The sequence below is a fragment of the Streptomyces sp. NBC_01571 genome, assembly GCF_026339875.1.
In the GTDB taxonomy this organism is placed as follows: domain Bacteria; phylum Actinomycetota; class Actinomycetes; order Streptomycetales; family Streptomycetaceae; genus Streptomyces.
The window spans coordinates 5,486,361-5,542,444 of sequence record NZ_JAPEPZ010000001.1; the positions used below are offsets into that span (position 1 = coordinate 5,486,361).

Below are 56,084 nucleotides of genomic sequence, written 5' to 3' on the forward strand. Positions count from 1 at the left end.
GACTGAAGGCTCGGATGCAGACTCACGGAACGGGACCCCTCGGGCGGTCGGTACGCGGGCAGTGGGTGTCTTGGAACGCTAAGTTACGCTGCTGTGAGGCACCCCGGCAGTGCTTTCGTGTGACGATCGTAGGCCCGTATGGACGGCTCGAATGCCAGGACGGTGGTAGTGTGCACGCCTCTCTGCTCCAGATCGACGTAAAAGCCACTGAATCGGTCGATTCGCGTCGGCAGCGGGTGGCCGCTCTGGTACGAGAACAAGCCGGAGTGGATCTGGTGGTGCTGCCCGAGCTGTGGACCACCGGGGCGTTCGCCTACGAGTCGTTCGCCGCGGAGGCGGAGACCCTGGACGGACCGACGGCCGAGGTCATGGCGAAGGCGGCGAGCGACGCGGGCGTGTGGCTGCACGCGGGCTCGATCCCGGAACGCGCCCCGGACGGAACGCTCTACAACACCTCCCTCGTCTTCTCGCCCTCCGGCGACCTGGCCGCCGCCTACCGCAAGATCCACCGCTTCGGCTTCGACAAGGGCGAGGCCGTGCTGATGGGCGCGGGCGGCGAACTGGTGACGGTCCGCCTCCCGGAGACCACCGTCGGCGTCGCCACCTGCTACGACCTCCGCTTCCCCGAGCTCTTCCGCGGGCTCGTCGACGCGGGCGCCGAGGTCTTCGTCGTCCCCGCCGGCTGGCCCGAGCGCCGTCGCGGCCACTGGACCCTTCTCGCCCGGGCCCGGGCGGTCGAGAACCAGGCGTTCGTACTCGCCTGTGGAACGGCCGGCACCCACGCGGACGTTCCCCAGGCCGGTCACTCGATCGTGGTCGACCCCTGGGGCGAGGTCCTCGCGGAGGCGGGTCCCGGGGAGGAGGTCCTCACGGTCGAGTTCGACCCGGGGAAGGTGGCGACGACGAGGGAACAGTTCCCGGCGCTCAAGGACCGCGTACTGGGGCTCACACCGCCACGCGGCTGACACTCCGTACCGGCGCGGGCGGTCGACGCAGGCATCCGACGCACGCCGCCGAGGCATGCGACAGGCGCATGCCGATGACGCATGCGAAAGTGACGGACGCCGCTGACGCATGCGACAGACGTACGCCGTTGTCGGGGGCGGTCGACGCACGCGACCGACGCGCACGGCCGACGCCGGCGACTGACGCGCACGGCCGATGGACACAGCCGGCCTGGACGGCCGACGCGCGCGGCGCCGGGTCAGTCCCCGCCGTGCTCCTTCTCCGCCAGGTGGATCACGCAGACCGCCACCGCGATCAGCAGCGCGGTGTCCGCGTCGTCCCGGACGATGTCGACGCCGTACGTCTCCCGCACCCGCAGCCACCGTCGCGAGATCTGCGCCAGCAGCTCCCCGTCGTAGTCGACGCCGAACTCCCGGTCCAGGATCTTCCCGCTGACGTCGAGCTCCGTACCGTCCACCAGGGCCACCCGGTAGTGGTTGCGCAGCAGGGACAGCCGCTTGCGCCGGATGGTGGCCAGCGTCTCGCCGTCCCGCCCGATGACCATCGTGTCCCGCAGGGCGAACATCTTCTGGTGGATGTCGATGAGGACGCGCCCGCGCGTGTCCTTCAGCTCGAACGTGTCCCGCAGCCGCATCGCCTTGCCGTCGACGAGGAACACCTTGTTGCCGTGCTCGTCCTCGATCCAGTAGTCGTCACCGAAGCCGAGGAGCCGGTCGCGCACGAGGAATCTCATACCGTCACGGCTTCCCCCGTGGCCGGTCCGAAACGCCGCCTGTAGGCCGATGGGCTCAGTCCCGTCTCCCGCCGCAGCCGCGCCCTGAGGTTCGCGGCGGTACCGAGGCCGCTGCGCCGCGCGACGACCTCGATCCGGTGTTCGCCCCGCTCGATGAGGCGGCAGGCCAGGGCCACCCGCTCCCCGGTCAGCCAGGCCAGCGGGGTGGTCCCGAGCTGGGTCCGGAAACGCCGGTGCAGGGTGGCCGGGCTGAGCGCGGCGTGCGCCGCGAGGCCGGCCACCGTGAGGGGTTCCCCGAGCCGCTCCTGTGCCCAGGCCAGCAGCGGCGCGAGGGACTCGTCCGGTACGTCGGGCACGGGGCGCTCGACGAACTGCCGCTGCCCGCCGTCGCGGTGCGCGGCGAAGACCAGCCGCCGGCTGACGGCGTTGGCGATCTCGGCGCCGTGGTCGCGCCGTACGACGTGCAGCCCGAGGTCGAGCGCCGACGCGCTGCCGGACGCGGTGAGGATGTCCCCGTCGTCCACGAACAGCACGTCAGGCTCCAGTCGCACCTCCGGGAAGCGCGCCCGGAACGACGGCGCCCACATCCAGTGGCAGGCCGCCCGCCGCCCCTCCAGCAGCCCGGCTTCCGCGAGTGTGAATGCGCCGGAGCAGAATCCGATCAACCGCGCGCCCCGCGCGTGCGCCCGGCGTATGGCGTCCAGGACCTCGGGGGAACGCGGTGCGTCGGTGTCGGGCCGGTTCGGCACGATCAGCGTGTCGGCGTCCTCGGCCGCGTCCAGCCCGGCGACGTCGGCGAGCGTGAAGAACCCGTCCCGCATCCGGGTGCGCTCGGTGGCCGCGCACAGCCGGAAGTCGTACAGCTCCCGCCCCAGCTCGGGCCTGCGCAGCCCGAAGACCTCGATGGCACAGCTCATCTCGAAGGGGTTGGAGTTCTCGTCGACGATCAGGACGACCCGGTGCGCGGCGGCCCCGGGGACGGCCCCCGGAGTGGCTCCGGGTGCGGCGTCGGGAGCGTCGCCGGGTGCGGTCTCGGGGGCGGGGTGCGAGGATCCTTGCGGCATGTGCGATTTCTAGCACTCGTGGACCCGCCGGACCAGGCCGAGGATGACGGCATGGCCAACGAACCCGTCTCCCTGCCCGCCGCCCTCGCCTCCTTCTCCGACCTGTGGAGCCCCCGGATCGTCACCGCCGTCAACGACTACGACGTACGCGTGGCCAAGGTCGAGGGCGAGCACCTCTGGCACACGCACGACCACACGGACGAGTTCTTCCTGGTCCTGGAGGGCGAGCTGACCATCGCCCTGCGGGAGCCGGCCGGCGAGCGGGCCGTCGTCCTCCCCAAGGGCTCCGTCTTCACCGTCCCGCGCGGCACCGAACACAAGCCGAGCGCGCCGACGGGCGCGGCGATCCTGCTGTTCGAACCCACGGGCACCCTCACCGTCGGCGACCACCACGAAGAGATCCCGGACCATGTGGACGCCACCACGGGGCATGCCCTCGGCTGAGCGGCAGGCGGTACGTTCCTGCCCGGATGGCATGCTTGAAGCATGAACGACGCCGCCCCCGCGCCCCGCCGTGTCCGTGTCCGCGCCCCCGAGCTGATCGGCAAGGGCGGCTGGATGAACACCGGAGGCAACGAACTCACCCTCGCCGACCTGCGAGGACGTGTGGTCATTCTCGACTTCTGGACCTTCTGCTGCATCAACTGCCTGCACGTCCTGGACGAGCTGCGGGAGCTGGAGGAGAAGCACCGGGACACCGTGGTGATCATCGGGGTGCACTCGCCGAAGTTCGTGCACGAGGCCGAGCACCAGGCGGTCGTCGACGCCGTCGAGCGGTACGGCGTCGAGCACCCGGTGCTGGACGACCCCGAACTCGCCACCTGGAAGCAGTACGCGGTGCGGGCCTGGCCCACGCTCGTGGTGATCGACCCCGAGGGATACGTCGTCGCCCAGCACGCCGGGGAGGGGCACGCGCACGCGATCGCCCGGCTGGTGGAGGAGCTGGAGGCCGAGCACGCGGCGAAGGGGACGCTGCGGCGCGGCGACGGGCCCTATGTGGCGCCGGAGCCCGAGCCGACCGCGCTCCGCTTCCCCGGCAAGGCGCTCGCCCTTCCGAACGGGAACTTCCTGGTCAGCGACACGACCCGGCATCAGCTGGTGGAACTCGGGGCGGACGGCGAGACGGTCGTGCGGCGCGTCGGGTCCGGCGAGCGCGGGTTCGTGGACGGGCCGGCGGACGCGGCCGGGTTCAGCGAGCCGCAGGGGCTGGCCCTGCTCGGCGCGGACGGGTCGGTCGTGGTGGCCGACACCGTGAACCACGCCCTGCGCCGCGTGGACCTCGCGACCGGCGAGGTCACGACCCTCGCGGGGACCGGCCGGCAGTGGTGGCAGGGATCGCCGACGTCCGGCCCGGCGCGCGAGGTCGATCTGTCCTCGCCGTGGGACGTGGCGGTCTTCGGCGGCAAGGTCTGGATCGCCATGGCCGGGGTGCACCAGCTGTGGGCGTACGACCCGGCGGACGGGACCGTCGAGGTCGCCGCGGGCACGACGAACGAGGGGCTCGTCGACGGGCCGCCGACCGAGGCCTGGTTCGCCCAGCCGTCCGGGCTGGCGGCCACCGCCGACCGGCTCTGGGTTGCCGACTCCGAGACCTCGGCGCTGCGTTGGGTCGGCCTCGACGGCGGCGTGCACACCGCCGTCGGCACCGGCCTGTTCGACTTCGGGCACCGTGACGGCGCCGCCGGACAGGCCCTGCTCCAGCACCCGTTGGGGGTCACGGCGCTGCCCGACGGCTCGGTCGCCGTCAGCGACACGTACAACCACGCGCTGCGCCGCTACGACCCGGCGACGGGTGAAGTGACCACGCTGGCCACGGACTTGCGGGAGCCGAGCGACGCGGTCCTGGTCGGGGACGACATCGTGGTCGTCGAGTCCGCCCGGCACCGGCTGACCCGGCTGCGTCTGCCCGAGGAGGCCGTGAGGGTGGAGTCGGTGGCTCACCGCACGCAGCGCGCCGCCACCGAAGTCGCCCCGGGCGGGCTCCGGTTGGACGTGATCTTCCAGGCTCCGGCGGGCCAGAAGCTGGACACCCGCTACGGCCCGTCCACCCGGCTGCTCGTCTCCTCGACCCCGCCCGAGCTGCTGCTCGACGGCGAGGGGGCGGGCACGGATCTCTCCCGGGCCCTGGAGCTGAACCCGGCCGTCACGGAGGGTGTCCTGCACGTCTCCGCGATGGCCGCGTCCTGCGACGACGATCCGTCGAACGAGTACCCGGCCTGCCACGTCCACCAGCAGGACTGGGGTGTGCCGGTCCGCCTCACCGCGGGCGGTGCGCCGCGGCTGCCCCTGGTGCTGGCGGGGATGGACGACTGACCTGCGGTCACACGCCGTATCCGCCGCGGGGGTGCCGCTCCTCCTCGATCACCGGGGTGCTCGGCGGCACCACCACGCGCCGCCTCCTCGCGATGCTGTTGAACGTCAGTACCCCGATCAGTCCGACGACCATGAAGATGATGCCGACCAGGTCGAGGTTGACCCCCTTCATGTGCCAGTCGGTCGCGAACGTGAGGATGGCCCCCGCGCCGATCAGGATGATGCAGCCGCCCAGGCCCATGGGTGTCGCCTCCTTGGAGTAGCAACTCGCGTTTTTTCCGGGCTCGTTCCGAGTACCCGGGACCCAGCGAGACATGCGGAGGCGCTCACTCGCCGCTCGGTGGCACCGTTCGGCGTCATCTCACGAGGACTATCCCTCCAGGAACGCCACCAACGCGTTGGCCAGCAGGAACGGGTCGTCGGCGCCGCACAGTTCGCGGACGCTGTGCATCGAGAGGATGGCCACGCCGATGTCGATGGTCTTGATGCCGTGGCGGGCCGCGGTGATCGGGCCGATGGTGGTGCCGCAGGGCATGGAGTTGTTGGAGACGAAGGACTGGAAGTCGACGCCGGCCTTCTCGCAGGCGGCGGCGAACACCGCGCGGCCCGCTCCGTCGGTGGCGTAGCGGTTGTTGACGTTCACCTTGAGGATGGGGCCGCCGTTGGCGCGCGGGTGGTGCGTCGGGTCGTGCCGCTCCGCGTAGTTGGGGTGGACGGCGTGGCCGGTGTCGGAGGAGAGGCAGACGGTGCCCGCGAAGGAGCGTGCCCGGTCCTCGTACGTGCCGCCCCGCGCGAACACCGAGCGTTCGAGCACGCCGCCGAGCAGCGGACCGTCGGCGCCGGTGTCGCTCTGCGAGCCGTTCTCCTCGTGGTCGAAGGCAGCGAGGACGGGGATGTACGGGAGCTCGGTGCCGGTGCCGGTGCCGGCGGCCGTGGCGACGGCGACCAGTGCCGCCGTGCCCGCGTGCACGGACAGCAGGTTGTCCATGCGGGGGCCGGCCAGCAGCTCCTGGTCGCGGCCCAGGTAGGCCGGCGGCTCGACGGAGTGGGTCATCAGGTCCCAGCCGGTGATCTCGCCGGCCTGCAGACCCGATTCCTCCTCCAGGAACGCGATCAGGTCGCCCTCGTGGGTGCCGCCCAGTCCCCAGACGGGCTGGAGATGGCGCTGCTTGTCGAGCTTGAGCCCCTCGGTGGAGACGGAACGGTCGAGGTGGACGGCGAGCTGGGGGACGCGCAGCAGCGGCCGGTCGATGCTGACCAGGCGCGTCGAGCCGTCGCGCAGCGTCAGCCGGCCGGCCAGCCCGAGGTCACGGTCCAGCCAGGAGTTCAGCAGCGGTCCGCCGTAGATCTCCACGGCCACCTGGCGCCAGCCGTGCGCGCCGGTGTCCGGCAGCGGCTTGACGCGCAGGTTGGGGGAGTCGGTGTGCGCGCCCACGATCCGGTACGGGGTGTGCGGTCCGGCGCCCTCGGGCACGTACCAGGCGACGATCGCGCCGCCGCGCAGCACGAACTTCCCTCCGCTCGTGCCGTCCCACGCGTCGGTTTCGGCGACCTGACGGAATCCGGCCTTCTCCAGCCGCTCGGCGGCGTTCGCCACGGCGTGGTACGGCGTGGGGCTCGCCGCGAGGAAGGTCATGAGGTCGTCGGTGTGGCCGCGGTCGAAGCGGGCTGGGTAGCTCATGAGTTCACCTTAACGACGCTCGGGGGCGCCCCTCCCCGGGATGGTGAGCGGGCTCTCGTAAGGGGGATGTGAAGGGCGGACATCTGGCGGGAGCTGGACGTTCCCGAATGGTGCCCGCTCGGGTCAACGGTGCTGGAGGGGAGGAAGGCACGCGTGTTCCGGCCCGCCGCGGGTGTCTCCGAGGTTTCACGCCCCGGCGCATCCGGACCCACGCGCCCTTTTCTGCGCCCCCTCTGCGCTCCTCTGAGCGCCTGGGCCCCCGTGCCGGCGTTCCGTCCCGGCACCCCGCACCCCGCACCCCGCCCGCACCCGGTGTCCAGTCCCGGTGGTTCCGCCCGCTCTTCCTGCGCGAACGGGCCCGCCCCGGAAACGAATCCGGGAGCGGGCCGTCGAGTGGGCGCCGGGTGGGCGCCGTGCGGTCGCCGAGGGGGCTCGGACTCAGAACGCCGCTTCGTCCAGCTCCATCAGGTCCAGGTCCACGGCCTCGGCCAGCTTGCGCACGCCGGTGACGCCGGGCAGGACGTTCGCGGCGAAGAACTTCGCGGCGGCGATCTTGCCCGTGTAGAAGGGCCTGTCCTTCGCCGACGCCGTCTCCAGCTTCTCGGCGGCGACCGCGGCACCGCGCAGCAGCAGGTAGCCGACGACCACGTCACCGGAGGCGAGGAGGAGGCGGGTGGTGTTCAGGCCCACCTTGTAGATGTTCTTGACGTCCTGCTCGGTCGCCGCGAGGTCGGTGAGCATGAGGCCGACGATGGCCTCCAGCTCGACGGCCGCCTTGGCGAGCTGCTCGCGGGCCGCGGACAGCTCCTCGCCGCCGGTGGCGAGCGCCAGGAACTTCTTGATGTCCTCGGCGAGCGAGTTCAGTGCCGCGCCCTGGTTGCGGACGATCTTCCGGAAGAAGAAGTCCTGGCCCTGGATCGCGGTGGTGCCCTCGTACAGGGTGTCGATCTTGGCGTCGCGGATGTACTGCTCGATCGGGTACTCCTGCAGGAAGCCGGAGCCGCCGAAGGTCTGCAGGGACTGGGCGAGCTGCTCGTAGCCCTTCTCGGAGCCGTAGCCCTTCACGATCGGCAGGAGCAGGTCGTTGAGGGCCTCCAGCGCGGCGGTGTCCTCGCCGGCGGCCTCCTTGACCTGGATGTCGTCCTGGATCGCCGCGGTGTGCAGCACCAGGGCGCGCATGCCCTCGGCGTACGCCTTCTGCGTCATCAGCGAGCGGCGCACGTCCGGGTGGTGCGTGATGGTGACCTTGGGCGCGGTCTTGTCCATGAAGTTCGCGAGGTCCGGGCCCTGGACGCGCTCCTTGGCGTACTCCAGCGCGTTCAGGTAGCCCGTCGACAGGGTCGAGATGGCCTTCGTGCCGACCATCATGCGGGCGAACTCGATGATGCGGAACATCTGGCGGATGCCGTCGTGCTTGTCGCCGATCAGCCAGCCCTTGGCCGGGTGACGGTCGCCGAAGGTCATCTCGCAGGTGTTGGACGCCTTGAGGCCCATCTTGTGCTCGACGTTCGTCGCGTAGGCGCCGTTGCGCTCGCCCAGCTCGCCGGTCTCGAAGTCGAACTCGTACTTCGGGACGAGGAAGAGGGAGAGGCCCTTGGTGCCCGGTCCGGCGCCCTCGGGGCGGGCGAGCACGTAGTGGAGGATGTTCTCCGACATGTCGTGCTCACCGGACGTGATGAAGCGCTTGACGCCCTCGATGTGCCAGGAGCCGTCCTCCTGCTGGACGGCCTTGGTGCGGCCGGCGCCGACGTCCGAGCCCGCGTCGGGCTCGGTGAGGACCATGGTGGAGCCCCACTGCTTGTCGACGGCGATCTTCGCGATGTGCTTCTGGACCTCCGTGCCCTCCTCGAAGAGGATGCCGGCGAAGGCCGGGCCCGAGGAGTACATCCAGACGGCCGGGTTGGCGCCGAGCACCAGCTCCGCGTAGGCCCAGATGAGGGAGCGGGGAGCGGTGGAGCCGCCGATCTCCTCGGGCAGGCCCAGACGCCAGTACTCGGAGTCCATGAACGCCTGGTACGACTTCTTGAAGGAAGCCGGGACCGGAGCGGTGTTGGTCTCGGGGTCGAAGACGGGAGGGTTGCGGTCGGCGTCGGCGAAGGACGCGGCCAGCTCGTTCTCCGAGAGGCGCGTGAGCTCCTCGAGGATGCTCTTGGCGGTGTCCGTGTCCATCTCCGCGAACGGTCCGGTGCCGTACAGCTTGTCGCGCCCGAGCACCTCGAAGAGGTTGAACTCGATGTCGCGGAGATTCGACTTGTAGTGCCCCATGGCGACGGCTCCGTAAGGGTTCGGGGAGGCAGAGGACTCGCAGCCTCGTTACACGTACCAGCAAGTAGCTACGATGATGCTACCCGTCGGTAATAAGAATCAACCCCTGACGGTCCCTATGTGACGAGGCTCTAACGGGACTTCAGCCCGACGCAGGTGGGACTCGGGCCGGACGCGGGCGGACAGTGCCGCCCGTGACGCGGGTCGGGGGCGCCGGTGGACGGGTGCCGCCGGTGGCCGGGACGGGGATACGCCGTCCGTGACTCCCCCGGAGGCCGCGCCGACTAGTCTTTGGCCCATGTACGGCTACGACCAGAACGCGGGCGCTCAGCAGCAGCAGTACGCCCAGCCGCAGCAGCAGATGCCCGGCGGCTACGGCCAGCAGCCGCCGCTCTATCCCGAGCCGTCCCCGCCGTCGCTGGCGGACGCGGTCCGCGCCTTCACGACGGGATCGCTGTCCGCGGAGGACTTCCAGCAGGTCTTCGCCACCTCGAAGGTCTACTGCCCGCGCGGCGACAACCCCGGTTTCCTGGCGCTCCACAACACCCAGCAGCCGGTCATCCCCATGTTCAGCTCGCTCAAGGAGCTGCGCCGGTACGCCGGCAAGGAGTCCAAGTTCTTCGTGATCACCGGTGCGGAGGTGATCGACCTGCTCCCCACCGGCTACGGCTTCGTGCTCGACATGGAGGGTGAGCACCGCATGGTCTTCGACGCGAAGGCCGTGGAACAGATGGTGGACTTCGCCATGCGCCGTATGTACGGCTAGTCCTGCCCGCTCGCCGATCACCGCGGACGCCCGGAGGGAATTCCCTCCGGGCGTCCGTCGTTACGGGTGGCAGAAAGTTCAACAATCAACTAAACTCGAAGCACAAGGAGGTACCGACATGCCTGCAGTGACCGTCGAAAACCCGCTGACCCTTCCCCGTGTGGTGGCGCCGGCCGACGCCGTGGCCCGTCCCGTGCTCACCGTGACGACCGCGCCCAGCGGCTTCGAGGGCGAGGGATTTCCGGTCCGTCGCGCGTTCGCCGGGATCAACTACCGCCACCTCGACCCGTTCATCATGATGGACCAGATGGGTGAGGTGGAGTACGCGCCGGGAGAGCCCAAGGGCACCCCCTGGCACCCGCACCGCGGCTTCGAGACCGTGACCTACATCATCGACGGGATCTTCGACCACCAGGACTCCAACGGTGGCGGCGGCACCATCACCAACGGGGACACCCAGTGGATGACCGCCGGCGCCGGCCTCCTGCACATCGAGGCCCCGCCGGAGTCGCTCGTCATGTCCGGCGGCCTCTTCCACGGCCTCCAGCTGTGGGTGAACCTCCCGGCCAAGGACAAGATGATGGCCCCGAGGTACCAGGACATCCGCGGTCGCTCGGTCCAGCTGCTGAGCACCCCCGACGGCGGCGCGCTGCTGCGTGTCATCGCCGGTGAGCTCGACGGCCACGAGGGCCCCGGCGTCACGCACACGCCGATCACCATGGTCCACGCGACCGTTGCGCCCGGCGCGGAGCTCACCCTCCCCTGGCGCGAGGACTTCAACGGTCTCGCCTACGTCCTCGCCGGACGCGGCAGCGTCGGCACGGAGCGCCGTCCGGTCCACACCGGCCAGACCGCGGTCTTCGGCGCGGGCGGCTCGCTGACCGTCCGCGCGGACGAGAAGCAGGACGCGAACACCCCGGACCTGGAGGTCGTCCTCCTCGGCGGACAGCCGATCCGTGAGCCCATGGCCCACTACGGCCCCTTCGTGATGAACACCCGCGAGGAGCTGCAGCAGGCCGTCGAGGACTTCCAGAAGGGCCGCCTGGGCACCATCCCGGCGGTGCACGGAATGTCCGAGCGCGGACTGTAGGACCGCACGGCTCCCACGCCGTACGATCCCGACGCCGTACGCCCGCGCGACCACGCGCGTCTGACACCGCGTCACCCGGGCGGGCCGTTCCGAGAGGACGGCCCGCCCTTCGCGTGGTCGGGTGGAGCCGTGCAGCTACTCTCCGAGGGCGTCCGGCGGCTGGCGGCCTGGTGTGCCGTGATCCTGCTCGTCGCCGGTGTGGCGTGGGTCGGGATCCGGCTGTGCGAGGAGCTGCGGACGGCGGTCGTGCCGGTGCTGCTCGCGCTGCTGGGCACCGCGCTGCTGCGGCCGCTGTACCGGCGGCTGGTGCACATGCGGGTCCACCGGTCACTGGCCGCGGGGCTCACCTGTGTCGCGGTCGTCGTGGTGGTGGGCGGGGCGGTCTACATCGTCGTCGCCGCGCTCATCGACACCGGGGACCAGATCCTGGCCTCGCTCAAACAGGCCGCGCGGTCCGTCGCCGAGCACTTCGGCGCGCCGGGCACCTCCCTCGACGACCTCACCTCGCACTCCAGGGAACTGCTGACCAAGTTCGGCGGGACGGCCGCGTCCAACGTCATCAGCGGGGTCAGCGTGGTCGGCGAGAGCATCGCCGTGGCCCTACTGGCCCTGCTGCTCGTCTTCTTCTTCCTCCGCGACTCCCACCGCGCCACCGGCCTGGTGCGCTCGCTCGCGCCCCACGGCACCGCCGACATCCTGGAGGCCATGGCGCGCCGCGCCTTCGGAGCCGTCGAGGGCTTCATGCGCGGGACCACCCTCATCGCCCTGATCGACGCTCTGTGCATCACCGTCGGGCTGCTGATCCTGGGCGTCCCGGGTGCGGTCGGCCTCGGCGCGCTCGTCTTCGTGGGCGCGTACATCCCCTACCTGGGCGCGTTCATCTCCGGCGCGGTGGCGGTGCTGGTCGCGCTCGCCGACCGGGGGCTGGTGATCGCGCTGTGGGCGCTCGGGGTCGTCCTCGCCGTGCAGGTGCTGGAAGGGCACGTGCTGCAGCCGATGATCCAGAGCCGCACCGTGCAGATGCATCCGGCGGTCGTGCTGCTGGCGATCACGGCGGGCGCGTCCGTCGCGGGGATCCTGGGGATGCTGTTCTCCGTACCGCTGACGGCGGCCGCCTTCGGGGTGATCTCGGAGCTGCGCGAGCGCTACTCGTCGGGCTTGGTCGTGGACGACTCGTAGAACTCGAACCAGATGCTCTTGCCCTCGCCGCGCGGGTCGACGCCCCACGCCTCCGCGAGGATCTCCACGAGCACCAGTCCCCGACCGGAGGACGCCAGTTCACCGGGATGGCGCCGGTGCGGCAGGTCGTCGCTCGCGTCCGTGACCTCCACCCGCATCCGGCGGTCGCCCGACTCGCCGGTGACCTCGGCGACCAGCAGCGCGTCGTCGTCGGTGTGCACGTGGACGTTGGTCAGAATCTCGGAGACGAGAAGGACCGCCGAGTCGCGCTGGTCCTCCGAGCCCCAGTCGTGCAGCAGCTCGCGCACCTGCTGGCGGGCGTCCGCGATCCGCTCGGGCTCGGTCTGCGCCACGGTCAGCGCGGTACGGCGGGTCGTCGGCGGGGCCGCCGCGACCGTGTCGTCCCGGCCCACGCCCTGGCGGGACAGCAGCACCAGCGCGATGTCGTCCTCGCGCCGGTCGGCCAGCGGTCCCGGGGTGTGGTGCGAGGAGGGCCCGTGCACGCCCTGGACCAGAGCGTCGGCCAGTTCCTCCAGGTCGCCGTCGTGGGACTCCAGGATCCGCCGGATGCGCCGCCAGCCGGTGTCGAGGTCGTGGCCGCCGGTCTCGATCAGTCCGTCGGTGCAGATCAGCATGGTCTCACCCGGCTCCAGGCCGAGCCGGGTCGTCGGGTAGTCGGCGTCCGGATCGATGCCGAGCGGCAGTCCGCCCGCCGTGGGGCGCATCAGCACCGTCCCGTCGGCCATGCGTATCGCCGGGTCCGGATGGCCCGCGCGGGCGAAGTCCAGCAGCCCGGTCGCCGGGTCCACCTCGACGTACAGACAGGTCGCGAAGCGGACGTCCGGGGTTCTGCCGCCGCTCTGCCCGCTGGAGCCGTACGTCACCGAGTCCGTGACCCCGTACAGGAACCGTGACGCCCGGGAGAGGACCGCGTCCGGGCGATGGCCCTCGGAGGCGTACGCGCGCAGGGCGATGCGGAGCTGGCCCATCAGCCCGGCGGCGCGCACGTCGTGGCCCTGGACGTCGCCGATGACGAGCGCGAAGCGGCCGGTCGGCAGCGGGATCACGTCGTACCAGTCGCCGCCCACCTGGAGACCGCCGCCGGTGGGGACGTAGCGCGCGGCGAGGCCCATGCCCGGCATCCGCGGGCCCAGCGTGGGCATCATCGAGCGCTGCAGACCGTCCGTGAGCTCCCGTTCCGTCTCGGCGGCCCCCGCCCGGGAGAGGGCCTGCGCGAGCATCCGGGCGACGGTCGTCAGCACCGAGCGTTCGTCCGGCGTGAAGCGGACGGGGTACATGAAGGCCGCCATCCACGCGCCCATCGTGCGGCCCGAGACGGTCAGGGGGAGAAAGGCCCAGGACTCCCGGCCGAAGTGCTGGGCCAGCGGCCAGGAGACGGGATAGCGCTCCTTGTAGCTCTCGGGGGAGGAGAGGTAGACGGCCCGGCCCGTGCGGACCACCTCCGCCGCCGGATAGTCCGTGGCCAGCGACATATGGGTGAAGGGGCCCTCGTCCCCGGGCTGCTGTCCGTGGTGCCCGACGACGGTGAGCCGGTCGCCCTCGGCGCCGAAGACGGCCAGCCCGTCCGGCGAGAACCCGGGCATCGACAGGCCGGCCGCGACCCGCAGCACCTCGGCCGTCGACCGGGCCTCGGCCAGGGCCCGCCCCGCGTCCAGCAGGAACGCCTCCCGCGAACGGCGCCAGTCACCCGTGACCGGGGTGCGCGCGGCGGCGCCGGGAGAGGGTTCGGTGACCTCCTGGAGGGTGCCGAACAGGCGGAACTCCCCGCTCTCCGGGTCGATCGTCGGCTTGGAGCGGCTGCGGGCGGTCCGCAGCAGCCGGCCGTGTTCGTCCATGACCCGCAACCGCACCTCGGCGAGTGTGTCCTCGGCGACGGCGAGCTGTACGACGCCGGCGACCTCGTTCCAGTCGGCCGGGTGGAACCGGGCACGCACGGCGGCCTCGGTGAGCGTCACCGCCTCCGCGGGCAGGCCGAGGAGGCGGGCGGCCTCCGCGTCGAGGGTGACCAGCCCCTGAGCGTTGTCCCAGCGCCACAGGCCGGTCGCGAGGGCGGCCAGGACGTCCCCCACGGCGGGCAGGGGCTCACCAGTGCGCATTGAACCACTCTATGAAGAGGTGATCGGTGGGTGCCACCGAGAGTATTCGGAGTGGCGATCTTTGGGTGGCCGGTACCCTTGGGGGGTCCGGGCCCGCGCCCGGAAGTTTCACGTGAAACAGACCCCGATCCGCGAAGACTGGATGAACGACGATGCATCGGTACAGGTCCCACACCTGCGGCGAGCTCCGCGCCTCTGACGTCGACAGCGACGTCCGGCTGAGCGGCTGGCTGCACAATCGCCGAGACCTGGGCGGCATCCTCTTCATCGATCTGCGTGATCACTACGGCATCACGCAGCTCGTCGCCCGCCCCGGCACCCCCGCCTACGAGGCCCTCGACAAGGTCTCCAAGGAGTCGACGGTCCGCGTCGACGGCAGGGTCGTCTCCCGCGGCGCGGAGAACGTCAACCCCGACCTGCCCACCGGCGAGGTCGAGGTCGAGGTGAGCGACGTCGAGCTGCTCGGCGCGGCCGCTCCGCTCCCGTTCACCATCAACGCCGAGGACGGCGTCAACGAGGAGCGGCGCCTGGAGTACCGCTTCCTCGACCTGCGCCGCGAGCGCATGCACCGCAACATCCTGCTGCGTACGGCCGTGATCTCCGCGATCCGTCACAAGATGACGGCGCTGGGCTTCAACGAGATGGCGACGCCGATCCTCAGCGCCACCTCCCCGGAGGGTGCCCGCGACTTCGTCGTGCCGTCGCGCCTCAACCCGGGCCGGTTCTACGCGCTGCCGCAGGCCCCACAGCAGTTCAAGCAGCTGCTGATGATCTCCGGCTTCGACCGCTACTTCCAGATCGCGCCCTGTTTCCGCGACGAGGACGCGCGTGCGGACCGCTCGCCGGGCGAGTTCTACCAGCTCGACGTGGAGATGTCCTTCGTCGAGCAGGAGGACGTCTTCCAGCCGATCGAGAAGCTGATGACGGAGCTCTTCGAGGAGTTCGGCGGTGACCGCCACGTCACCTCGCCCTTCCCGCGGATCCCGTTCCGTGAGTCGATGCTGAAGTACGGCTCCGACAAGCCGGACCTGCGGGCCCAGCTGGAGCTGGTCGACATCACCGACATCTTCGCGGGCTCGGAGTTCAAGGCCTTCGCCGGCAAGCACGTGCGCGCGCTGCCGGTGCCGGACGTCTCCGGCCAGACGCGGAAGTTCTTCGACGGCCTCGGCGACTACGCGGTCGAGCAGGGCGCGAAGGGCCTGGCCTGGGTGCGGGTGGGCGAGGACGGCTCGCTGACGGGCCCGATCGCCAAGTTCCTGACCGACGAGAACGTGGCGGAGCTGACGAAGCGGCTGTCGCTGGCCCCCGGCCACGCGGTGTTCTTCGGCGCGGGCGAGTTCGACGAGGTCTCGAAGATCATGGGCGCGGTGCGGGTCGAGGCCGCGAAGCGCTCGGGCAACTTCGAGGAGAACGTCTTCCGGTTCTGCTGGATCGTCGACTTCCCGATGTACGAGAAGGACGAGGACACCGGGAAGATCGACTTCTCGCACAACCCGTTCTCGATGCCCCAGGGTGGCCTGGAGGCCCTGGAGACCCAGGACCCGCTGGACATCCTGGGCTGGCAGTACGACATCGTCTGCAACGGCGTCGAGCTGTCCTCCGGCGCGATCCGGAACCACGAGCCCGACATCATGCTCAAGGCCTTCGAGATCGCGGGCTACGACCGTGAGACCGTCGAGGAGCAGTTCGCCGGCATGCTCCGCGCCTTCCGCTTCGGCGCCCCGCCGCACGGCGGGATCGCCCCGGGCGTCGACCGCATCGTCATGCTCCTCGCGGACGAGCCGAACATCCGCGAGACCATCGCGTTCCCGCTGAACGGCAACGCGCAGGACCTGATGATGGGCGCGCCGACGGAGCTGGACGAGACCCGCCTGCGGGAGCTGCACATCTCGGTGCGCAAGCCGCAGCCGAAGTAGGCCCAGTCCGCGGAGTGGCCCGGAACCGTCGTCGGTTCCGGGCCACTTCTGCGTGCCGGGTGAAACCACAGTCCGCACCCATGGTGCTCACAGGCGGCGTCCTTGGCGTCGCTGCCCATGACTGAGAGACAAGAACCCGCGCAGCAACGGGACTTGACCCGACGTGAGGTCATCGTCGCAGGTGGAGCGGCGGTCCGCCTGAACGGTGTCCGGAACCCGTCAGAGCGTTCCGGCGTCGGGCCAGTGGGACCAGTGCGTGTTGGGCGGGAGCGTCGGCCGGTACCGGGCCGCGTTCGAGGAAGTCAGCACCTCGGCGATCATCCGGAAGGTCTCGTGGGCGCTGGGCAGCGTGTCCCAGAGGTCTTCCGGCTGGTTCCATTCGTCGAGCCGCAGCAGTACGGGCAGGCCGGCGGGGAGGCCGGCGCGGAGTTCCGTCTCGTCGGCCAGGAGAAGCTGCTTGTTCTCCGGGGCCAGCAGGCGGAACACGTCCTGCAGCGGGGTGCCGGCGTGGGCGCCGACCGTGAGGGGGGTCCCCCGGACGACCACGGGGGCCCCTCCGGCGTAGACCTCCGCGCCTTCGGGGTCGATCTCCGCCATGTTGTCCACGCGGTCCAGGAAGGCGCCGAACCCGGGCTCACCGCGGGTGAGGCAGTTGCCGAAGCGGTGCACGACGTCGATGAGGTTGCCGCCGCGCGGGTTGTAGCCGAGCAGCTCGGCGACCAGGGCCCAGCGCGAACCGTCGCCGAGCACATGGATCCGCGCGTCGACCGGGTGGTAGTAGCCGTTGTCGAGATCGGGGAACGCCGCCCGGTCCGCGCAGAGATCGAACTGTCCGAGGACCGACGAAGTGGTGATCACCAAGCCAGGGTAGGCAGGCCGGTGCGGGCTGATCGGACCGGGACCGTTCCGGACGCGCCCGGATGCGGCGGGACTTCGGCGGTCGCCTTCGAAGGTTCAGGCGGGGGTCTGGTCGGCGCGGTCCTCGGCTCCGCCCTCGACTTTGCCCCGGACTTTGCCCCGGACTTTGCCCCCGACTCGGACGGCTTCTGGCTGCACGCGGGACTCAGGTGTCGTACGTGCCGTCCCACGGGTCGGCGAAGCCGAGGCGGTCGGGGTAGAGCTCGGCCCAGGTCTCCTCCTCGTCCTCCTTGATCACCAGGCCGAAGAGCACGCCGTCGACGGTGAGTTGGAAGGGGCGGACCGCGATGTCCGTGTAGGAGCGCCGGGGCAGACTCCGCAGGAGTTTCGCCAGGTGGGCCCTGGCCCGGGAGAGGACCGAACCCTCACCGTCCGGGGTCAGTTGCTGCTCGGCCCAGCTGCCCGCGCACCAGATCTCGGAGTCGCGGTAGTGGCCCTGGGGGTCGAAGGTGTGCAGCGCCGTGTAGAGGCGCTTGTGCTCTTCCCAGCCGTCGTCGGGCCGGTACCCCTCGGGGAATGCGTAGGTGACCGACGCCAGGAACTGGCCATCCGCGTAGTGACCTATGGTCTCGGTGCGGGACTTCGGCTCGTAGGCGATCGGGATGACCGGAGGGACTGCCATGGCGAAACCATACGGGTGGGCGCGGGCATGTCACCATCGGGGTCGGTTTCCGGCCGTCGGACACGGCAGCGGGGCCCGGCGCCGAGTGACGCCGGGCCCCGCCGCTGGTGTCCGGACTACTCCGGAGCGCCGCCGAAACGCTCCTTGTACGACTCCAGGTCCTCGTCCGTGATCTTGGCGAAGAGCACCGGGGGCACGGTGAACGCGGTGCCCGCCGGCACGGCGTCCAGGGACTTCGCCTCGGCCGCGGACACCCACGTCGCCGTGTCGTCCGCCAGCGCGAACGCGGAGCGCATCGCCTTGGCGGAGGCGGGGATGAAGGGCTCCGACACCACCGAGTAGAGGTGGATCAGGTTCATCGCCGTGCGCAGGGTCAGGGCCGCGCCGTCGGGGTCGGTCTTGATCTCCAGCCAGGGGGCCTTCTCCTCCAGGTAGGAGTTGCCCGCCGACCACAGGGCACGCAGCGCCGCCGCCGCCTTGCGGAACTGGAGCGCCTCCATCTGGGTCTCGTACTCGGCCAGCAGACCGGCGATCTCCTCGCCGAGCTTCGCCTCCGCCTCGCCGGCCGCCGCGCCTGCCGGGACCTCCTCGCCGAAGCGCTTCCTGGAGAAGGACAGGACGCGGTTGACGAAGTTGCCGAGGGTGTCGGCGAGGTCCTTGTTGACCGTGGCGGTGAAGTGCTCCCAGGTGAAGGACGAGTCGTCCGACTCGGGGGCGTTGGCGATGAGGAAGTAGCGCCAGTAGTCCGCGGGGAGGATGTCGAGCGCGTGGTCGGTGAAGACACCGCGCTTCTGCGACGTGGAGAACTTCCCGCCGTAGTACGTCAGCCAGTTGAAGGCCTTGACGTAGTCGACCTTCTTCCACGGCTCGCGGACACCGAGTTCGGTGGCCGGGAACATCACCGTGTGGAACGGGACGTTGTCCTTCGCCATGAACTCCGTGTAGCGGACCGTGTCGTCGGCCTCGTACCACCAGGACTTCCAGTCGCGGGTCTCGCCGGCGGGCGCCGCGTCCGCCCACTCCTTCGTCGCGCCGATGTACTCGATCGGGGCGTCGAACCAGACGTAGAAGACCTTGCCCTCGGCCGCCAGCTCCGGCCAGGTGTCGGCGGGGACCGGGACGCCCCAGTCGAGGTCACGGGTGATCGCGCGGTCGTGCAGACCCTCGGTCAGCCACTTGCGGGCGATGGAGGAGGCAAGCTGCGGCCACTCCTCCTCGTGCCGGGAGACCCAGGCCTCGACCTCGTGCTGCAGCTTCGACTGGAGCAGGAAGAGGTGCTTCGTCTCGCGGACCTCCAGGTCCGTCGAGCCGGAGATCGCCGAACGCGGGTTGATCAGGTCGGTCGGGTCCAGGACGCGCGTGCAGTTCTCGCACTGGTCGCCGCGCGCCTTGTCGTAACCGCAGTGCGGGCAGGTGCCCTCGACATAGCGGTCCGGGAGGAAGCGGCCGTCCGTCGGCGAGTACACCTGACGGATCGCGCGCTCCTCGATGAAGCCGTTCTCGTTCAGACGGCGGGCGAAGTGCTGGGTGATCTCGCGGTTCTGCCCGCTGGAGCTGCGGCCGAAGTAGTCGAAGGCCAGCTCGAAGCCGTCGTAGACCGCCTTCTGCGCGTCGTGCGCCTGCGCGCAGAACGTGTCGACCGGGATGCCCCGCTCCTTCGCCGCCAGCTCGGCCGGGGTGCCGTGCTCGTCCGTCGCGCAGATGTACAGCACGTCGTGGCCGCGCTGGCGGAGGTAGCGGGAGTACACGTCCGCCGGGAGCATGGACCCCACCATGTTGCCCAGGTGCTTGATCCCGTTGATGTACGGAAGGGCGCTGGTGATGAGGTGTCGAGCCATCGCGGAATGCTCCCAGGTCGCTACGTGGGGTGACGGATGTCGATTCCGGCTGTACCGCCGGGTCGTCGTACGAACCTTGAAATCGTAGTCGACCGGGACGATCGGGAACGCTCGTCCCTCCGGGTCGGCGGGCGGACGCTCGATGAGTGATGTCTCGTACCTGATCGACATCTCGGCCGCCGTGCGTCTGCTCAGCAGCGATGCGTACGACGAGGACTGGGGGCAGGCGCTCGACAACGGGCGCTGTGCGATCTGACCGAGTCGGAGATCCTCTTCTCCCCTCGCGGGCGAGCGGACCGCGAAGGCGTCGAGGAGGAGTTGCGGCAGCTGTTCAGCTGGACCCTGGTGCCCGACGGCATTTGTCAGCGCGCTCGCGAGGTCCAGCAACTCCTCACCGACAACGGTGAGCACCGCTCGGCCGGACCGGTCGACCTGCTCATCGCCGCCACGGCCGAGGTGTCGGACCTGACGCTGCTCCACCACGACCGGGACTTCGAGACCGTCGCCCGCCGTACGGGCCGGTCGAGCGCCTGGCGGGCCGAGCCCGGGCCCTGAGGACGAGCGTGGGAATGACGGGGCCCCGTGAGCGAACAGCTCGTTCCCGGGGCACCGTCTTGTACTCACCTGCGCATTACGCGCTCGGCTTCTCCTCCAGGCGCGGGAAGAGGACCGCGCCCTTGGTGACCGTCGCGCCGGGCCGGAGCCGGCCCCACTCGCCCGCTTCCTGGACCTTCTGGTCCGCGAGGACTCCCAGGGACGCCTCCGCGCCGAGGGAGTCCCAGAGCTTCTGAGAGGTGTCCGGCATGACCGGGTTGAGGAGGACCGCCACCGCGCGGAGCGACTCCGCGGCCGTGTAGAGGATGGTCGCCAGGCGGGCCTGGCCCTCCGGCGAGTCGTCCTTGGCCACCTTCCACGGTTCCTGCTCCGTGATGTAACCGTTGACCTGCTTGACGAAGTCGAAGACGGCGAGGATTCCGCCCTGGAAGTCCACGTCGTCGCCGATCCGCCGGTCGGCTTCCGCCACGGCCTTCGCCAGCCCGTCCTGGATCGCCTTCTCCGCGTCGCCCGCGGCAGTCGTCCCGGGCAGCACGCCGCCGAAGTACTTGCCCACCATCGCGGCCACGCGCGAGGCGAGGTTGCCGTAGTCGTTCGCCAACTCGCTCGTGTAGCGGGCGGAGAAGTCCTCCCAGGAGAACGAGCCGTCCTGGCCGAACGCGATCGCGCGCAGGAAGTACCAGCGGTACGCGTCCACACCGAAGTGGGAGGTCAGGTCCTGCGGCTTGATGCCCGTCAGGTTCGACTTCGACATCTTCTCGCCACCGACCATCAGCCAGCCGTTCGCCGCGACCTTGCCCGGCAGGGGCAGTCCCTGCGCCATCAGCATCGCGGGCCAGATGATCGCGTGGAAGCGGAGGATGTCCTTGCCGACGAGGTGGACGTCGGCAGGGAAGGTGTTCTCGAACTTCGCCGGGTTCTCGTTGTAGCCGACCGCCGTCGCGTAGTTCAGCAGGGCGTCGATCCACACGTAGATGACGTGCTTGTCGTCCCAGGGAACCGGGACGCCCCAGTCGAAGGTGGAGCGCGAGATGGAGAGGTCCTGCAGGCCCTGGCGCACGAAGTTCACGACCTCGTTGCGTGCCGACTCCGGCTGGATGAAGTCCGGGTTGGCCTCGTAGTGGGCGAGGAGCTTGTCCCCGTACTCGCTCAGTTTGAAGAAGTAGTTCTCCTCCTGGAGCAGCTCCACCGGCTTCTTGTGGATGGCACACAGTTTCGTGCCGTCCTCGGCTTCGATGAGGTCGCCGGGGAGCTTGTACTCCTCGCAGCCCACGCAGTACGGGCCTTGGTACCCGCCCTTGTAGATCTCACCCTTGTCGTGGAGATCCTGGACGAACTCCTGGACACGGTCCGTGTGGCGCTTCTCCGTCGTGCGGATGAAGTCGTCGTTCGCGATCCCGAGGTGCTCCCAGAGAGGCTTCCATGCCTCCTCGACCAGCTTGTCGCACCACTCCTGCGGGCTGACGCCGTTGGCCTCGGCGGTGCGCATGATCTTCTGACCGTGCTCGTCGGTGCCGGTGAGATACCACACCGTCTCGCCGCGCTGACGGTGCCAGCGCGTGAGCACGTCGCCGGCGACGGTCGTGTAGGCGTGGCCCAGGTGAGGAGCGTCGTTGACGTAATAAATCGGGGTGGAGACGTAGTACGCCTTCTCACCCTGCTTCTCGGATCCAGTGGCCGCCATGGTCGAAATCCTACTGGCCCGGCGAAGGCCGACTCACGCCGATTAGAGGCGGGGAGGGTTACGGGGACGGGGCCCGGCGTGAAGCCGGGCCCCGTCGGTCGTTCCGCGGAAGCTTCTACGAGTGGCGCTACGGGCGCCAGTTCGCCAGGACGCCCTCGTAGATCTCGGCGTCCGTCAGTTCGCGGGGGGTGGGGCCCGCGTGGAAGAAGGACGTGTTGGTGGTCTTCAGCTTGCGGAGGTAGTCGAACGCCTTGTTCTCGGGCTCGCCGAAGGCGACGAAGGAGAAGAAGACGGCGGGGTGGGTCGTCGCCGCCTCGGTGAGCGCCTGGGTCGCCGGGGTCTTGGCGTCCGGGGCGCCGTCCGTCTGGAAGATCACCAGCGCGGGGGCCGCGGGGTTCTGCGACTTCTCGTGCTGCGCGAGGACTTCCTGTACGGCGACGTGGTAGCTGGTACGGCCCATGCGGCCGAGGGCGCCGTGGAGCTCGTCGACCTTGTTCTCGTGGTCGGCGAGGGTGAGCTCGCCGGTGCCGTCGAGTTCGGTGGAGAAGAAGACGACCGGGACCGTGGCCTCGGGGTCGAGGTGCGCGGCGAGGGCCAGGGCCTGCTCGCCGAGGGCCTGGGCCGAGCCGTCCTTGTAGTACGGGCGCATCGACGAGGAGCGGTCCAGGACGAGGTAGACCTTGGCGCGGGCGCCGGTGAGGTTCTGCTTCTCGAGGGTGGCGGCGGCTTCCCGGTACGCGGTGGTGAGGGTCGCGGCGGTCGACTGGACGTGGGCGAGGGGGACGGCGGGGGTCGTGGAGCCGGCGTCGCTTCCGGCGCCGGCTGCGTCTTCGGCCGTGTCGTCCTTCGCGTCCGCACCGTCCGCGGCGCCTTCGTCGTCGGCTGCGAGCGGCACCTGCCCGGCCCGATCGCCGTCGGTGGCCGTGGGCTCGTCGGCCTGCGCGGCGACGACTTCGAGGGCCGGCTCCGATTCCGTCCGCGCGACCGGTTCCGCCGGAGCGTCCGCGGCGGCGGGCTCCTCGGCCTCCGGCCGGGAGACCTCGGGGGCCCCGACGACGGGCTCGGCCTCGGGCGCGACCGCCTCCACCACGGCCTCGGCCTCGGCCACGACCGCGGCTTCGGCATCGACCTCGGGTGCGGCTGCGGTCTCCGGCTCGGTCTCGGCCTCGAGCTCAGCCGCCGGCTCGGCAACGACCTCGTGTCCGGCCACGGGCTCCGCCTCGGCATCGGCGGCGGCCACGACTTCGTCGACGGTCTCGGCCTCGGCATCGGCAGCAGCGTCGGCCTCGGTCACGACCTCGGTGTCGGCGACCGCCTCGGCCTGCGGTGCGACCTCGGGTTCGGCCACGGCCTCGGGGGTGTTCTCGGCCTCGGGCTCGGCCTCCGTGATGACCTCGGCCACGGGCTCCGGCTCGGCTACGGGCTCAGCCGCACCCTGGGACCCGGCCTCGGCGTCCGCCTCGGCCTGAGCCTCGGGCTCCGCCTCGGCCTGAGCCTCGGGCTCCGCCTCGGCCTGAGCCTCGGGCTCCGCCTCGGCCTGAGCCTCGGGCTCCGCCTCGGCCTGAGCCTCGGGCTCCGCCTCGGCCTGAGCCTCGGGCTCCGCCTCGGCCGCGGCCTCGGCCACCGGCTCCTGGGACGAGGCCGTCTCCGCCCCCGGCTCGGTCGACTCCACCTGCTTGGCCGACTCCGTCGACTCCGTCGGCTTGGGGACCGTGACGTTGTCGAACGCCGCCGACACCAGGTCGTCGACCACCGACGACGTCGGCCCCGGCGTCGGCTCGGACGAAGGTGCGGGGATCTTCGGTTCGGCCTCCGCGGGGGCCCGTTCGGCCGCCTGGGAGGGGATCGGCGCGGAGGCCGGTGCGGCCTCCTGCGAAGGAACGTGTTCGGCCGCCGGGGCCGAAACCGAGGGAGCCGAAGCTTCCCGCGAGGTCTCCGCGTCGGCGTCACGCCCCTGGCGTGAGCGGCCGAACGCGTTCCGCAGGAGAGTGAGAATGCCCATGTGCGCAACCCTTCGCATGAGTTGAAGCCCGTCAATCCCTGGCCAGGACGGACACGTAAGGTTAGCGGCCGCTGTCGGCGATCTTGGGCAGGGTCGGGTACCGACAGGTAGCGGTGTCAAGAGCGTTATCAAGACCCCTACGGATCCCACGGGTTCACTGCACGTTCATCGGACCGCCGCACCCCTCCGTACCCGTCCCCCCGGAGTCAAGCGCAGGTCAACGAATCGCATGGGGGGAGTAAAGTGCGCAGACTGCTGCCGTTGCTCACATCCTCACACAGGAAGCGGGCCGGAGACCGGACGACGTTCACGGGAGGGCGGGGGCCGGGGTTCCCGAACCGCCGTGTTCCAGCCACTCCCGGTATGCGGGTGCCTGCCGTGCCGTCTCGTCGTAGGCCTCGGCCAGTTCCGGATAGACGCCGTCCAGCTCCGCCTCCGTACGGGCCGCGAGCAGCAGTCGTACGCCGAGCGGGTCGCCGTGCAGGCGGCGCACCGCCGTCTCGGGGCCGGACTGGCGGGTGGGCTGGCAGACCGTGACGACCTCGCCGGTGGCGACCAGGGAGGCCGCCGTGTGGTAGTCGCCGTGCAGGACCCGGGGGTTGAGTCCGGCGGAGCGCAGCATCCGGTGCACGGCGTCCCACTCGCCGTCGACGGTGGGGTCCACCATCCAGCGGTCCTGGGCCAGCTCGGAGAGGTGGACGACGGGACGCACGGCGGCCGGGTGATCGTTGGGCAGGGAGACGAACTGGGGCTCGCGCTCGACCAGGACGCGCAGCCGCAGTCCGTCCGGGATGCGCAGGGGGCAGCCCTCCACCTCGTGCACGAAGGCGACGTCGAGCCGTCCCTCGGCGACCAGGGTGAGCAGGGAGTTCGCGGAGACGTCCATCTGGAGGAGCGGTTCCTGGCGGTGTTCGCGCAGCCGGCGCAGCCAGCCGGCCAGGGCGCGGCTCGCGGTGGAGCCGATACGCAGCTGGAGTCCGTCCGCGGCGGCGGCCCGCGCCTCGGCGACCAGGGACCGCATTTCGGCCACCAGCGGGCGGGCCCGCCCGAGCACGATCCGGCCGAGCGGGGTGGGGCGGCAGCCGGTCCGTTCGCGGATGAACAGCTCGCCGCCCAGCTCCTGTTCGATCCTGCGCAGCTGGGTGCTCAACGAGGGCTGGGCGACGCCGAGCAGGCGCGCGGCGCGGTGCAGGCTGCCGGTGTCGGCGATGGCGCACAGCGCGCGGAGGTGCCTGACCTCAAGCTCCATGCCTGCGGAGCCTAAGTCGGAAGCAGAGGTTGCACCAGACGCACAAACCCCATGCGGAACGGGCGAGTTGGACGATCCTCCGCGGACCGATAGTCCTGGCCTATCGGCACTTGCCATCATCACAGCCGCCGCACAGGCACCGAAACTCACGGTGACGACTTCACCCCCCACACAAGGAGTCATCGATGAGACTTCCCCTGCCCAAGTCCAAGGCCGTGCTCGCGACCGTGCTCGGTCTGGGCCTCGCGGCGGCCGGGTTCGGCGCGGTCCCCGCCGCGGCGGCTCCCGTCCCCGCGCAGGACGCCGTTCACGCCGGACACTCCGCCCTCGCCGGTTACTCCGGCTACGCGGGCTCCGCCGAGGAGAGCAAGGCCAACCAGGCGTTCTTCGCGGCGGTCATCCGATCCGTCGCCGAGAAGCGCGCCGCGAACCCGAGCAGCGCCGCGGCCGTCACCGTGATCTACAACGCCTCCCGTGCGCCCTCCTTCAGCACCGAGATAGCCCGCAGCACCGCGATATGGAACGGCGCGGTGGCGAACGTGAAACTCCAGTCGGGCTCGGCGTCGAGCGCCGACTTCACCTACCGCGAGGGCAACGACTCGCGCGGCTCGTACGCCTCGACGGACGGCCACGGCAGCGGGTACGTCTTCCTGGACTACGCGCAGAGCGAGCAGTACGACCCGATCCGCATCACCGCGCACGAGACCGGCCACGTCCTCGGTCTGCCCGACCACTACTCCGGCCCGTGCAGCGAGCTGATGTCGGGCGGCGGCCCCGGTCCCTCCTGCACCAACCCGAACCCCAACTCGGCCGAGCGGTCGCGTGTCAACCAGCTGTGGGCCAACGGCTTCGCGCAGGCGCTGGACAAGGCCCTGGGCAAGACGAACGCCCACTAGGGCCGGTCGCCGGATCGTGCGGCGGGACGCGGGGCGCGCGTCGCCGCCACCGATCCGGACGACGGGCCCTGGGCCCCGCCGGCCTCCACCAGCCCCACCCCCCACGGGTGCGGGCCGCCCCCTGCACGGGCGGCCCGCACCGCCGTTTTTCCCGGACGCGGATCCGGATCCGGACCCGGACCCGGACCCGGACCCGGACCCGGACCCGGGACCGCGACCGGGCCCGCGTCTGCGTCCGGGCCGAACCCGGCCCGCGTCGGTCAGTGCCCGGCCCGCGCGCCGGCCGCGCCGGGTTCAGCGAGGTGACGCGATCGCGCGGGCCGCGGCGACCTCCTGCCGGAGGGGTTCGAGCACACTGCCGGCCGGCCCGGTGAGATCCGTACGGACGGCGACGAGCACGTCCGTCTCGCGCAGCCCCTCGGACAGCTCCCGCAGTTGCAGGGCCACCTGCGCGAACTCGGCGGCCGACGGACGCTGGGCCCCGTGCCGGATCCGCACCCCGGCCGCGGTGGTCGCGTCGACGATCCGCTCGACGGCGACGACGAGCGGGAGCCAGGCAGCGGCGCGCCGGCCGTTGGGCGGGGGTTCGCTCAGGGCCCGCTGGAATTCGGTGCGGATGCCGGACAGGTCGCGGTGGAGGCGCCGCCGCATACGGGCGCGTTCGGCGGGGTCGGCGTCCTCCCGGGAGGCGTACTCCACATAGCCGGCGGTGTCCGCGACCGTGTCGGCGAGCCGGTCGCCGACACGGGTGTGCCAGCTCTCCGGCCAGAGCAGATAGCCCGCGACGAGCGCGATCGCGCATCCCATGAGGGAGTCCACGAGCCGTGGGACGAGCAGGGCGGTGCCCTGGTGGTTGAGGACGTCGGACAGGAGCAGGATCACCGGGGTGACGGCGGCGGTCTGATGGCCGTATCCGCGTGCCCCGAGAACCGGGACGAGCGGTGCGAGGACGACCATGGCCGCCACGTCCCACCAGCCGAGCGGCACCGAGGTGAGGACGACGGCCGCGACGAGGAGCCCCGCCACCGTGCCGAGCGCGCGCATCAGTGCCCGCGAGAAGACCGACCCGAAATCGGGCTTCATCACGAAGGTGATGGTGAGGGCGACCCAGTACGAGCGGGGCACCGGAACGAGCGAGACCAGGGCCTGCGCGATGCCGATGCAGACGGCCAGCCGCAGTCCGTAACGCCAGGACCCGGAGGACAGAAGGATGGTGCGGCCGGAGCGCGCCGCCCGGACGCCGAGGCGGGCGGGCCTGCCGAGGGGGTCGCCGGCGGTGCGTGTGTCGGGGGTCCGGCCGGTGACGACGTCTGCGGCGTGGGTCAGCGCGTGGTCGACGGCGCGCGCGGTCTCGTTGGTGGGGACGGGGAGCCGGAGGCCGGTCGGCCCGGTGCGGCCGGTCTCGACGGCGTCCGCGAGACGGCGTACGGCGGCGGGCACTTCGGGGGGCAGCGGCTCGGCGTGCCGTCGGCCGTACTGGTGGGCGGCCGGGGCGCTCTCCACGACGGGGGTGACGGCGTTCAGCTGGGCCAGCAGCCGGGTGAGGTCCGGGTTGCGGCCGTGGTGGCGGGCGCGCCGCGCGAGGACGAGGTCGTAGGACTGGTTGAGGGACTGGGCGACGGCGTGGCGGCGGTCGTCGTACGCGTCGGTGCCGCTCGCGGCGAGCAGGTCCGCCACCGCCCGGTACGCCTCCGCGACGGCGACCCGTTCGGGCACGCCCGAGCGCAGCGGCCAGGCGAGCAGGGCGAGCGCGAGGACCAGCAGGCCGCCGCCGGACATCAGGACGGGCGCCAGCCACCACGCGCCCGGCAACGGCAGTCCGGCACCGATCACACAGTTGAGGAGGAGCAGCAGTCCGGACACGGAGGCGACGGAGCCGATCGTCGAGAACATCCCGGAGACGAGCGCGACGGCGGTGACCGCGCCGACGGTGATCCAGCCGTGGCCGAAGACGAGCGCGCCGATGGTGACACCGACCGCGCCGAAGAGCTGGGGGACGGCGATGGTGAGGACGCGCATGCGGTACGCGTCGGCGGTGTCGCCGATGACACCGGACAGGGCGCCCATGGAGGCGAGCGCCCCGTACGCGGGCCGGCCCATGGCGAGGCCGATCGCCAGCGGCAGGGACATCGCGACGGCGGCGCGGACGACGGCGGCGCGGGAGACGGGGGCGTTCTGCGGGCGGAGGTTCCTGACCAGCCAGTCGGGAGGGGTGAGCGCACTGGGCAACTGGCGGGACATGGGCCCATTATGACCGTTTCGCGGAGCCGTCCCCGGACTCATCCGGGCTGGTGGAGGGTGAGATCGACGAGCAGCGCGCGGTGGTCGCTGCCGGTGATGGAGAGGAAGGAGGCGCCGGCCGCGGAGAACTCCTCGGAGACCAGGACGTGGTCGATCTGGGCGCCGAGGGCGGGGGTGGTGCGGGCCGGCCAGCTGGGGGTCCGCGGAGCGCCGGCGAGGCGCGAGCCGTCGCGCAGGCCGGTGTCGAGGAGGTGGCGGAAGGCGGCGTGGTCCTGGGAGGCGTTGAAGTCACCGGCGATCAGGGTGGGGGTGGCCCGGTCGGCGGCCGCGTAGGCGCGCAGCTCACCGAGTTCGTGGCGCCAGAGGCCGACCTGTCCCGGCAACGGGGGCTTGGGATGCGCGAGCTGGAGCCGTACGGGGTGGCCGTCGACGTCGGCCACGGCCCCCGGCATCCCCATCGTGGCGCGGATGCCGTCGGCCTTCGTGAGCGGGAAGCGGCTCATGATGACCGACCCGTCGGAGCCGGCGCCCTCGACGGACTCCCGGTACGGGTAGGGGCCGCCGGTCCGCTGGAAGGCGTTCCGCAGGGCGCGGGAGCAGGCGTACTCGCACTCCTCGACGAACACGATCGCGGGCCGCTCGCGCCGGACGGCGGCGATGAGCGCGGGGGTTCCCCTCCCGAACTGCACGTTGGAGGTCAGTACCCGCAGCTCGGCGACAGGACTGCCGACGGGCTCGCGGGTCTTCCCGTGCGGCTCGGTGAACCAGGCGATCGCCCCCAGCACCACCACCCCCCACACCAGGCCGGTCCGCCAGCGCGCGAACAGGGCGAGCAGCAGGGCCAGACCGAGGGGAGCGAGCAGCCACGGCAGGAAGGCGAGGAGCTGGGGCACGGGGGTGACGCCGTCGGTGTCGGCCGCCCGGCAGCCCACGACGACGCTCACGCCGGCGAGCAGCGCGCCGGACACCCAGGGCCCGGCTCTCCGTCCGGCCGGCCGCCGTGCCCGCCGTTCGTCCGTCCGTTCCGCTGCCGCAGTGTCCACGCCCCGGCCCTCCACTCGTCCGTGTGGGATGCCCGAATCCTCCCTCGGACACGGGGTGGTGCGCGCGCGTGGCGACGAACGTCACCTCTCCGAGTGGGCCGGGGAGGGGGCGCCGAGGCGGTCGAGGAAGGTGGCCGGTGCCGCGTTGAACTCCTCGGGCCGCTCCAGGTTCGGCAGGTGTGCCGCCGAGGCGATCACACGCAGCGTGGAGTCGGGCAGCGCCGCGTGCATCGCCTCCGCGTCGTGGACCGGGGTGAACTCGTCGTCGGCGCCACCACGACGAGCGCCGGGACGCCGACCCGGGTCAGCAGGTCGCGGTAGTCGGGGCGGAGCGCCCGTCCGCGCAGGGCCGCCGCGGCGCCCTGGACCGGGGTGCGGGTCATCATGCGGTGCACCTGCGCCGCGACCCGTGCGTCGGCGTAGGGCGCGACCATCTTGTACAGCACCTCGTCCTTGTACAGCACCTCGTCGGCGTATCCCGGTCCGCCGTCGCGGCCCGTGCCCGCCGGCCCTCCGGCGTCTCGGCCGCCGGGAAGGTGTCGGCACCAGCGCGCTGGATCCGCTCCGGGAAGAGCCGGTAGCACTCCATGGCGATCTGGCCGCCCATGGAGAGCCAGGCGAGGGCGCATTCCGCGACGCCGAGTTCGTCGAGGAGCGCCCCGACGTCCCCGGCGAAGGTGGACAGGAGGGTGACGCAGGGGACCACCGGGGAGGCGCCGTAGCCGCGCAGGTCCGGTGCGATCACCCGGCGCTCCGCCGAGAAGGCGGCGATCCGGGGAGCCCACACGGTGCGGTCGAAGAGGTGGCCGTGGATCAGGACGAGGGGCAGCGCCGACGCGGCGGCGCCCCCTTTGTCCTCGTACGCGAGGCTGGTGGTCCCGCCGGAGCGGGTCGAGGCCGTCGCGGCGGCCCTTCGCTCCGGAGCGTGGACCGCGGGACGCTTCGCCCTGGAGGCCGCGGTCCGCTGGATCGCCGACGGGACGGTGGAGCGGCTGGTCACCGCCAAGCGCGTGGACGCGGCGGCCCGGCAGCGGCTCGTCGCCCGGTACCTCGCGGGGTTCTCCGTACGCGCCGGCCCGCGGTCGTACTTCGCCTGGTGGGAGCTGCCCCCGCCGTGGCGGGCCGACACCTTCACGGCGGCGGCAGCGGCGCACGGGATCGCGGTCACCGCCGGCTCGGCGTTCGCGGCCGGCACCGGCGCTCCGGACGCCGTCAGGCCCGGACTCGCGTCGGCTGGTCCGCCGGAGCTTGCGAGGGCGCTGCGGACGCTCGCCGGCGTCGCCCGTACGCGGCCGTGAGCAGCGCGGTCGACGCCACCGTGACACCGAGGGCGAGCAGCAGCCAGGAGACGAGGCGGAGGGTGCCGGTGAGGGCGTCGTAGACCGCGCCCGCCGCGCTGGGGGACACGTCGGCCGGCAGGTCCGCGAGCGTGAGCCGGCGGCCGACGGAGATCGCGACACCGAGCAGCGCGGCGCCGAGCGCCGTGCCGAGCCCGGTGGCCAGCACCGCCCGTCGGCGGCACACGGCGACCAGGATGCCCGTCACGGCGAGCACGGCTGCCGCGGCCGGCAGCCAGAAGCCGGCGAATTCAAGCACGTGGAACCCCTTCCGGAGCTGGTTCAGGTCCTCGGACGGCAACACCGTGATCTCGGTGTGCTCGACGGGGATCCGGTTCGCCAAAGGCATGTGCTCGACCGTGAGTTGGCTCTTGACCCGCTGGGCGACCGGCGCGAGGTCGATGGTCACGGCCTCCTCGCGGTCGCTGTGCAGCGCCCGCATCACGGCGTCGTGCGCGGCCCGGTTCGCCGCCTGCCACGCCGTGCGGAACGCCGGGGTCCGGGTGAACGAACGCACCGCGTCCCGCACGAAGTGGTTCACCGGCTTCTGGAGCGGTGCGCCCACGTGGACCTCGCGCAGGATCCCGTCCGTGACGGCCGAGGCGATCGCCTCCCGCACGTCCGAGTCGGAGGCGAGGGGCGCCACCGTGGCCTCGTACCGACCGCTGTCGCCGATGCCGTACATCGCCCAGCCCGACAGCGCGCCGAGCGGCGCGAGCAGACAGGCGAGACCGATCAGAACGGCCGACAGGGCGCTCCGGGCACGAGGGGACACCCCCTCAGGCAAAGCCCCGGCGGAGACGGGCGCGAGCGGTGTGACTGCAAATGGGCGCACGCCACAAGCCGAACGGGGACCCGGACCGCTCCCCCGCGGCCCCGCGGAGCCCGGGCGGAACCGGGCATCGCCCGCTCCGGTGGAGGGCTCACCCGAACGGGTGTTTCCTGGAACCTGGAAGAAACAGGCGTGACCATCACGCCCCGTGGCTCCTGGGACCGGCGTCCCAGGAGGTAGGTGAGTGAGGGAGGTGCACGAGACCCCGGCGGCCGCCGGGGTCTCGTGCACCACATACGGCGCGGGCGGGACGTCAGCCCACGCGGTGACCTGCTCCGTCCTCGTGGGTGTAGTAGCGGTAGAAGTTCACCGCGAACACGCCGAACGCGACCGCCAGCGACATCATCGTGGACCGCCACACGCTGTGATCGGCCTGGCTGTAGATGAAGCCGAACGCGACGCCCGCGAACACGGCCCACAGCACCGCGTGCCGTTCGCGCCTCATCAGCGGCGCCACCTTGAGGACGCCGATGCAGACCGCGGCGAACACGATCGCGCTCACGAACCCGAACAGGATGTTCCAGCCCGTGATCGGCCCGCCGCTGCGGTTGACGGCCGCGGCCCAGAACCCGTAGACGAGCCCGCCGAGCACGGGCACCGCCCACTGCGCGACGGCGTGGGTGCGCGCGTCGAAAATGTCCGAGGGCCGTGGCGTCCGGGCCGTTTGCCGTGTCCCTGACGCCGATGAGGCATGTGCCGTGTGAGCCATGGGAGCACTCCTCTCTCCTCGCCCCTGCCTTCCAGGGCACACCTCGCCCGGACGCCTGGCAAGTCGGGATGCGGGGGCCCTGACCCCGTGTTTCGCTGACTTCCATGAAGCTCGTACTCTTCGGCGCCACCGGCATGGTCGGCAGCCGTATCGCCACGGAGGCGTCGGCGCGGGGCCACCAGGTGCTGGCGGTCAGCAGGTCCGGGCAGTCCCCGGTCCCCGGCGTCACCGCGACCGCCGCGGACGCCGCCGACGTGGCGAAGGTGACCGAACTGGTGGCGGACGCCGACGCGGTCGCCTCGGCGTGCGTGCCGCCACGCGACGGTACGGATCTCACGGGCCCCTTCCTGACCCTCAACCGGGCGCTCGTGGACGGCACGCGTGCGGCGGGCGTGGCACGGCTCGTGGTCGTGGGCGGCGCGGGCAGTCTGGAGGTCGCGCCCGGACAGGAGCTCTGCGACCAGCCGGGCTTCCCCGAGGCCGTGCTGGCGGAGGCGCTCGCCCACCGCGACGTCCTCACCTACTACCGGACCGTCGACGACCTCGACTGGACCTACGTCTCGCCCGCCGCGGAGATCGGCCCCGGCGCGCGCACCGGCCGGTTCCGGACCGACGGCGACCGGATGCTCACCGACGACCACGGCAACAGCCGGATCAGCGCCGAGGACTACGCGGTCGCCTTCGTCGACGAACTGGAGACGCCCACCCACCCGCGTGCCCGGATGTCGGTGGCGTACTGACATCGGCCGCGCGCGCCGACAGGACAGGCGGTACGGCGAGGTGGGCGACTGGGAACCCCCGCTCGGCCCGCTGGCGCGCCCGGCCCGGCGGGACGACCCCGTCCAGCGGCAGAAGCTCCTGAGACTGCGCGGCCGCAGCGTCGCGTGGGTGGCGCCCGCGCTGCTGCTCGGCGGGATCGCGGTGGCCGACTGGAACACCTCGGGCGAGTTCCGGATGATCTCCTGGATCGTGCTCGTACCGGGCATCGCTGCGGCGATCTGCGGAGTGTGGGGCACGGCGGCCTTCGCCTGCCTGTCGATCCTCACCTACCTGGCGGTGGACAGGTCCTGGTCGTACCAGTACCAGACGGGGCTGCCCGACTTCATCCTCGTCGCCCTGGGCAGCCTCCTGGCGATCCTGGCCTGCGTGGTCCGGGTCCGCAGCGAGCGGCGCATGCTGCACATGCTGGACGTCGCCGAGACGACCCGGCGCACCGTGCTGCGCCCGATGCCGGCGGGCTGGGGCGGCCTCGACCACGCGGCCGTGTACCTCGCCGCCGACAGCGAGGCCCGGGTCGGCGGCGACTTCTACGACATCCAGCCGGGCCCCCGCGGCACCCGGCTGCTGCTCGGCGACGTCCAGGGCAAGGGACTCGGGGCGGTGGAGGCGGCTGCCGCGCTGCTCGGCACGTTCCGGGAGGCGGCCTACTACGAGCCCGTCCTCGACACGGTCGCCGACCGGCTGGAGGTGCGCATGCTCCGGCACGTGCGCTACCGGGCGGCGCTCGGCCGCGACGACCGTGACCGCTTCGCCACCGGCATCCTCGTCGGCTTCCCCCAGGACGACCGGGACACCGTGGAGTTCGTCAACTTCGGCCACGAACCCCCTCTGGTGGTCGCCCCCGACGGTGTGCGCGACCTGCCGCCGGGCCACGGCCTGCCGCTCGGCCTGGCCGCCCTGACCGCCGAACGGCCCCTCGTCCTGACGGTCGCGCTGGCACCCGGCGAGACCCTGCTCCTGGTCACGGACGGTGTGACCGAGGCCCGTGACGCCGACGGCGCGTTCTTCCCGCTCCGCGACCGGGTGGCCGGCGCCCTCTCCGCGGACCCGTCCACCGCCGACCCGGAACGCCTCGTCGAACTCGTCCGCGACGGCACGCTGCGGCACTGCGGGGGACGCCTCTCGGACGACACGACGATCTTCGCGGTACGGCGGCGGACGGGCGGCGGCGGCACAAGCCGTCCATAGGGGGCGTTTGCACGTCTGTCGTCCCCCCTTTGCAGGCGCAGCGGTTACGGTGCTGGCGTACGTGATCGATGGGGAGGGAACCATGCCCGGAACCGTGCTGCTCCTCGCGGCCTCGCCGGTGGGCAAGGGGTGTCTGGTGGACGCGGCGTCCGTGCTCCCCGTACTCGCGGCCGTCTCACCTGCGGTGCTGTCCGGCACGGACACGGCGAACGTGGTCGAACTGGCAGACCCCCTGGAGCCGCAGGCCGTCCTGACCCGGCTGCGCGCGGCGGCGACGGCCCCCGGCCCGCTGACGTTGTTCGTGACCGGCCAGCTCCAACTCGACCGCCGCCAGCGCCTTCCCCACCTCGCGCTGGCCCGCACCACCCCGGCGACCGTCCGCTACACGGCCTTCCCCTGGCACTGGATCGCCGAGGAACTCCGGCTGCGCCCGCCGGGCACCACCGCGCTCCTGGTCGACCTGCACGCCGACGCGGAGAGCTGGGAGTACCTCGCCACCGGCACCCTGACCGTGGGGACGGGCGTCGGCCTGTACGGCCGGGTCGCCCCGCCGCCGCCCCGGCGCACGGTGGCGACCCCGGCGTACATGAAGGCCGTCGCCACCATCCTGCGCAGCGGCCACCGGCCCGCACTGCCGCTGCTGCACGAGCAGGCGCTGGCCCGCACCCACGGGGAGGGCGGGCAGCCGGGGATCGTGCTCGCGGTGGACGCCCGGGTGCCCGCGACGCCGGACCCGCACGCCGCGATCACCGCCGCCGCGCAGGCGGGCCGGCACGACGAGGCCGCGGCGCTGGCCGCGCGCTGGGAACAGGAGGCGGTCCGCACCTGGGGCGCCGCGTCCGAACAGGCCCTGCACTGGGCGGAGGTCCGTGCGGACCTGGCGATGCTCGCGGGTGACGCGGCCGGCAGCTGCCGGGTCTGGCTGGCGGTGGCGACCGTGCGCCTGGACGCGGGACAGCCCGCCGACGCCCCGTCCGTGGAGGCGGCCGTGGACCGGGCCCACCACCAGTGGGGCCGTGTCGACGAACCGCTGCGCGCTCGTGAACTGGGGCTCGCGCTGGCCGGGTTGAGGCTGCGCGTGCCCGGGCGCCGGCAGGGCGCGCTGGACCATGTCCAGTGCCGGCTCAGCCGGCTGGAGGCACAGGTGTGACAGCCCGCCGGCCCTCGCGGGGGAAGCGGGCTGCCGGATCACGCCGGGTACGTCAGCCGGTGAAGAGGAAGTACTTCCAGGCGCCGTGCGTCGTCGAGTTCACGGTGTCGCCCGAGGTGCCGTTGTAGTACGAGGAGCGCACCCGCATGCGGTAGCCCGTCTCGTGGGTGCCGCCGAGGCGCACCTTGGAGACGCCCGTGGAGCCGAGCTTGAAGTAGTCGGTGCCGGCGTCGTACCAGGTGCCCTGGTAGTACACCGCCATCTCCAGCCGCTGCCGACGGTCCGGGTACGCCGTCATCGTCGTGGTGAACAGCGGGTCCTTGGACTTGTGGAAGTAGGCGTACGTGTGGCCGTACACCGACTTCGTCCGGTACTGGCCGCTGATCGCCGTGGACACCTTCACCTGGGCGCCGACGGTGCTGCTCACGGACTTCGGCGCGTAGTGCGCGTCGCCCGTGAACTTCGCCGTGACCTTGGCGTCGCGCGTCAGGCCGAGCGTCACCGGCAGGTCGCCCGACGCGTTCACCCTGCCGGTCTTCACCAGCTTGTTCGGCTTGTCGGAGCCGTAGGGGTCCGCCCAGATCTCGACCGTGCGGTTCTTGTACGTGGAGCCAAGGTGCGCCGTGAACTTCACGTCGGCGCCGTAGGCGTACACCTTGCGGTTGTTGTTCAGGGTCAGGGTGGGGGTGGTGCGGGAGACGTCCACGGTGTCCGTGGCGGTCGCCGGGGTGTGGGTGGCGTCGCCCGCGTACTTCACCGTGTACTTCACCTTGCCGCCGGCGGGCGGGGTGTCCTTGAAGGAGAACCTGCCGCCGGTGCCGAGGGTCTTGGTGCCGAGCGACGTGCCGTTCGGCGTCTCCATGTCGGTGCGCGTGACGGTCAGCGGGGTCCCGGCGGGCAGTGCCAGGCCGGCGGTGAGCCTGCCGCCGACGGTGAGAGCCTTGGCGCGGGCGGCGGTCGAGGGTGCGTCGACGGTCAGGGTGCCGGCGTACTTACGCGGCTCGTCGACGACGTGGAAGGTGGTGGAGTAGGAGACCTCCGTCAGCACGAACAGCTTGTCGCCGGCGGGCGACCAGACCGCGCCGTGCCGGTTCCACACCGTGCTGGACTGCAGGTTGCGCACGCTCGCGGGCCGTTCCGGCCCGCCTGTGAAGACATACGTGTCGCCGGTGTCGTCGAAGTCCCAGGTGGTCGCCGCGACCGTGCCGTCCGGGGCGATGCTGACGCCCTCCGGGGTGTCGGGCACGGGGTAGGTGCGCACCTGCTCCAGGTCGGACAGCCGGTACTCGGTGAGCGCCTTGTCCCCGGGGCCCGCCACGACGAGGTTCCGGCCGTCCGGGGTGAGTGCCGCGTCCCTCGGGAAGCCGCCCTTGTCGGCGGACACACGGATCACCGGCGTACCGGAGGAGATGTCGTAGACGATGACCGGGCCGGAGCTGATGCCCGCGTCGAGGGCGACCAGCGTCCCCGGGTTGTCCGGGTCGGCGTAGAGCAGGGGCGGGCTGGCGTAGTCGTGGTCCGCGCCCAGGTCGAGCGTGACCGTGGGTGTCCCTGCGGTCAGGTCGACGGCGCCGAGCCCCGACTCCCACTGGTCGCCGTAGGCGAACCACAGCTTGCCGTCGGCGAACGCGAGTCGGGAGGGCTCGGTCCTCGGTCCCGTCGGATACGCGGCGGTCCGCGTGAGCTGGGCCGTGTCGAAGGCCACGATCTCGTCGGCGCCCTCGACGGCCGCGTACAAGGTGCCCGAGTCCGGGCCGAGTTCGAGGTCGGTGACCTGGGGCAGGTCGGGGAGCCTGCCGACGATCCGGCCCGTGTAGTCGGTGACCACGATCTGGTTCGAGGCGGGGTCGCTGATGAACAGCCGCTGGTGGACCGCGTCCACGACCGTGTCGTGCGGGTCCTTGACGTCGAGCGGCCTGCTGGAGTCGGCCGCCGCGACGCCGGTGCCGCCCAGGGCCAGGGCGGCCGAACTGAAGAGGACCGCCAGCGCTGTGGCGGCAGGAAGAGAGCGCATACGCAAGCTGTTTCGAACCCCCCGGAACGAATGAAGCTGTGGGTGTCACCCGTACGGATCGCGTCCCCTGTATGTGTGTGACCTGTGAGCCGTATGTGACGAGTGAGCGAAGAGTAGGTCATGTCGCCGACAACAGGGAGCACAGGGGTCCCGCGTGTGCGGTGTCCGTGCCGTGCTGCCCCGGTCGAGAGCCTCCCCGGACGTCTGTTCCGGTGCCATGATGGTGAGTCATGACTGCTGAGGGGGAGGGCGTGGCGGCCCGGGCCGTCCGTGTGCGTCTGGACGGTACGGCGAGCGAGAGCGACGTCGGCGCGCTGAAGAAGTGGCTGGAGCGCGAGAAGCCTCTGGAGGAGCTGGTCAGGAGAGGCGACCTCAGGATCGAGGAGCGTGCCGGGACCGACGCGCAGGGCACGCCCATGGGCGTCGGCATGGACATCGTGCTGGTGCTGATCGGCGCGGGCGCCGAGACCCTCTTCAAGGAACTGCTCGCCCAGGTGAAGAGCGCCGTGCGGGCCTGGCGGGACAACCGCGGCTCCGTCGAGAACGGCGATCCGCCCGACGCCCGCGTCGATTCCGTGGACCCCGACGAGAGGTAGTCGGGTGGACCGCTTCGACCCGCGCGGACGAGTGAACCGGGCACTGCTGGTCGGGGTGTCCGCCTACGAGTTCACGCGGCGGGAGCACCGCCACGGCGTCCCGAGCCCGCTGCCCGCCGTCGCGCACAACCTCTCGCTGCTCGCCGGCGCGCTGGAGCGGGGCGGAGTCGTCGGGCCGGGCGAGATCACCGTGGCGGATTCCCCGGTGCTGGGGGAGTTCCGCAAGGAGCTGCGCACGGCCGTCGACGCCGCCGAGGGGCTGCTCCTGCTCTACTTCGCCGGACACGGCGCCGTGCCCAGCGCGGGCGACGAGCTGTGGCTGCAGATGCGTGACGCTGAGGTCGTCCGGGGCGGGACGGCCGGGTTCGAGGGCGCGGCCCCGTTCACCAACGTGCTGAGGATCCTCGCCAACAGCGACGCGGAGCGGATCGTGGTCGTCCTCGACTGCTGCAACGCGGGCAACGCGGCCCGCGTGTGGGAGGCGGTGGAGAGACCCGACATCAGACGGCGCGTCTCCGTGCTCATGGGCGTGCAGGCCAACCACCGCATCGACGCGGGGGACGGCGACACCCCCACGCCGTTCACGGCCCGGCTGGTGGACCTGCTGACGGACGGCGTCGAGGGACAGGGCGACGAGGTCCACTTCCTGGCCCTCTCGGAAGCGCTCAGGGTGTACATGTCCGCCCACCACCGCACCGAGCGCGGCGAGCCCTGGGAACCGCAGAGCCGTACGGAGAACCCGCCGGTGGACGTGCTGCTGGCGGTCCGGCCGGGGGCCACCGCACCCGGCGGGGAGACCGAGGCGGGTGCGGGCCGGACGGTCGGCGCCGGGTCCACCACGCCCACGGGGGCCGCCGGGCGCACCGTGCCCGCGGGGTCCGCGGGGTCCGCGGGGTCTGCGGGGCACGTCGGGACCACGGCCTCCACGGGACCCGGCGGACCCGGCGGACCCGGCGGGACGGTCACGGGCCCGGCCCGCCGAGGGCCGGGGGCGCCGGCCCGGCTCCGGATCCGCGGCCTCCTCGCCGCGGCAGCCCGCGCCGTCCGGGCCGCACGGACCCGTGTCCGTCCCACCCCCGCCCGGCGCCCGCCCACGAGCCCGGCCGAGCCCCGGCCGCCCGGCCGGACCCCGCGCCCGCGCACACCGTGGCGCTCCCCGCGTCTGTGGCCCCGCCGCACCGCCGTCGCCGCCACCGGCCTGGCCGTCGCCGTCCTCGGTCTCACGGGCTACCTGGTCCTCGGCCACGGCGCGTCCGGCGGGGCGCCCTGTGCCCCGCCCCTGGAACTGCGCCTCCTCACCGATCCCGACCTGGAGTCCACCGTCCGCAAGGCCGCCGACACCTACCTCACCTCGACGGCGAACACCACGGACGACGGCTGCCGGCGCAGCGGGATCACGGTGTACGGAGCCGGCTCGGCGGCCGTTGTGGCGGGCCTGCGCGACCAGTCGGACCCCTGGCAGCGGCCGGTCGGCGACGAGGTCGACCCGCAGCGCGACATCGGACCCCAGCCCGACATCTGGATCCCGGCCACGGCGGCGACGGCGGCCCGCGCGCGCCCCACCGGGCTCCAGCGCAGCTATGTGTCGCTGGAGCCGGACCCGGCCCCCTTCGCGTACTCCCCGGTCGTGCTGTCGGTGCCGCAGGAGATCGCCGAGGCCTCGGTCGCCGACCGTACCGGCGACTCGCTCACTGGCCTGCGGCAGAAGCTGACGCGGCGGGACGGGAGCGCCGAGGTGCGGCGCCCGGACCCGGCGTACACGGACTCCGCGCTGCTGGCGACGGTCGGCCTGTACGGCACCGGGACGCCCGACGTGAGCCGGGCCGAGGAGAGCGTGGACCAGACCGGGCCGGTCTCTCCGACCGCGGGTGACCTGCTCTGCACACTGCCCGACAACGCGGACACCGACCGGGGTACGGCGGCCCTGGTACCGGAGTTCCTGATGGTGAGCGGTGTCGGCTGCGACCGGACGACGCGCACCCTGCGGATGGCCGAGTACCCCGACGACGTGCCGGCCCTCGCCCCGCTCTTCGTGCGGGTCCGCTGGACGGGCGGCCACAGTGACGGCGCGGCACGGGACGACGCGGTCCGGTCGTTCCACGACTGGCTCACGGGCACGGGGGGCGGGAGCGGGGACGGGCACGGCACCGGCGGCGGGAGCGGGCCGGGCGGAGGGCTCGCGGTCTTCGGGAAGGACGGCTTCCGCTCGCCTTCCGGGGCCCATGCCCTGCTGTCCTCGCGGGTCCCGGACGCCGGTCTGATCGCCGATCCCGGCCGGTCCGCCGGGGCGGCGGGCGCCGACGCGATGGAGACGGCGCTGAAGCGGTACCGCAACGCCAACGGACCGGGCCGGGTGCTCTTCCTGCTGGACAGCTCCGGCTCCATGGCCGACCTGTGGCAGGGGCCGGGCGGTGCCCCCGGCATCCTGAAGCAGTCGTTCGCCGGGCTCGGCGACCGGGACGAGTACGGGGTCTGGTCCGTCGCCTCGCCGGGCAGCCGCCCCTACGGCGAGATCCTGCCGTTCGGCCGGCACAAGCGGCAGGACGCCGAACGCGCCGTCGACCGCGGAGCCGTCGTCCAGGACGCGGAGGCCGATCCGTACGGCGCGCTCGAGGCCGCGCTGGACACCATGGCCGGCAAGGGCAGGGACGACAACCGCCCCGAGCTGATCGTCTTCCTCACGGACGACGAGGACAACAACCGCCTCACCGCGCACGATCACGTCGGCGAGCTGCTCAAGCCGCTCCACGACAAGGGAGTTCCGGTGGTCATGGCGGCCCTGGACAGCGGCGGCTGTGCCAAGGGCAGTACCGACCAGCGGATGTCCGAGGCGAGCGGCGGTCGCTGTCTGGACACCAGGAGCGACCTCGTGGCGGACCTGCGGAACGAGGTCGCGCGCACGGGAACGGGGGACGAGTGACGAAGGGACGGGCACACGGGGGCGGGGCGGGCCGGCGGGTGTCCGGGTGCGGGCTGGCCCTGGCGCTCCTGCTGACCTCCGCCTGCACCGGTGGCGGTCCCGCGCCGTCCACCGCGCCCGTCTCCCCCGGCGTCCCCGGGGACATCATCGTGGCCAGCGGGCGGGACGTGACCGGCAAGGGCGGCATCCGGCAGCAGTTGATAGACGCGTGGAACGCGCGGCAGGACAAGGAGCACACCGGTGTCCACGCCCGTCTGGTCGAACTCCCCGGCTCCGCCGACGAACAGCGCAGCCAGCTCCTCGGCGCGCTGCAGTCGCGCAGCGCCGAGTACGACGTCGTGAACCTCGACGTGACCTGGGTGCCGGAATTCGCCGCCGCGCACCTCATACGCCCGCTGCCGGACACCCTGGTCGACGGAGACGTCATCAAGTCGGTCGCCCGCACGGCCCGTTGGGACGGGAAGGTCTACGCCGTGCCGTTCAACAGCGATGTCGGGCTCCTCTACTACCGACGCGACTACCTGGAGCAGGCGCACATCCGGGACACCGACCTGAGCCAGGGCGTCAGCTGGCAGCGGCTGCGGGATCTGACCGACACCATCGAGGCACCGGGCGCGCGGCGGCCACGGGGGTACGAGAAGGGCTGGACCACACAGCTCGGCCCCTACGAGGGCCGTACGGTCAACGGCGCCGAGGCGTTCCTGTCCGCCGGGGGCGGTGTCGCCCTCACCGACGACCGGGGCCGCTACACCGCGACCGTGTCGGAGCTGACCGAGGGGGTGGCACAACTGCGCGCCCGCGCCCAGGCCGCGTACACGCTCGGCGACGCGTTCCGCTCCGACGAGACCGAGTCGCTCACCGACTTCGCCGACGGCCGTACGGCGTTCCTGCGCCACTGGCCGTACGCGTACCGCACCCTGCACCAGTCGCTCGGCGAGGCGCAGCTCGGCGTGGCCCCGCTGCCGGGCCGGGCGGTGCTGGGCGGACAGAACCTCGCGGTGACCACGCAGTCGCCGCGGCGTGCCGCGAAGGCGAAGGAGCTGATCGGCTTCCTCACCGACAAGGAGAGCGAACGCTGTCTGCTCGACGCCGGGTTCGCGGCCACCCGGGAGTCCGCCTACCAGGACGACGACGTGAGCTGCGGTACGGCCAGGACCCCCGCTGTGTCCCCCGCGTCCCCGGCGGCGTCCCCGCCGGCGTCGCCGTCCGCGGAGAGCGTCGACCGTATGCCGCGCGACGACCACGGCCGTCCCCGGTACGCCCGCACCATCCTGCTGCCCGCGCTCCGGCGCGCCGTGCAGCGCCCCCGCACCCCGCTCTACGGGGCCTTCACCCAGACCTTCGCCACCGAACTGGGCAAGCTCTTCGGCGAGGATCCGCCGACTGACGCGGAGTTGGCGGCCGGACTGGACAAGGCGCTCAGGCGGATCCTCCCGGACCGGTGAGGCAGGCGAGCGCCCCCGACACCAGCGTCCGCACACCTGGCGCGAGGGTGCACGGGTCGGGCGCGAAGTGCGGGCTGTGGTTGCTGGGCACGGCGGCGAACTTCTCCATGAGGTCGTCGCCCGGAGCGGCGTCCCAGACCTCCGCCGGGGTGCTCGTCACGAACCAGTAGGAGTACGGGATCCGCCCGTCCGCGAGCTTCGGGAAGTCCTCGCTGCCCATCGCCGGACCCGGGTCGAGGATCGTTCCGGTGCCGAAGACCTCGCCGTGCACCGCGGCGATCCGCCGGTCGGTGTCGGGGTCGTTGACGGTCACGGGGAAGCTGTTGCCCACGGTGACGTCGGGCTCGCGCGGGCAGCCGGCCGCCAGGCACTCGCCCGCGGCGATCCGCCGGATCGCCGCGATCATGCGGTCCCGCACCTCGTCCGACTGGGTGCGGAGGTTGAGGGCGATCCGGGCCTCGGAGGGGATGATGTTGTGGCGGGTGCCCGCCTCGATCCGCCCCACCGTCAGGACGGCCTGCTCGCGTGCCGCGATCTCCCGGCTGACGACGGTCTGCAGCCGGGTCACCAGGTACGCGGCGGTGACGACCGGGTCGACGGTCGACTCCGGGCGCGAGCCGTGCCCGCCCGTCCCGTGCACGACGATGTCCACGTCGGTCGAGGCGGACATGATGAGACCGGGCCGGTGGGCGTAGAGCCCCGTCGGGCCGGGGGCCGCGTGCTGGGCGAGCAGCACGTCCGGCGACGGGAACCGCTCGTAGACGTGGTCCTCGATCATCGCCGCCGCGCCCTCGCCGGTCTCCTCGGCGGGCTGTCCGAGCACCAGCAGCGTGCCCGACCAGGTGTCGCGCCCGGCGGAGAGCGCCTGTGCCGCGCCCGCCAGCCAGGTGACGTGCAGATCGTGCCCGCAGGCGTGCATCACGCCGGGGGTCGTGGACGCGTACGGCAGCCCGGTCTCCTCCTGGACGGGCAGCGCGTCCATGTCGGCGCGGAGCAGGACGGTGGGCCCCGGTCCGTTCCGCAGGAGCCCGACGACCCCGGTGCCGCCGATGCCGGTGACCGTGTCGTACCCGGCGGTGCGGAACCGGTCGGCGAGGGCGGCGGCGGTGCGGTGCTCCCGCATCGACAGTTCCGGGTGCCGGTGGAGGTCCCGGTAGAAGTCCTCCAGGGCGGGGAGCGGGAGGTCGGCGGTGAGGTCCAGCGCGGTACGTGCGGCAGGGGAGTTCACGGAGCCAGGTTAGGGGCTGTCCCGTGATCCCCGGTGGGCGCACGACGACAGCTACGGCACCTCGCCGCGTTGTCGGATCGCCCGAATACGCCCGGTATGGGGACGACCCTCCGGCTTGCGATGCACCGCATCTGACGCCGCGCGCCGATGAACCGGGGATCACGGGACAGCCCTTGGGGGCCGCCGGCGGAACGGGGGGAGTTCCGCCGGCGGCCGTTCGCGCCGTCCGCCGCGGGGGAGGACGCGGTTCTCGGACGGTCGGGTCTCGCGGGGGCGCCGACGAAGGGTGCCGTCGACGACCGAGGCCGTCTTCGTGCGGGGGTCCGCACCTGTGGGCAACGGGGGTGCGGTGAGCGCCGGGTGCGGTCGGCCGCCCCTGCCACTACGGTCGTGTGGAGATGCCGCCGTACGCCGTCTCCGGGTGTCCGGAGCCCTGCTGGTGGAGGGCCGGGGCGGGATCGGCCGCCCTGGCCGGACCTGCGTTGGCCGCCAGCACCAGTGCGGCCACGGCGATGACTGCCGCACCGAGCACCCTGAAGTAGCGCGCGGAAATACGTCGGAGCACAGCGACCTCGCAACAACAGCGGCGTATTAAGCAGGCTTAACCCGTCGCTTAACGTAGGGGCTCGAAGCACCAAAGAGCAAGGGGCGCAAGGGGAGTTGGATATTAGTCAAAAGTCGTCTCGGGTTAAGTGGACTTAATGGCATGCTTAATCCATGGCGGAGCGTGACGGCCCGGAGGTCATCGGGCGCAGGGTCCAGCAGCTGCGTACGGAACGCGGGCTGACACAGAAACAATTGGCGGAACCGGCGTACACGCCCGCCTACATCTCGACGCTGGAGGCGGGGCGGGTGCGCGCCTCCGAGCCCGCGCTGCGGCACATAGCCGAGCGGCTCGGGGTGGCGTACGAGGAGCTGGTGACCGGCAGGCCGGCCCACCTCGCCACCGATATGCGGCTGCGCCTCACCGACGCGCAGCGCACACTCGCCACCGGCGAGGCCGAGGTCGCGGCGGAGCAGTACACGGTGCTCCTCGCGGAGGCGGACACCCACGGACTCGTCGCCGAGCAGGCCGCCGCACTGCTGGGGCTCGGCGAATGCGCCCTGGAGACCGGGGACCTGGAGACCGCCCGGGAGCGGTTCGAGGCGTCGGAGCGGCGCCTCGGGGACGCCCCGCTGCCCCAGCGGGTGCCGGCCCTGCGCGGCCGTGCCGTCTCCCACTACCTCGCCGGTGAACTCCGGTACTCCTGCTACCTGTTCGAGTCCACGCTGGACGAGCTGAACCGGACCGGGATGCACGACCCGGACGCCCTGCTGCTTCTCTACACCGGCGTCATCGCTCCCTACATGGACATGGGCGCGCACGCCCGGGCCGCCCAGGCCGCCGAGTTCGCGCTCGCGCTCGCCCCGCAGGTCGGCGAACCCGCGCTCGTCGCCCGGATGCACCGCTCGGTGGCCCGCACCATGATCGCCGAGGGCCGGATCGCGGAGGCCGACGCCTCCCTCGCCAAGGCCGCCGAGCTCTACCGCCAGCTCCAGATCCGTACGGAGCTCGCCAACTGCCACTGGATGCGTGGCTACCTCTACGCGCAGAACGGTGAACTGGAGCGTGCCGAAGGTGAGTTGCGCGAGGCACAGGCCATGCTGTCGGCCAAGCGGGCCGCCCTCTACACCAGCCAGGTCAACGTCGAACTGGCGGACGTGCTGCACCGCCGCGGCAAGTCGACGGAGGCCGCCGTGCTCCTCCACGAGGTGCTCGGCGACCTCAGCCCCGAGCGCGGCGCCGTGCACTCGGCGGGCGCGCACCGGCTGCTCGGCATCATCGCCGAGGACGCCCGGGACACCGAGACCGCCGAGGAGCACTACGTCCGGGCGCTGAGCCTGCTGGAGCGGGCCGGCGCGGCGGGCGACCTGGCCGACCTCTGCCGCCTGCTCGGAGACCTCCTGCGCCGTACCGGCCGGGTCGAGGCGGCCCTCGACGCCTACCGCACGGGCCTGGGCCACCGCACGGCTCCCGGCACGACCACCCTGGGCCCGGCCCCCGCGCAGCCACCGCTCTGACCGCCGTCGCGCGTACGGGAGCGCGCGGAGGCTGCCCGCGCGCTCCCGTACCCCTCGGACGGCCTCCAGGGGGCCTTACGGCGGCACTACGGGGTCACGACGGGGAATGCGTGGTCCGGTGCGGTGGCGTACGACAGGAGGCGGTCCAGGACGGCGGGGTCGCCGTCCGCCTCGATGCCCGCGAGGCCCCGCCCCTCCAGCACGGCGCGCAGTTCCGGCCGGGTGAGGGTCAGGGTCAGTCCCGCGTGCGGCTTCGGGACGTGGTGGACCGGCATGCCGCGGTGCGTCAGCGCGCCGTGGTGGAGGTTGACTCGGTGGCGGCGCTGTTCGTCGGTCACGACGAGGTCGAGGGTGAGGTGGTCGTGCCAGGCGCGCGGACCGTCGATACGGACGGCGAGCGAGTCGAGGAGCATGCTCACGGTGAGCGCGGAGGTCAGTTCGGAGCCCGTGGTGTCGATGTCGGTGTCGGCCGTGCCCCGGCGCAGTTCCAGGGCGGCCGTGAGGTAGTAGTTGCGCCAGGTGCCGTTCTCGGCGCCGTGCCCGAGCCGTTCGTAGACACCGGAGAGGGTCTCCCGCGCGGCGCTGTCCGACGGGTCGGCGAAGACCAGGTGGTTCAGGAGCGTGGCGGCGAAACGGAGGTCGCCGTTGTCCGCGTACGCCCGCGCCTTCACCAGGGTCTCTGTCGGACCACCCGCCAACTCCACGTATCGGGAGGCGAGTTCCGCGGGCGGGTGCTCCCAGAGATGGGCGGGGTTCCCGTCGTACCAGCCCATGTACCGCTGGTAGACCGCCTTGACGTTGTGGCTGAGGGAGCCGTAGTAGCCGCGTGCGTGCCAGGACCGCTCCAGGGTGGGCGGCAGCCGCAGCTCCTCGGCGATCTCGGAGCCGGTCAGGCCGTTGTTGAGGAGACGCAGGGTCTGGTCGTGCAGGTACGCGTACAGGTCCCGCTGCTCGCCGAGGAACCGGACGATGTTCTCGCGCCCCCAGGTCGGCCAGTTGTGGGAGGCGAACGCGACGTCGTAGGTGTCGGCGAACAGGTCGACGGTCTCGTCGAGGAAGTGGGCCCAGACACGCGCGTCGCGGACCGGCGCGCCACGCAGGGTGAGCACGTTGTGCAGGGTGTGACTGGCGTTCTCGGCCACGCACAGCGCGCGCTGGTCGCGGAGCAGGAAGTTCATCTCGGCGGGCGCTTCCGTCCCCGGCGTGAGCTGGAAGACGAACCGCACGCCGTCCACCGTCTCCTCCTGTCCGGTGCGGGTGACGTCCACGTTCGGGGCGATGAGCGTGACAGTGCCGGTGGAGGTGGTGGTGCCGAGCCCGGTGCCGATCTGGTCGCGCGGCCCCTTGGGCAGCCGGGCGCCGTGCATGAACACGGCCCGGCGCAGCATCGCGTTTCCGGCGAAGACGTTCTCGCTGACCGCGTGCTCCAGGAAGCCCGTCGGCGCGAGGACCGGCACCCCGCTGTCGCTGCCGTGCGGCAGCACACCGCGGGCGCCGCCGAAGTGGTCGACGTGCGAGTGGGTGTAGACGAGCCCGGTCACCCGGCGCGCTCCGCGGTGCTCGCGGTAGAGGGCGAGGGCGGCGGCGGCGCACTCCGCCGAGATCAGCGGGTCGATCACGACGACACCCTCGCGGCCCTCGACGAGCGTCATGTTCGACAGATCGAGCCCGCGTACCTGGTACACACCCTCGGTGACCTCGTACAAGCCCTGCCGCGCACACAGCCGCGCCTGCCGCCACAGACTCGGGTGCGCGGTCGGCGGACAGTCGTCCGCGAGGAACGCGTAGGCGTCCGCGTCATGGACGACCCGCCCCTCGGCGTCCCGGACCACGCCGGGAACCAGGGCCGCGATGAACCCGCGATCCGCGTTCTCGAAGTCGGTCAGATCCTCGAACGGCAGCTCTTCGCCCGCGGCATCCATGCCCCCACCCTCGACGACACCCGGCCCAGGGACCAGCGGGGTGGGCCGTTCGAGGGGGTGGTCGGGGCCCGGGAGGGCGTCATCGGGCGGGGCGGTGCTGAGGCGTCCGGATCGTCGCACACCGAAAACCCGGCAACCTGCGGATGTGGCAGCCGCGGGGTGAGGTGGCCGGGTCCGGTGGTGTCAGTCGGGTCGGGTACTGCACGCGTCGCGGGTGGTGACGGCGGTGCGGGTACTGCACAACGTGCAGGTCAGAGCCTGTCCATCCGGGTGTAGGGGCTGAGGATGCGGGCCTGGCGGGAGCCGAAGTCGACGAGCATGGCGATGCCCTCTTCGACGCCGATGATCGTGCCCAGGCCGAACTGGTCGTGGGAGACGCGGTCTCCGAGGCTGAATTCCTTGGCCACGGGGACGACCGGGGCTGCGAAGGGGCTGGTGGGCAGGTGGCGCCGGGGCGCGGAGGGTTTAGTCATCGTGTAGCCAGTATGGGCTTTGTTTGGCCGATCGGAAGCCCCGGATTTCCTTCTTCGGCCGGAGAGAGGCCGCCGGAGGTGCCGGTGATCTTGGCCCAGGCGCTCTCCGAGATGTGGGCGGAGAGCCCCTCGGCGGTGCCAGGGAGCGGCGCCGGGAGGGGCCCCTTTCGGCCCTTGGCCGGGTGTTCCGCGAAGAGAGCCACGGTGAGGGTGAGGTGTTCGGCGAAGGTCGTCCGCCAGAGGGTGCGCGGGCCCGCGGCGCCCGTGAGGACGGCCGGGGGACCGCCGGCCCGGCTCTGCATCAATTTGGTCAACACCCCCGCGCCACCCCGCGTGATCGCCGTACTGGTGTTCGGATGGGCTCGGTAGAGGGTGCGGCCCGCGCGGGTGATCCTCGCGACCGTGTACGGCTTCGCGTACGTCCCGTGCGCCGCCGCGGCCGCGTACGCGGAGGCCAGCCGCAGCGGGGTCGGGGCGGCGGTGCGCGCGAGGCCCGCGAGCGGCGGCAGCAGCTTCGTGCCGGCGAAGGGCCGCAGCGCCGTACCCGCCTCCACCGCGCCGTCCACCGCGTCGTTGAAGGGCTGGCGGGCGTAGTCCGCGCCGCCGTACAGGACCCGGACCGCGCCGTCGCCCGGGACCAGGGCCACCACGGCCGTGTGCAGCCGGGCGCCGCCCTCGACGGGCGCCGCGCCGGCCGCCGGCTCCGCCGTCGCGTCCTGTGCCGTCAGGTCGAAGGTGGTGCGGACCGTGTAACCACCGCGGGCGAGCTGGTCCTCGGTGATGCCGAGCCGGTCGGCGGCCTCGGCGGACGCCACGTCGATCAGGTACTGGCGCTGGCCGTCCGTGTCGCCCGGCGGATAGAAGCGGAAGGCGGGGAAGCGGGCAGCGGCGCGCTGGGCGGCCGTGATGGCGCGGCTGTCCGCCATCGCGTCCAGCACCCAGTCCCAGCGGTCCACCAGTTTCGCCGTCACCGCGGGGTCCGAGCCGGCCTTCTCGTAGTACGAGGGGATGTTGATGACGGCCGCGAGCGCCGCGCCCTGGCTCACGGTCAGGTTCCTGGCATCGACGCCGAAGTAGTTCCGGGCGGCGGACTGGATGCCGGCCGCGCCCCGGCCGAAGTAGACCGTGTTCAGGTAGCCCGCCAGGATCTCGTCCTTCGGGCGGGTGCGGTCCAGTTTGATCGCGATCAGCGCCTCGCGCGCCTTGCGTGACAGCGACTGCTCCGGGCTGAGCAGGGCGTTCTTCACGTACTGCTGCGTGATCGTCGAGCCGCCCTGCCTGCCGCCGCCGCTCACCGTCGCCCAGGCCGCCCGGGCGATCGCCTTCGGGGAGATCCCCGTGTCCGAACGGAAGGAACGGTTCTCCGCCGCGATCACCGCATCTCGCACGTGCCTCGGCACCTGCGGGAGAGGTATCTCCTGACGGTCGACGGGGCCGCGACGGCCCAGATAGTCGCCGTCGTCGTCGACGAAGACGCTGCTCTGCATCGCCGTCTCGGGGTGCGGCTCGGGGATGACCGTGAGGTGGTACGCCACCAGGGCCGCGGCGACGAGGTGGGCGAGCACGGTGAGCAGGACGATCAGCGCGCGGCGCAGTCGGCGGCCGCGAGTGCGGCGGACGCGGATACGGCGGTCGGCCAAGCGGCGCCGCAGACCGGCCCGGAGCCTGCGCCGACCCCGGGAGCGGGCGCTTCTCCTGCTCCGGGCGGCGTCTGTGCCCGCCCCTCCCGCGTCTGCGCCCGACCTCGACCCAGACCCCGGGCCCGGGTCTCGGCTCCGGTCCCGATTCTTGTCCCCAGGAGGCCTCCCGTCCTGCCTCCCGTCCGTCCGGACGCTCACCCGCGGCCGTCCGGCCAGGCCCGTGGCGCCGGCCCGCTCGGGGCGGCTCACGGCGCCGCCGCTCTGGTCGCTCACGTCGCGAACTCCATGGTCGCGATCACCTTGCCCGCGGAGTCGTACACCGTGACTCTTTTCGTCGGACCGCCGGGGAACCGCCGTTTCGTCGGCATGCCCGGCGTCCAGGACATCTCCTGCTGCGCCTCCGGTGATTCCAGAGGCTTCGGTGTCTTCCGCGGCTTCGAGTGCTTCACCAGCGCGTACCAGACGCCCCAGTGCGGGCTGCCCGCGAGAGTGAGTGCCGTGCCGTCGACGTCGCCCGCCGTGGTCTCGATCCGCACGCGCGCCGCGTCCCCCTTGCCGTGGTAGATGCCGGACACGAAGTGGCCGTGGTCGCCGTCGCCCTCTTCCTGGAGGGTGACGCCGGGCGTGCGGATGCCGATGCCGTCGTCCTTGACGCCCCGGAAGCGCGGTGCGGAGCTCCAGGGCACGGTCCAGTGCCCGCCGTCCTCGGTGAGCCAGATCCTGATGCCGGACGCGATCCGCACCCGTTCCCCGGGCGTCACCACCCGCACCGACCCCCGGGGCCCGGCGGACGGGCCCGTCACCCGCGTCGCGTCCGCGCCCGTGCCGACGCCCGCGCGCAGCGCCACCGCGGCCGCCGGGACCATCAGCAGCGCGCAGGCGGAACCCGCCACGGCGGCGGCGCGGCGCCGCCGCCGGGCCGCCCGCTCGACGGCGGCCAGGGGGACGGGCGAGGGAGTCACGTCGCAGGCGGCCTCGGCGAATATCTCGCGCAGCCGCTCGACCTCGGCCGACCACCTCGCGGACCTGCTATGACGCTTCATGAAAGGGCTCCGTGGACGGGGTGGCGAAGAGCGAAGGAGGGATCGGCGCGCAGGGCCTCCAGACCGCGCCGCGCGAGCGTCCTGACCGTGCCGGCGGAGCAGCCGAGCAGCTGGGCGGTCTCGGCCTCGCCCAGGCCCTCGCCGTAGCGCAGCACGAGCACGGCGCGCTGCCGCGCCGAGAGCGCCGAGAGCGCCGAGAGCGCCGAGAGCGTCGTGAGGGCGGAGGGGGCGGTGGCGGCCGCGAGCGCCGTGGGGGCCCGGCCGGGGAAGGACCGCTCCGCGGCAGCCTCCGCACGGCCGGGCGCAGGACGCCGCGGCCGCTCGGGCAGGAAGGGCGCCGGCAGACGCGTGAGGCGTCTCCTCCGGGTCCGGCCGAGGTGGTGCTCGACCAGTGAGCGCCGTACGTAGAAGGCGACGTCGTCGCGCGGGATGCGCCGCCAGCGGGTGCGGACCCGGGTCAGCGTGGCCAGGACGAGATCCTCGGCCTCCTGGAGGTCCCCGGTGAGCAGGTGCGCGGTGCGGACCAGGCGGGGCCAGGCCTCGGCGGCGTACGCCGCGAAGTCGTTCCCACGGCCGGGCACGGCGGAGAAGCCGTCTGCACCGGCGGGGAGGGCGGACACGGCGTCGGATGAGGTGTGGGGCACGGCCGGCGGTCCCTCGGAGTCTCGGGTACGTGGGGGAGGTGCGGTGCGGGGGAGTCGGGACCTGAACAACCCGGCTCCCCCGCCCGCGGATTCAGCGCGGCCCGGACCGGGCGCGAACCTCGCCCCCGGTGTCGTGGGCGTTCATGAGCGGACAACTCCTTCTGTGAAGCGTGGCTTTGACCGACGCACACTCGGCCGGGGCCACTTGAGCGCACCGCGCGCCCGCCACCGCGCCCTGCTCGCGTTCCAGTCGCCGTCGCCGTCGCCGTCGCCGTCGCCGTAGCCGTTGCGGGCGGACGCGGTGACCTTCAACTGGTGCTCCACCCAGGCGCGTTCGGCCGCCCGGGCCGCGTGGTCGAAGGTGGTGGATATCGGCATGCCGACGCCCACGGTGGAGCGGTGGGAGAGGACGCGGGGCCCGGCCGCGCCGTCGCGCCGACCTCGGTGTCCGCGCCGCTCACCGGCGGCTCCTTCGAACACCCGGTGAGGGCGGGCGCGCACACCGCGGCCACTGTCCAACCGGCCGCGCAGCGACGGCTCCTGGCTCTGCGCGTCATCCTGTTCCCCTTGCGGTGTGTTTCGATGTGCGGCGTACGGGACCTGTACGCACGGCACGTTCCGCCGGGTTGCACGGGACCGCGGAAATTCCGGAATCTCCGCCGGGGGGCACGACCGAGGAAGCTGCGGGAGGCATGACCGAGGAAGAGTTCGACGCGTTCTACGCCGCCGCGTTCCCCCGGCTGACCGGCCAGCTCTTCGCGTTCACCGGGGACCACGGCGAGGCGCAGGACGTCGTCCAGGAGGCGTTCGTGCGCGCCTGGGACCGGCGGCGGGAGTTCCTCGCCGACGGGGCGCCGGAGGCGTGGATCAGGACCGTGGCGATGCGGCTCGCGGTGAGCCGGTGGCGTCGCGCGCGCCGCTGGCTGGAACTCGTCCGCCGCACCCCGCCGCCCGAGCACACCCCGGGACCCGATCCCGAGCGCACGGCGCTGGTCGCCGCACTGCGCACGCTGCCCGAGGCGCAGCGGATGGCGCTGGTCCTGCACCATCTGTGCGACCTCAGCGTCGAGCAGGTAGCCTCCGAAACCGGGGCCCCCGTGGGCACGGTCAAGGCCCGGCTGTCCCGTGGCCGGGCGGCGTTGGCCCGGGAACTGGCGGCGGACGAGTGGGTGGCCGCCGACGGGGGGAAGAAGGCCCACGGAGGGCGACGGGCGAACACCGCGGAGCCCTCCGCCGGCCCGGTGGCCTCCGCCGATGCCGATGCCGACGCCGACGCCGCGGACCAGGGGAAGAGGGAGGACGACCGTGTCCGATGAACTCCCCTCCGAACTCGCCTCCGATCTGCGCGAGTTGGCCGTCTCCGGTGAGACGCCGCCGTCGGTGTCCGGGGCCGAGGTCCGCTTCCGGGCGGTACGCCGACGGCGTCGCCGCCGCACGGCCGTGACCGTGTCCGTCGCCGGTGTCTGCGCCGCGGCGAGCCTGGCGCTGCTGCTGGCCCTGAACCTCGGTGGCGGCGGGACGCGGGAACGTCCGTCCCCGGCCGCGAGTCCCACCGCCCCGGCCCGTACGCCCGTCGCGGTCGGCGCCACCGTCGATCTCGCCCGCCGGGTGCTGACGGCCGCGGGCCGCGACATGCCCGTCTCCGTGGGCATGCCCGGCCGCCCCACGCCGACGGGCCGGATGACGGTCGTGGCGAAACGGGACGTCCGGGTGGTGCCCGCCCTGGAGGTGGGCCCGAAGGACGTCTATGCGCTGAAGGTGCCCTGGGTGATCGAACTGCGCGCCGCGGACGGGACGACGAACTTCGTCGGCGCCCTCTCCACCGACCAGAAGGCCCCCGGCAACTACGACGTCACGGACGGCTGGATCGGGCTGCGGCCGGCCGACGCGCAGTGGCTGTACGGGCAGTTGGACCTGGGCGCGGTGGTCGAGATCGGGGACACGGTCTCCGGGCCGTCCGAGACGGCGGTGGACACCGCTCCTCCGGCCACCGGTGGCACGGGTGCGCGGCCCTCGGCGGGCCGTCAGCCGGTCGCGACGGCCATACCGTCCAGGTAGGCGTCGAGGGCGCCGAACGTCGCCGCGGGCCGTTCGATGTGCGGGAGATGGCCGGCCTCGGGCACGGACACGAACCGCGCGTCGGCGAAGGCCGCCGCGAACGCCCGCCCGTACGCGGGCGTCACGATGCGGTCGCTCTCGCCCCACAGCAGGAGTGCCGGGACCCGGATCCGGCCGACGCGGTTCAGGAGCTTCGGGTCGTGCATGTACGGGTCGCCGCACAGTGCCCGCAGCGTCACCATGTTGGCCTTCTGGGCGGTGATCTGTTCCTCGGTGAGGGTGGCGGGGTTCACGGCGAAGCGGGCCGGGTCGTGGAAGGAGTACGCGCCGATCTCGCGCGGGTCGAGGGCGAAGATGTCGCGGATCGGCTCGCCCGGTACGTCCACGCCGGCGGAGTTGACGAGCACGAGGCGGGTGATGCGGTCGCCGTCGTCGCGGAAGGCCATCTCGGCGGCGGTCCAGCCGCCGAGCGAGGAGCCCACGACCAGGACGTCGCGGTGGCCCTCGTCCTTGAGCCAGTGCAGATAGGCGAGGGCGAGGTCGTCCACGCCGGTGAACCAGTCGGGGCGCTCGGTCCCGTTCCAGCCCGGGTGCGTGGGCACCACGACCCGCATGCGGGCGGCCAGATGGGCGGCGATGCCCTGGACGGTGGCGGGGCCGCCACCGCCGTGCAGGACGAGGGCGAGAGGGCCGTCCTCGGGGCCGCTCTCGGTGAGGGTGAGCGGGAGGTCGGGGCGGGTGCGGACGGTACGGGTCCTGGTGTCAGCCATGCGCCCACCGTATCTACGCATGCGTATATACGCAAGCGTATTTGAGGCCTTAGACTCGTGACATCACTCGTGGCACGACGGAGGAGGAGAAGCGCGTGGACGGTCACCCGGTCGGTGCGGTCGACCTCGAGACGCTGGGGCGGGCGGTGAAGGAGGCGCAGTACCGGCATCACCGGGCGCTCGACACCCGCCTCGCGGCGGTCGGCACGACCCTCGCCCAGTGGGACGCGCTGCGCGCGATCGGCCGGTCGCCCGGTGCCTCCGCGCACGAGCTGGCCGCGGCGACGTTCCAGGGCGACCAGTCCTTCGGCACGCTGGCCGGCCGGCTCGCCGCCCAGCACCTCGTCGAGCGGCGCCCCGGCCGCGGCCGCCGGATCGAGCACCACCTCACCGAGGCGGGTGAACGGACCCTGGAGGCCGGGCGTGCCGTCGCCCTCGAAGTGCTCGCCGCGTCCTTCGCGCCGCTCGACGAGGACGAACGGATCACACTGCTGGGCCTGTTGGGCCGTTTGGGCGTGGACGTTCCCTAGGATCGGGCCCATGGGAATACTCGGGTTCTTCGTCCTCGCCATGATCGTCTTTGCGAGCTACGCGGGGATGGACGGAAGGCTGGGTCGCACCGACCGCAGAATCGCCCGCGTCGAGCGCAAACTCGACCTGATCCTCGACCACCTGGGCATCCAGCAGGCCGAACCGGAGCTGGAGCAGGTGGTGGCGCTCGTGCGTGACGGCAGGAAGATCCAGGCGATCAAGGCGTACCGGGAGTTCACGGGAGTGGGCCTCAAGGAGGCGAAGGACGCGGTCGAGCGGATGGAATAGCGCCCGGTACGCCTGATACGCCCGGACGGCGCTACGCCCGGACGGCCCTACGCCCGACCGGTCCGTACGCCCGGCACAGCCGGTGAGCCCGGCGCAGTCGGACCGGCCGGGCCCACGAACCGCGGTCCGTCAGTTCGTCGGGCTGGCGGCGGGGGTCTTTCCTTCGAGCACCTGCCGCAGCCGCGGGGTGCCCTGCTGGACGGCCTGCGCCGTCGAGTCCGACTCGGCGCCGTCCAGGCCGCCGTTGGTGAGGAAGAGGGCGCTGTCGCCGACCCTTACGGCGGCGATGTCCAGGGTCAGGGTCGAGGGCTCGCCGTCCAGCTGTCCGTTCATGGTCAACTGCAGTCCCTGCCGGGCGTCACCCTCGTCGGGCAGCTGCGCCGACACGACCTGGACGTTCTGCTGCCCGCCCTGCCCGTCGACGGCCGTGAACTCGGCGCACTTCTGGGGCAGCGTGGCGATCCACGCCAGTCGCTTGCTCAGCTCCGCCTGCCCGTACTGCGCGACCTGGTAATGCATCTGCGCCTGGTTGTTGCTGTCGTCGAAACCGGTGACGGCCTTCGTCCCCTTCGCCGGGCCGAGCAGTTCCTCGGCGTACAGGCCGTCGAGCAGCTTCTGACAGTCGGCGGCGGCGCTCTTGTCCGTGCCGAAGCCCGCCGCGTCGACCTTGCTCTTGAGCAGGCCGTCCCGCCAGGTCGCCGCCCCCGACGTCCCCGACCACTGCGACGGCAGGTCCGCGTTGGTGATCAGCGCGGCCCTGGCCCGGGCCTCGGTGAGCGTGGCGGTGGACGACGGGCCGGACGACACCTCGGCCAGCGGGGAGGCGGGGACCGTACGGCCACCCGCGGAGCCGCCGTCGTTCGAGCACGCGGCCGCCGACCACAGCACGCCCACCGTCAGGGCGCAGACCAGCAGCCGGGGCACGGGGGACGGGGGGAGGCCGGAGGCGGGGCGGTACGGCGGACGGTTCACGGCGAAGGCCTCCTGACGGCGGGCGCGATGTCTCCTGCCACGCCACCACCGGGTGCGGCGTGGCACCAGCGCACCGGGCCCGTCCGGGTGACCCGCGGCGCCGGACGTCAGCCGGCCGGGTCGTGCGCCGCCCGCCCGGCACCCGGCGTCGTCACCCGCACCCGGCGGCTGCCGCACCGTGTGCACACCGCGTCGGCCAGCGGCGACCTGATCGCGACGCCGTCCTCGTCGACGTACTCCTGCGTGTGCAGGCCTGCTGCGTCGGTCGGATCGGTGAAGAACATGACCTGGAACGTCGCCTCCCAGGTGTGCCCGCAGTTCCGGCACGCGAACGCGAAGGTCTCG

General features: G+C 72.3%; 49 protein-coding genes and 2 pseudogenes (2 of these 51 cut by a window edge). 21 read left to right on the forward strand and 30 right to left on the reverse strand.

The features are described from left to right. Positions 1 to 26, reverse strand: partial view of a maleylpyruvate isomerase family mycothiol-dependent enzyme gene (locus OHB41_RS24730; protein ID WP_266700375.1) — the beginning only. It extends 799 nt beyond the left edge of the window; 26 of the gene's 825 nt are visible here — the first part of the coding sequence; its start codon is at positions 24 to 26; its stop codon lies beyond the left edge, outside the window. Between the two features lie 144 nt (positions 27 to 170). On the opposite strand from OHB41_RS24730, the gene OHB41_RS24735 reads away from it, so the two are divergent. Then, complete coding sequence (locus OHB41_RS24735; protein ID WP_266700376.1) at positions 171 to 965, forward strand: carbon-nitrogen family hydrolase; 795 nt, start codon at positions 171 to 173, stop codon at positions 963 to 965. Between the two features lie 239 nt (positions 966 to 1,204). On the opposite strand, the gene OHB41_RS24740 is transcribed toward OHB41_RS24735, so the two are convergent. After that, complete coding sequence (locus OHB41_RS24740; protein ID WP_266700377.1) at positions 1,205 to 1,699, reverse strand: LURP-one-related/scramblase family protein; 495 nt, start codon at positions 1,697 to 1,699, stop codon at positions 1,205 to 1,207. Beyond that, positions 1,696 to 2,763, reverse strand: coding sequence for a GlxA family transcriptional regulator (locus OHB41_RS24745; RefSeq protein ID WP_266700378.1), 1,068 nt, complete (start codon positions 2,761 to 2,763; stop codon positions 1,696 to 1,698). Before OHB41_RS24745 ends, OHB41_RS24740 begins: the two co-directional genes overlap by 4 nt. A 51-nt stretch (positions 2,764 to 2,814) precedes the next feature. Between OHB41_RS24745 and OHB41_RS24750 the strand changes: the two genes are divergently transcribed. After that, on the forward strand, positions 2,815 to 3,207 hold the full coding sequence (locus OHB41_RS24750) for a cupin domain-containing protein (protein ID WP_266700379.1): 393 nt from the start codon (positions 2,815 to 2,817) through the stop codon (positions 3,205 to 3,207). A gap of 42 nt (positions 3,208 to 3,249) precedes the next feature. Next, positions 3,250 to 5,076, forward strand: a complete 1,827-nt coding sequence (locus OHB41_RS24755; RefSeq protein WP_266700380.1) for an NHL domain-containing thioredoxin family protein — start codon at positions 3,250 to 3,252, stop codon at positions 5,074 to 5,076. A 7-nt stretch (positions 5,077 to 5,083) separates the two neighbouring features. Here the strand turns inward: OHB41_RS24755 and OHB41_RS24760 are convergent, their stop codons facing one another. The 3 genes from OHB41_RS24760 to OHB41_RS24770 all read right to left on the reverse strand — a co-directional run bounded on the left by OHB41_RS24760 (position 5,084) and on the right by OHB41_RS24770 (position 9,022). After that, positions 5,084 to 5,317, reverse strand: coding sequence for a DUF6458 family protein (locus OHB41_RS24760; RefSeq protein WP_266700381.1), 234 nt, complete (start codon positions 5,315 to 5,317; stop codon positions 5,084 to 5,086). Positions 5,318 to 5,446: 129 nt separating this feature from the next. After that, complete coding sequence (locus OHB41_RS24765; protein ID WP_266700382.1) at positions 5,447 to 6,757, reverse strand: M18 family aminopeptidase; 1,311 nt, start codon at positions 6,755 to 6,757, stop codon at positions 5,447 to 5,449. A 438-nt stretch (positions 6,758 to 7,195) separates the two neighbouring features. Further along, positions 7,196 to 9,022: an acyl-CoA dehydrogenase gene (locus OHB41_RS24770; protein ID WP_266700383.1), complete on the reverse strand. Its 1,827-nt coding sequence runs from the start codon at positions 9,020 to 9,022 to the stop codon at positions 7,196 to 7,198. A gap of 298 nt (positions 9,023 to 9,320) precedes the next feature. Between OHB41_RS24770 and OHB41_RS24775 the strand changes: the two genes are divergently transcribed. The 3 genes from OHB41_RS24775 to OHB41_RS24785 all read left to right on the forward strand — a co-directional run bounded on the left by OHB41_RS24775 (position 9,321) and on the right by OHB41_RS24785 (position 12,057). Continuing rightward, positions 9,321 to 9,788: an SseB family protein gene (locus OHB41_RS24775; RefSeq protein WP_168529151.1), complete on the forward strand. Its 468-nt coding sequence runs from the start codon at positions 9,321 to 9,323 to the stop codon at positions 9,786 to 9,788. A 118-nt stretch (positions 9,789 to 9,906) separates the two neighbouring features. Further along, on the forward strand, positions 9,907 to 10,878 hold the full coding sequence (locus OHB41_RS24780; protein WP_266700384.1) for a pirin family protein: 972 nt from the start codon (positions 9,907 to 9,909) through the stop codon (positions 10,876 to 10,878). 129 nt (positions 10,879 to 11,007) lie between these two features. Beyond that, positions 11,008 to 12,057, forward strand: a complete 1,050-nt coding sequence (locus tag OHB41_RS24785; RefSeq protein ID WP_266700385.1) for an AI-2E family transporter — start codon at positions 11,008 to 11,010, stop codon at positions 12,055 to 12,057. On the opposite strand, the gene OHB41_RS24790 is transcribed toward OHB41_RS24785, so the two are convergent. After that, entirely contained in the window at positions 12,024 to 14,174 is a 2,151-nt protein-coding gene (locus tag OHB41_RS24790) for an ATP-binding SpoIIE family protein phosphatase (RefSeq protein WP_266700386.1), read from the reverse strand. The two genes, OHB41_RS24785 and OHB41_RS24790, sit on opposite strands and share 34 nt — an antisense overlap. Positions 14,175 to 14,326: 152 nt before the next feature. On the opposite strand from OHB41_RS24790, the gene aspS reads away from it, so the two are divergent. Next, positions 14,327 to 16,090 carry an aspartate--tRNA ligase gene (gene aspS / locus OHB41_RS24795; protein ID WP_266700387.1) on the forward strand — a complete coding sequence of 588 codons (1,764 nt, stop codon included), beginning with the start codon at positions 14,327 to 14,329 and terminating at the stop codon, positions 16,088 to 16,090. A gap of 219 nt (positions 16,091 to 16,309) precedes the next feature. Here the strand turns inward: aspS and OHB41_RS24800 are convergent, their stop codons facing one another. The 3 genes from OHB41_RS24800 to metG (OHB41_RS24810) form a co-directional block, all read right to left on the reverse strand. Further along, positions 16,310 to 16,948 (reverse strand): DUF7003 family protein, encoded by a 639-nt coding sequence (locus tag OHB41_RS24800; protein ID WP_266700388.1) that lies wholly within the window; start codon positions 16,946 to 16,948, stop codon positions 16,310 to 16,312. 205 nt (positions 16,949 to 17,153) lie between these two features. Further along, positions 17,154 to 17,630 carry a hypothetical protein gene (locus OHB41_RS24805; RefSeq protein WP_266700389.1) on the reverse strand — a complete coding sequence of 159 codons (477 nt, stop codon included), beginning with the start codon at positions 17,628 to 17,630 and terminating at the stop codon, positions 17,154 to 17,156. Between the two features lie 116 nt (positions 17,631 to 17,746). Further along, complete coding sequence (gene metG / locus OHB41_RS24810) at positions 17,747 to 19,468, reverse strand: methionine--tRNA ligase (RefSeq protein ID WP_266700390.1); 1,722 nt, start codon at positions 19,466 to 19,468, stop codon at positions 17,747 to 17,749. Between the two features lie 267 nt (positions 19,469 to 19,735). Between metG (OHB41_RS24810) and OHB41_RS24815 the strand changes: the two genes are divergently transcribed. Then, positions 19,736 to 20,023, forward strand: a complete 288-nt coding sequence (locus tag OHB41_RS24815; RefSeq protein ID WP_266706099.1) for a PIN domain-containing protein — start codon at positions 19,736 to 19,738, stop codon at positions 20,021 to 20,023. 76 nt (positions 20,024 to 20,099) lie between these two features. Here the strand turns inward: OHB41_RS24815 and metG (OHB41_RS24820) are convergent, their stop codons facing one another. The 3 genes from metG (OHB41_RS24820) to OHB41_RS24830 all read right to left on the reverse strand — a co-directional run bounded on the left by metG (OHB41_RS24820) (position 20,100) and on the right by OHB41_RS24830 (position 24,958). Next, on the reverse strand, positions 20,100 to 21,707 hold the full coding sequence (gene metG, locus OHB41_RS24820; RefSeq protein ID WP_266700391.1) for a methionine--tRNA ligase: 1,608 nt from the start codon (positions 21,705 to 21,707) through the stop codon (positions 20,100 to 20,102). Positions 21,708 to 21,834: 127 nt separating this feature from the next. Beyond that, the gene (locus OHB41_RS24825) at positions 21,835 to 23,709 is read right to left on the reverse strand and encodes a VWA domain-containing protein (protein ID WP_266700392.1); all 1,875 of its coding nucleotides are present in this window, start codon (positions 23,707 to 23,709) and stop codon (positions 21,835 to 21,837) included. Positions 23,710 to 24,016: 307 nt separating this feature from the next. Then, positions 24,017 to 24,958, reverse strand: a complete 942-nt coding sequence (locus OHB41_RS24830) for a LysR family transcriptional regulator (RefSeq protein WP_266700393.1) — start codon at positions 24,956 to 24,958, stop codon at positions 24,017 to 24,019. Positions 24,959 to 25,143: 185 nt separating this feature from the next. Between OHB41_RS24830 and snpA the strand changes: the two genes are divergently transcribed. Then, positions 25,144 to 25,854 (forward strand): snapalysin, encoded by a 711-nt coding sequence (gene snpA / locus OHB41_RS24835; protein WP_266700394.1) that lies wholly within the window; start codon positions 25,144 to 25,146, stop codon positions 25,852 to 25,854. Between the two features lie 294 nt (positions 25,855 to 26,148). Here the strand turns inward: snpA and OHB41_RS24840 are convergent, their stop codons facing one another. The 3 genes and pseudogenes from OHB41_RS24840 to OHB41_RS24850 form a co-directional block, all read right to left on the reverse strand. Further along, complete coding sequence (locus OHB41_RS24840; RefSeq protein ID WP_266700395.1) at positions 26,149 to 28,095, reverse strand: FUSC family protein; 1,947 nt, start codon at positions 28,093 to 28,095, stop codon at positions 26,149 to 26,151. A 38-nt stretch (positions 28,096 to 28,133) separates the two neighbouring features. Further along, complete coding sequence (locus tag OHB41_RS24845; protein ID WP_266700396.1) at positions 28,134 to 29,138, reverse strand: endonuclease/exonuclease/phosphatase family protein; 1,005 nt, start codon at positions 29,136 to 29,138, stop codon at positions 28,134 to 28,136. Between the two features lie 81 nt (positions 29,139 to 29,219). Beyond that, positions 29,220 to 29,967: pseudogene (locus OHB41_RS24850) on the reverse strand (alpha/beta fold hydrolase). A 37-nt stretch (positions 29,968 to 30,004) separates the two neighbouring features. Between OHB41_RS24850 and OHB41_RS24855 the strand changes: the two are divergent. Continuing rightward, positions 30,005 to 30,436: pseudogene (locus OHB41_RS24855) on the forward strand (aminotransferase class I/II-fold pyridoxal phosphate-dependent enzyme); the annotation flags it as partial. On the opposite strand, the gene OHB41_RS24860 reads toward OHB41_RS24855, so the two are convergent. After that, positions 30,351 to 31,250 (reverse strand): hypothetical protein, encoded by a 900-nt coding sequence (locus OHB41_RS24860; RefSeq protein ID WP_266700397.1) that lies wholly within the window; start codon positions 31,248 to 31,250, stop codon positions 30,351 to 30,353. The pseudogene OHB41_RS24855 and the gene OHB41_RS24860 sit on opposite strands and share 86 nt — an antisense overlap. A gap of 310 nt (positions 31,251 to 31,560) precedes the next feature. Continuing rightward, positions 31,561 to 32,016: a hypothetical protein gene (locus OHB41_RS24865; RefSeq protein WP_266700398.1), complete on the reverse strand. Its 456-nt coding sequence runs from the start codon at positions 32,014 to 32,016 to the stop codon at positions 31,561 to 31,563. 104 nt (positions 32,017 to 32,120) lie between these two features. Here OHB41_RS24865 and OHB41_RS24870 point away from each other — a divergent pair, with 104 nt between their 5' ends. The 3 genes from OHB41_RS24870 to OHB41_RS24880 all read left to right on the forward strand — a co-directional run bounded on the left by OHB41_RS24870 (position 32,121) and on the right by OHB41_RS24880 (position 35,134). Further along, entirely contained in the window at positions 32,121 to 32,756 is a 636-nt protein-coding gene (locus OHB41_RS24870; protein ID WP_266700399.1) for an NAD(P)-dependent oxidoreductase, read from the forward strand. Between the two features lie 40 nt (positions 32,757 to 32,796). Continuing rightward, a complete protein-coding gene (locus OHB41_RS24875) occupies positions 32,797 to 33,984 on the forward strand; it encodes a PP2C family protein-serine/threonine phosphatase (RefSeq protein WP_266700400.1) in 1,188 nt (395 codons plus the stop codon). An 82-nt stretch (positions 33,985 to 34,066) separates the two neighbouring features. Then, positions 34,067 to 35,134, forward strand: a complete 1,068-nt coding sequence (locus tag OHB41_RS24880) for a hypothetical protein (protein WP_266700401.1) — start codon at positions 34,067 to 34,069, stop codon at positions 35,132 to 35,134. A gap of 52 nt (positions 35,135 to 35,186) precedes the next feature. Here OHB41_RS24880 and OHB41_RS24885 read toward each other — a convergent pair whose 3' ends face one another. Next, the gene (locus tag OHB41_RS24885; protein WP_266700402.1) at positions 35,187 to 37,148 is read right to left on the reverse strand and encodes an NHL repeat-containing protein; all 1,962 of its coding nucleotides are present in this window, start codon (positions 37,146 to 37,148) and stop codon (positions 35,187 to 35,189) included. A gap of 230 nt (positions 37,149 to 37,378) precedes the next feature. On the opposite strand from OHB41_RS24885, the gene OHB41_RS24890 reads away from it, so the two are divergent. The 3 genes from OHB41_RS24890 to OHB41_RS24900 are packed head-to-tail and all read left to right on the forward strand — an operon-like array spanning position 37,379 to position 42,109. Then, on the forward strand, positions 37,379 to 37,744 hold the full coding sequence (locus OHB41_RS24890; RefSeq protein WP_266700403.1) for a hypothetical protein: 366 nt from the start codon (positions 37,379 to 37,381) through the stop codon (positions 37,742 to 37,744). A gap of 4 nt (positions 37,745 to 37,748) precedes the next feature. Continuing rightward, the gene (locus OHB41_RS24895; RefSeq protein WP_266700404.1) at positions 37,749 to 40,664 is read left to right on the forward strand and encodes a vWA domain-containing protein; all 2,916 of its coding nucleotides are present in this window, start codon (positions 37,749 to 37,751) and stop codon (positions 40,662 to 40,664) included. Beyond that, on the forward strand, positions 40,661 to 42,109 hold the full coding sequence (locus tag OHB41_RS24900; protein WP_266700405.1) for an extracellular solute-binding protein: 1,449 nt from the start codon (positions 40,661 to 40,663) through the stop codon (positions 42,107 to 42,109). Before OHB41_RS24895 ends, OHB41_RS24900 begins: the two co-directional genes overlap by 4 nt. On the opposite strand, the gene OHB41_RS24905 is transcribed toward OHB41_RS24900, so the two are convergent. Both OHB41_RS24905 and OHB41_RS24910 read right to left on the reverse strand, forming a co-directional pair. Then, positions 42,084 to 43,337, reverse strand: a complete 1,254-nt coding sequence (locus tag OHB41_RS24905) for an amidohydrolase (RefSeq protein WP_266700406.1) — start codon at positions 43,335 to 43,337, stop codon at positions 42,084 to 42,086. The genes OHB41_RS24900 and OHB41_RS24905 overlap by 26 nt on opposite strands. A gap of 382 nt (positions 43,338 to 43,719) precedes the next feature. Next, the gene (locus OHB41_RS24910; protein ID WP_266700407.1) at positions 43,720 to 43,902 is read right to left on the reverse strand and encodes a hypothetical protein; all 183 of its coding nucleotides are present in this window, start codon (positions 43,900 to 43,902) and stop codon (positions 43,720 to 43,722) included. 152 nt (positions 43,903 to 44,054) lie between these two features. Here OHB41_RS24910 and OHB41_RS24915 point away from each other — a divergent pair, with 152 nt between their 5' ends. Beyond that, the gene (locus tag OHB41_RS24915; protein ID WP_266700408.1) at positions 44,055 to 45,398 is read left to right on the forward strand and encodes a helix-turn-helix domain-containing protein; all 1,344 of its coding nucleotides are present in this window, start codon (positions 44,055 to 44,057) and stop codon (positions 45,396 to 45,398) included. Between the two features lie 86 nt (positions 45,399 to 45,484). Here the strand turns inward: OHB41_RS24915 and OHB41_RS24920 are convergent, their stop codons facing one another. The 6 genes from OHB41_RS24920 to OHB41_RS24945 all read right to left on the reverse strand — a co-directional run bounded on the left by OHB41_RS24920 (position 45,485) and on the right by OHB41_RS24945 (position 51,600). Continuing rightward, a complete protein-coding gene (locus OHB41_RS24920; protein WP_266700409.1) occupies positions 45,485 to 47,320 on the reverse strand; it encodes an alkyl/aryl-sulfatase in 1,836 nt (611 codons plus the stop codon). Between the two features lie 251 nt (positions 47,321 to 47,571). After that, positions 47,572 to 47,793 (reverse strand): hypothetical protein, encoded by a 222-nt coding sequence (locus OHB41_RS24925; protein WP_101399314.1) that lies wholly within the window; start codon positions 47,791 to 47,793, stop codon positions 47,572 to 47,574. Next, positions 47,790 to 49,433, reverse strand: a complete 1,644-nt coding sequence (locus tag OHB41_RS24930) for a transglycosylase domain-containing protein (RefSeq protein WP_266700410.1) — start codon at positions 49,431 to 49,433, stop codon at positions 47,790 to 47,792. Before OHB41_RS24930 ends, OHB41_RS24925 begins: the two co-directional genes overlap by 4 nt. A 269-nt stretch (positions 49,434 to 49,702) precedes the next feature. Next, positions 49,703 to 50,476 (reverse strand): hypothetical protein, encoded by a 774-nt coding sequence (locus tag OHB41_RS24935; protein WP_266700411.1) that lies wholly within the window; start codon positions 50,474 to 50,476, stop codon positions 49,703 to 49,705. Beyond that, a complete protein-coding gene (locus tag OHB41_RS24940) occupies positions 50,473 to 51,120 on the reverse strand; it encodes a sigma-70 family RNA polymerase sigma factor (protein WP_323138396.1) in 648 nt (215 codons plus the stop codon). Before OHB41_RS24940 ends, OHB41_RS24935 begins: the two co-directional genes overlap by 4 nt. Before the next feature lie 141 nt (positions 51,121 to 51,261). Next, on the reverse strand, positions 51,262 to 51,600 hold the full coding sequence (locus OHB41_RS24945; RefSeq protein ID WP_266700412.1) for an Ig-like domain-containing protein: 339 nt from the start codon (positions 51,598 to 51,600) through the stop codon (positions 51,262 to 51,264). A 212-nt stretch (positions 51,601 to 51,812) separates the two neighbouring features. Here OHB41_RS24945 and OHB41_RS24950 point away from each other — a divergent pair, with 212 nt between their 5' ends. After that, positions 51,813 to 52,436: a SigE family RNA polymerase sigma factor gene (locus OHB41_RS24950; protein ID WP_526024959.1), complete on the forward strand. Its 624-nt coding sequence runs from the start codon at positions 51,813 to 51,815 to the stop codon at positions 52,434 to 52,436. Continuing rightward, positions 52,426 to 53,178 (forward strand): L,D-transpeptidase, encoded by a 753-nt coding sequence (locus OHB41_RS24955; RefSeq protein WP_266700413.1) that lies wholly within the window; start codon positions 52,426 to 52,428, stop codon positions 53,176 to 53,178. The genes OHB41_RS24950 and OHB41_RS24955 overlap by 11 nt, the downstream gene beginning before the upstream one ends. Here OHB41_RS24955 and OHB41_RS24960 read toward each other — a convergent pair. Continuing rightward, positions 53,145 to 53,948, reverse strand: a complete 804-nt coding sequence (locus OHB41_RS24960) for an alpha/beta fold hydrolase (protein WP_266700414.1) — start codon at positions 53,946 to 53,948, stop codon at positions 53,145 to 53,147. The two genes, OHB41_RS24955 and OHB41_RS24960, sit on opposite strands and share 34 nt — an antisense overlap. A gap of 95 nt (positions 53,949 to 54,043) precedes the next feature. Between OHB41_RS24960 and OHB41_RS24965 the strand changes: the two genes are divergently transcribed. Together OHB41_RS24965 and OHB41_RS24970 are read left to right on the forward strand one after the other, a co-directional pair. Next, positions 54,044 to 54,478 carry a MarR family winged helix-turn-helix transcriptional regulator gene (locus OHB41_RS24965; protein ID WP_266700415.1) on the forward strand — a complete coding sequence of 145 codons (435 nt, stop codon included), beginning with the start codon at positions 54,044 to 54,046 and terminating at the stop codon, positions 54,476 to 54,478. A gap of 10 nt (positions 54,479 to 54,488) precedes the next feature. Further along, the gene (locus tag OHB41_RS24970) at positions 54,489 to 54,767 is read left to right on the forward strand and encodes a ribosomal protein L7/L12 (protein ID WP_266700416.1); all 279 of its coding nucleotides are present in this window, start codon (positions 54,489 to 54,491) and stop codon (positions 54,765 to 54,767) included. 129 nt (positions 54,768 to 54,896) lie between these two features. Here the strand turns inward: OHB41_RS24970 and OHB41_RS24975 are convergent, their stop codons facing one another. After that, a complete protein-coding gene (locus OHB41_RS24975) occupies positions 54,897 to 55,739 on the reverse strand; it encodes a hypothetical protein (protein ID WP_266700417.1) in 843 nt (280 codons plus the stop codon). 107 nt (positions 55,740 to 55,846) lie between these two features. Continuing rightward, a protein-coding gene (locus OHB41_RS24980) for a hypothetical protein (protein WP_266700418.1) crosses the window boundary here: on the reverse strand, positions 55,847 to 56,084 show its 3' portion. 26 nt of this gene lie beyond the right edge of the window; 238 of the gene's 264 nt are visible here — the last part of the coding sequence; the start codon falls outside the window, past its right edge; it ends in the stop codon at positions 55,847 to 55,849.

Coding starts and splice junctions, on each gene's coding strand:
- metG (WP_266700391.1), bottom strand. CDS start 21,707: ATGGCGGCCACTGGATCCGAGAAGCAGGGTGAGAAGGCGTACTACGTC.
- OHB41_RS24770 (WP_266700383.1), bottom strand. CDS start 9,022: ATGGGGCACTACAAGTCGAATCTCCGCGACATCGAGTTCAACCTCTTC.
- OHB41_RS24885 (WP_266700402.1), bottom strand. CDS start 37,148: ATGCGCTCTCTTCCTGCCGCCACAGCGCTGGCGGTCCTCTTCAGTTCG.
- OHB41_RS24970 (WP_266700416.1), top strand. CDS start 54,489: ATGGGAATACTCGGGTTCTTCGTCCTCGCCATGATCGTCTTTGCGAGC.
- OHB41_RS24925 (WP_101399314.1), bottom strand. CDS start 47,793: ATGACTAAACCCTCCGCGCCCCGGCGCCACCTGCCCACCAGCCCCTTC.
- OHB41_RS24920 (WP_266700409.1), bottom strand. CDS start 47,320: ATGGATGCCGCGGGCGAAGAGCTGCCGTTCGAGGATCTGACCGACTTC.
- OHB41_RS24915 (WP_266700408.1), top strand. CDS start 44,055: ATGGCGGAGCGTGACGGCCCGGAGGTCATCGGGCGCAGGGTCCAGCAG.
- OHB41_RS24780 (WP_266700384.1), top strand. CDS start 9,907: ATGCCTGCAGTGACCGTCGAAAACCCGCTGACCCTTCCCCGTGTGGTG.
- OHB41_RS24880 (WP_266700401.1), top strand. CDS start 34,067: ATGCCCGGAACCGTGCTGCTCCTCGCGGCCTCGCCGGTGGGCAAGGGG.
- OHB41_RS24840 (WP_266700395.1), bottom strand. CDS start 28,095: ATGTCCCGCCAGTTGCCCAGTGCGCTCACCCCTCCCGACTGGCTGGTC.
- OHB41_RS24825 (WP_266700392.1), bottom strand. CDS start 23,709: ATGGGCATTCTCACTCTCCTGCGGAACGCGTTCGGCCGCTCACGCCAG.
- OHB41_RS24740 (WP_266700377.1), bottom strand. CDS start 1,699: ATGAGATTCCTCGTGCGCGACCGGCTCCTCGGCTTCGGTGACGACTAC.
- metG (WP_266700390.1), bottom strand. CDS start 19,468: ATGGCTCGACACCTCATCACCAGCGCCCTTCCGTACATCAACGGGATC.
- OHB41_RS24745 (WP_266700378.1), bottom strand. CDS start 2,763: ATGCCGCAAGGATCCTCGCACCCCGCCCCCGAGACCGCACCCGGCGAC.
- OHB41_RS24960 (WP_266700414.1), bottom strand. CDS start 53,948: ATGGCTGACACCAGGACCCGTACCGTCCGCACCCGCCCCGACCTCCCG.
- OHB41_RS24790 (WP_266700386.1), bottom strand. CDS start 14,174: ATGCGCACTGGTGAGCCCCTGCCCGCCGTGGGGGACGTCCTGGCCGCC.
- OHB41_RS24755 (WP_266700380.1), top strand. CDS start 3,250: ATGAACGACGCCGCCCCCGCGCCCCGCCGTGTCCGTGTCCGCGCCCCC.
- OHB41_RS24750 (WP_266700379.1), top strand. CDS start 2,815: ATGGCCAACGAACCCGTCTCCCTGCCCGCCGCCCTCGCCTCCTTCTCC.
- OHB41_RS24775 (WP_168529151.1), top strand. CDS start 9,321: ATGTACGGCTACGACCAGAACGCGGGCGCTCAGCAGCAGCAGTACGCC.
- OHB41_RS24935 (WP_266700411.1), bottom strand. CDS start 50,476: ATGAAGCGTCATAGCAGGTCCGCGAGGTGGTCGGCCGAGGTCGAGCGG.
- OHB41_RS24765 (WP_266700382.1), bottom strand. CDS start 6,757: ATGAGCTACCCAGCCCGCTTCGACCGCGGCCACACCGACGACCTCATG.
- OHB41_RS24760 (WP_266700381.1), bottom strand. CDS start 5,317: ATGGGCCTGGGCGGCTGCATCATCCTGATCGGCGCGGGGGCCATCCTC.
- OHB41_RS24870 (WP_266700399.1), top strand. CDS start 32,121: ATGAAGCTCGTACTCTTCGGCGCCACCGGCATGGTCGGCAGCCGTATC.
- OHB41_RS24950 (WP_526024959.1), top strand. CDS start 51,813: ATGACCGAGGAAGAGTTCGACGCGTTCTACGCCGCCGCGTTCCCCCGG.
- OHB41_RS24805 (WP_266700389.1), bottom strand. CDS start 17,630: ATGGCAGTCCCTCCGGTCATCCCGATCGCCTACGAGCCGAAGTCCCGC.
- OHB41_RS24890 (WP_266700403.1), top strand. CDS start 37,379: ATGACTGCTGAGGGGGAGGGCGTGGCGGCCCGGGCCGTCCGTGTGCGT.
- aspS (WP_266700387.1), top strand. CDS start 14,327: ATGCATCGGTACAGGTCCCACACCTGCGGCGAGCTCCGCGCCTCTGAC.
- OHB41_RS24830 (WP_266700393.1), bottom strand. CDS start 24,958: ATGGAGCTTGAGGTCAGGCACCTCCGCGCGCTGTGCGCCATCGCCGAC.
- snpA (WP_266700394.1), top strand. CDS start 25,144: ATGAGACTTCCCCTGCCCAAGTCCAAGGCCGTGCTCGCGACCGTGCTC.
- OHB41_RS24865 (WP_266700398.1), bottom strand. CDS start 32,016: ATGGCTCACACGGCACATGCCTCATCGGCGTCAGGGACACGGCAAACG.